The organism is Corynebacterium sp. ES2775-CONJ, from assembly GCF_024814515.1.
Lineage (GTDB): Bacteria > Actinomycetota > Actinomycetes > Mycobacteriales > Mycobacteriaceae > Corynebacterium.
In genome coordinates, this window is record NZ_JANUXT010000008.1 from 1 (window position 1) to 57,671 (window position 57,671).

47 protein-coding genes, 2 tRNA genes and 1 pseudogene (1 of these 50 running past the window's edge) are annotated in these 57,671 nt (G+C 53.0%); 29 read left to right on the forward strand and 21 right to left on the reverse strand.

The window, feature by feature from the left end:
* The 4 genes and pseudogenes from NXT01_RS09000 to NXT01_RS09015 all read right to left on the reverse strand — a co-directional run.
* Nucleotides 1–526 (reverse strand): annotated as a pseudogene (locus NXT01_RS09000) (hypothetical protein); the annotation flags it as partial.
* A complete protein-coding gene (locus NXT01_RS09005; RefSeq protein ID WP_259080264.1) occupies nucleotides 517–1,239 on the reverse strand; it encodes a hypothetical protein in 723 nt (240 codons plus the stop codon). The gene NXT01_RS09005 and the pseudogene NXT01_RS09000, both read right to left, overlap by 10 nt.
* 60 nt (nucleotides 1,240–1,299) lie before the next feature.
* Entirely contained in the window at nucleotides 1,300–2,010 is a 711-nt protein-coding gene (locus NXT01_RS09010) for a hypothetical protein (RefSeq protein WP_259080265.1), read from the reverse strand.
* Nucleotides 2,011–3,023: 1,013 nt separating this feature from the next.
* Nucleotides 3,024–3,899: a DUF4300 family protein gene (locus tag NXT01_RS09015; protein WP_259080266.1), complete on the reverse strand. Its 876-nt coding sequence runs from the start codon at nucleotides 3,897–3,899 to the stop codon at nucleotides 3,024–3,026.
* Between the two features lie 104 nt (nucleotides 3,900–4,003).
* Between NXT01_RS09015 and NXT01_RS09020 the strand changes: the two genes are divergently transcribed.
* A tRNA-Glu gene (locus tag NXT01_RS09020) sits at nucleotides 4,004–4,076 on the forward strand.
* 36 nt (nucleotides 4,077–4,112) lie between these two features.
* Here NXT01_RS09020 and NXT01_RS09025 read toward each other — a convergent pair.
* Entirely contained in the window at nucleotides 4,113–4,910 is a 798-nt protein-coding gene (locus tag NXT01_RS09025; RefSeq protein WP_259080267.1) for a class I SAM-dependent methyltransferase, read from the reverse strand.
* A 60-nt stretch (nucleotides 4,911–4,970) separates the two neighbouring features.
* On the opposite strand from NXT01_RS09025, the gene NXT01_RS09030 reads away from it, so the two are divergent.
* On the forward strand, nucleotides 4,971–5,534 hold the full coding sequence (locus NXT01_RS09030) for an HD domain-containing protein (protein WP_259080270.1): 564 nt from the start codon (nucleotides 4,971–4,973) through the stop codon (nucleotides 5,532–5,534).
* Here NXT01_RS09030 and NXT01_RS09035 read toward each other — a convergent pair.
* Nucleotides 5,531–6,253: an IclR family transcriptional regulator gene (locus tag NXT01_RS09035; protein ID WP_259080271.1), complete on the reverse strand. Its 723-nt coding sequence runs from the start codon at nucleotides 6,251–6,253 to the stop codon at nucleotides 5,531–5,533. The two genes, NXT01_RS09030 and NXT01_RS09035, sit on opposite strands and share 4 nt — an antisense overlap.
* 1,393 nt (nucleotides 6,254–7,646) lie before the next feature.
* On the opposite strand from NXT01_RS09035, the gene NXT01_RS09040 reads away from it, so the two are divergent.
* On the forward strand, nucleotides 7,647–8,762 hold the full coding sequence (locus NXT01_RS09040; protein WP_259080272.1) for a glycoside hydrolase family 25 protein: 1,116 nt from the start codon (nucleotides 7,647–7,649) through the stop codon (nucleotides 8,760–8,762).
* 70 nt (nucleotides 8,763–8,832) lie between these two features.
* On the opposite strand, the gene NXT01_RS09045 is transcribed toward NXT01_RS09040, so the two are convergent.
* A complete protein-coding gene (locus NXT01_RS09045) occupies nucleotides 8,833–9,783 on the reverse strand; it encodes an NUDIX hydrolase (protein ID WP_259080273.1) in 951 nt (316 codons plus the stop codon).
* A gap of 181 nt (nucleotides 9,784–9,964) precedes the next feature.
* Between NXT01_RS09045 and NXT01_RS09050 the strand changes: the two genes are divergently transcribed.
* Together NXT01_RS09050 and NXT01_RS09055 are read left to right on the forward strand one after the other, a co-directional pair.
* The gene (locus tag NXT01_RS09050) at nucleotides 9,965–10,990 is read left to right on the forward strand and encodes an NAD(P)H-dependent glycerol-3-phosphate dehydrogenase (protein WP_259080275.1); all 1,026 of its coding nucleotides are present in this window, start codon (nucleotides 9,965–9,967) and stop codon (nucleotides 10,988–10,990) included.
* Entirely contained in the window at nucleotides 10,987–12,069 is a 1,083-nt protein-coding gene (locus tag NXT01_RS09055; RefSeq protein WP_259080277.1) for a D-alanine--D-alanine ligase family protein, read from the forward strand. The genes NXT01_RS09050 and NXT01_RS09055 overlap by 4 nt, the downstream gene beginning before the upstream one ends.
* Nucleotides 12,070–12,134: 65 nt before the next feature.
* Here NXT01_RS09055 and NXT01_RS09060 read toward each other — a convergent pair whose 3' ends face one another.
* Complete coding sequence (locus tag NXT01_RS09060) at nucleotides 12,135–13,067, reverse strand: DUF3515 domain-containing protein (RefSeq protein ID WP_259080278.1); 933 nt, start codon at nucleotides 13,065–13,067, stop codon at nucleotides 12,135–12,137.
* 219 nt (nucleotides 13,068–13,286) lie between these two features.
* Between NXT01_RS09060 and NXT01_RS09065 the strand changes: the two genes are divergently transcribed.
* From NXT01_RS09065 to coaD, 7 genes are read left to right on the forward strand one after another with little or no spacing between them, the layout of a single operon-like run.
* Nucleotides 13,287–14,261, forward strand: a complete 975-nt coding sequence (locus NXT01_RS09065; RefSeq protein ID WP_259080279.1) for a thiamine-phosphate kinase — start codon at nucleotides 13,287–13,289, stop codon at nucleotides 14,259–14,261.
* Entirely contained in the window at nucleotides 14,246–14,962 is a 717-nt protein-coding gene (locus tag NXT01_RS09070) for a uracil-DNA glycosylase (protein WP_259080280.1), read from the forward strand. Before NXT01_RS09065 ends, NXT01_RS09070 begins: the two co-directional genes overlap by 16 nt.
* A 12-nt stretch (nucleotides 14,963–14,974) precedes the next feature.
* Complete coding sequence (locus NXT01_RS09075) at nucleotides 14,975–16,723, forward strand: DAK2 domain-containing protein (RefSeq protein WP_259080284.1); 1,749 nt, start codon at nucleotides 14,975–14,977, stop codon at nucleotides 16,721–16,723.
* 10 nt (nucleotides 16,724–16,733) lie between these two features.
* Nucleotides 16,734–18,845: an ATP-dependent DNA helicase RecG gene (locus NXT01_RS09080; protein WP_263088563.1), complete on the forward strand. Its 2,112-nt coding sequence runs from the start codon at nucleotides 16,734–16,736 to the stop codon at nucleotides 18,843–18,845.
* Nucleotides 18,846–18,873: 28 nt separating this feature from the next.
* Nucleotides 18,874–19,089: an acetyl-CoA carboxylase biotin carboxyl carrier protein subunit gene (locus NXT01_RS09085; RefSeq protein ID WP_259080291.1), complete on the forward strand. Its 216-nt coding sequence runs from the start codon at nucleotides 18,874–18,876 to the stop codon at nucleotides 19,087–19,089.
* A gap of 3 nt (nucleotides 19,090–19,092) precedes the next feature.
* Nucleotides 19,093–19,677 (forward strand): 16S rRNA (guanine(966)-N(2))-methyltransferase RsmD, encoded by a 585-nt coding sequence (rsmD, locus tag NXT01_RS09090; protein ID WP_259080292.1) that lies wholly within the window; start codon nucleotides 19,093–19,095, stop codon nucleotides 19,675–19,677.
* A gap of 17 nt (nucleotides 19,678–19,694) precedes the next feature.
* Entirely contained in the window at nucleotides 19,695–20,183 is a 489-nt protein-coding gene (gene coaD / locus NXT01_RS09095; protein WP_259080326.1) for a pantetheine-phosphate adenylyltransferase, read from the forward strand.
* Here coaD and NXT01_RS09100 read toward each other — a convergent pair.
* The 5 genes from NXT01_RS09100 to NXT01_RS09120 form a co-directional block, all read right to left on the reverse strand.
* Nucleotides 20,180–20,947, reverse strand: a complete 768-nt coding sequence (locus NXT01_RS09100) for an amino acid ABC transporter ATP-binding protein (protein ID WP_310472140.1) — start codon at nucleotides 20,945–20,947, stop codon at nucleotides 20,180–20,182. The genes coaD and NXT01_RS09100 overlap by 4 nt on opposite strands.
* Before the next feature lie 16 nt (nucleotides 20,948–20,963).
* Nucleotides 20,964–21,890: an amino acid ABC transporter permease gene (locus NXT01_RS09105; RefSeq protein WP_259080293.1), complete on the reverse strand. Its 927-nt coding sequence runs from the start codon at nucleotides 21,888–21,890 to the stop codon at nucleotides 20,964–20,966.
* Between the two features lie 83 nt (nucleotides 21,891–21,973).
* Nucleotides 21,974–22,930: an ABC transporter substrate-binding protein gene (locus NXT01_RS09110; RefSeq protein ID WP_259080294.1), complete on the reverse strand. Its 957-nt coding sequence runs from the start codon at nucleotides 22,928–22,930 to the stop codon at nucleotides 21,974–21,976.
* A 409-nt stretch (nucleotides 22,931–23,339) separates the two neighbouring features.
* Nucleotides 23,340–24,263, reverse strand: a complete 924-nt coding sequence (locus tag NXT01_RS09115) for a DUF368 domain-containing protein (RefSeq protein WP_259080296.1) — start codon at nucleotides 24,261–24,263, stop codon at nucleotides 23,340–23,342.
* A gap of 92 nt (nucleotides 24,264–24,355) precedes the next feature.
* A tRNA-Leu gene (locus NXT01_RS09120) sits at nucleotides 24,356–24,429 on the reverse strand.
* A 107-nt stretch (nucleotides 24,430–24,536) separates the two neighbouring features.
* Here NXT01_RS09120 and polA point away from each other — a divergent pair.
* Entirely contained in the window at nucleotides 24,537–27,218 is a 2,682-nt protein-coding gene (polA, locus tag NXT01_RS09125) for a DNA polymerase I (RefSeq protein ID WP_396124775.1), read from the forward strand.
* Nucleotides 27,219–27,235: 17 nt separating this feature from the next.
* Here the strand turns inward: polA and NXT01_RS09130 are convergent, their stop codons facing one another.
* Nucleotides 27,236–28,000 carry a class I SAM-dependent methyltransferase gene (locus tag NXT01_RS09130; protein ID WP_259080298.1) on the reverse strand — a complete coding sequence of 255 codons (765 nt, stop codon included), beginning with the start codon at nucleotides 27,998–28,000 and terminating at the stop codon, nucleotides 27,236–27,238.
* Nucleotides 28,001–28,196: 196 nt separating this feature from the next.
* On the opposite strand from NXT01_RS09130, the gene rpsA reads away from it, so the two are divergent.
* On the forward strand, nucleotides 28,197–29,669 hold the full coding sequence (gene rpsA / locus NXT01_RS09135) for a 30S ribosomal protein S1 (RefSeq protein WP_259080299.1): 1,473 nt from the start codon (nucleotides 28,197–28,199) through the stop codon (nucleotides 29,667–29,669).
* A 673-nt stretch (nucleotides 29,670–30,342) separates the two neighbouring features.
* Here rpsA and NXT01_RS09140 read toward each other — a convergent pair.
* The 3 genes from NXT01_RS09140 to NXT01_RS09150 all read right to left on the reverse strand — a co-directional run bounded on the left by NXT01_RS09140 (nucleotide 30,343) and on the right by NXT01_RS09150 (nucleotide 34,127).
* Nucleotides 30,343–31,962, reverse strand: a complete 1,620-nt coding sequence (locus tag NXT01_RS09140) for an aspartate:alanine exchanger family transporter (protein ID WP_259080300.1) — start codon at nucleotides 31,960–31,962, stop codon at nucleotides 30,343–30,345.
* Nucleotides 31,963–32,260: 298 nt separating this feature from the next.
* Nucleotides 32,261–33,403 carry an 8-amino-7-oxononanoate synthase gene (locus NXT01_RS09145; RefSeq protein ID WP_259080301.1) on the reverse strand — a complete coding sequence of 381 codons (1,143 nt, stop codon included), beginning with the start codon at nucleotides 33,401–33,403 and terminating at the stop codon, nucleotides 32,261–32,263.
* On the reverse strand, nucleotides 33,396–34,127 hold the full coding sequence (locus NXT01_RS09150) for a 6-carboxyhexanoate--CoA ligase (protein ID WP_259080302.1): 732 nt from the start codon (nucleotides 34,125–34,127) through the stop codon (nucleotides 33,396–33,398). Before NXT01_RS09150 ends, NXT01_RS09145 begins: the two co-directional genes overlap by 8 nt.
* Nucleotides 34,128–34,474: 347 nt before the next feature.
* Here NXT01_RS09150 and NXT01_RS09155 point away from each other — a divergent pair, with 347 nt between their 5' ends.
* Together NXT01_RS09155 and coaE are read left to right on the forward strand one after the other, a co-directional pair.
* A complete protein-coding gene (locus tag NXT01_RS09155; protein WP_259080303.1) occupies nucleotides 34,475–36,508 on the forward strand; it encodes a glucose PTS transporter subunit IIA in 2,034 nt (677 codons plus the stop codon).
* Between the two features lie 72 nt (nucleotides 36,509–36,580).
* Nucleotides 36,581–37,177, forward strand: coding sequence for a dephospho-CoA kinase (gene coaE, locus NXT01_RS09160; RefSeq protein WP_259080305.1), 597 nt, complete (start codon nucleotides 36,581–36,583; stop codon nucleotides 37,175–37,177).
* Here the strand turns inward: coaE and NXT01_RS09165 are convergent.
* Nucleotides 37,118–38,539 carry a DUF4185 domain-containing protein gene (locus tag NXT01_RS09165; RefSeq protein ID WP_259080306.1) on the reverse strand — a complete coding sequence of 474 codons (1,422 nt, stop codon included), beginning with the start codon at nucleotides 38,537–38,539 and terminating at the stop codon, nucleotides 37,118–37,120. The genes coaE and NXT01_RS09165 overlap by 60 nt on opposite strands.
* 25 nt (nucleotides 38,540–38,564) lie before the next feature.
* Between NXT01_RS09165 and uvrB the strand changes: the two genes are divergently transcribed.
* A complete protein-coding gene (gene uvrB / locus NXT01_RS09170) occupies nucleotides 38,565–40,652 on the forward strand; it encodes an excinuclease ABC subunit UvrB (protein WP_259080307.1) in 2,088 nt (695 codons plus the stop codon).
* Here uvrB and NXT01_RS09175 read toward each other — a convergent pair.
* From NXT01_RS09175 to NXT01_RS09185, 3 genes are all read right to left on the reverse strand, one after another.
* Nucleotides 40,649–42,832, reverse strand: coding sequence for a UvrD-helicase domain-containing protein (locus tag NXT01_RS09175; RefSeq protein WP_259080334.1), 2,184 nt, complete (start codon nucleotides 42,830–42,832; stop codon nucleotides 40,649–40,651). The two genes, uvrB and NXT01_RS09175, sit on opposite strands and share 4 nt — an antisense overlap.
* 169 nt (nucleotides 42,833–43,001) lie before the next feature.
* The gene (locus tag NXT01_RS09180) at nucleotides 43,002–43,871 is read right to left on the reverse strand and encodes a DoxX family membrane protein (RefSeq protein WP_259080309.1); all 870 of its coding nucleotides are present in this window, start codon (nucleotides 43,869–43,871) and stop codon (nucleotides 43,002–43,004) included.
* A gap of 87 nt (nucleotides 43,872–43,958) precedes the next feature.
* Nucleotides 43,959–44,549: an MBL fold metallo-hydrolase gene (locus tag NXT01_RS09185; protein ID WP_259080310.1), complete on the reverse strand. Its 591-nt coding sequence runs from the start codon at nucleotides 44,547–44,549 to the stop codon at nucleotides 43,959–43,961.
* 88 nt (nucleotides 44,550–44,637) lie between these two features.
* Between NXT01_RS09185 and uvrA the strand changes: the two genes are divergently transcribed.
* The 12 genes from uvrA to argH form a co-directional block, all read left to right on the forward strand.
* A complete protein-coding gene (gene uvrA, locus NXT01_RS09190) occupies nucleotides 44,638–47,493 on the forward strand; it encodes an excinuclease ABC subunit UvrA (RefSeq protein WP_259080311.1) in 2,856 nt (951 codons plus the stop codon).
* 285 nt (nucleotides 47,494–47,778) lie between these two features.
* Nucleotides 47,779–48,339, forward strand: coding sequence for a translation initiation factor IF-3 (gene infC / locus NXT01_RS09195; RefSeq protein WP_259080337.1), 561 nt, complete (start codon nucleotides 47,779–47,781; stop codon nucleotides 48,337–48,339).
* A 30-nt stretch (nucleotides 48,340–48,369) separates the two neighbouring features.
* The gene (gene rpmI / locus NXT01_RS09200; protein WP_259080312.1) at nucleotides 48,370–48,564 is read left to right on the forward strand and encodes a 50S ribosomal protein L35; all 195 of its coding nucleotides are present in this window, start codon (nucleotides 48,370–48,372) and stop codon (nucleotides 48,562–48,564) included.
* A gap of 68 nt (nucleotides 48,565–48,632) precedes the next feature.
* Entirely contained in the window at nucleotides 48,633–49,016 is a 384-nt protein-coding gene (gene rplT, locus NXT01_RS09205; protein ID WP_259080313.1) for a 50S ribosomal protein L20, read from the forward strand.
* 82 nt (nucleotides 49,017–49,098) lie between these two features.
* Nucleotides 49,099–49,539, forward strand: a complete 441-nt coding sequence (locus NXT01_RS09210; protein WP_259080314.1) for a TM2 domain-containing protein — start codon at nucleotides 49,099–49,101, stop codon at nucleotides 49,537–49,539.
* A gap of 598 nt (nucleotides 49,540–50,137) precedes the next feature.
* The gene (locus NXT01_RS09215; RefSeq protein WP_259080316.1) at nucleotides 50,138–50,953 is read left to right on the forward strand and encodes an RNA methyltransferase; all 816 of its coding nucleotides are present in this window, start codon (nucleotides 50,138–50,140) and stop codon (nucleotides 50,951–50,953) included.
* 99 nt (nucleotides 50,954–51,052) lie between these two features.
* Nucleotides 51,053–52,084, forward strand: a complete 1,032-nt coding sequence (gene pheS, locus NXT01_RS09220; RefSeq protein WP_259080317.1) for a phenylalanine--tRNA ligase subunit alpha — start codon at nucleotides 51,053–51,055, stop codon at nucleotides 52,082–52,084.
* A 49-nt stretch (nucleotides 52,085–52,133) separates the two neighbouring features.
* On the forward strand, nucleotides 52,134–54,632 hold the full coding sequence (gene pheT / locus NXT01_RS09225; RefSeq protein ID WP_259080318.1) for a phenylalanine--tRNA ligase subunit beta: 2,499 nt from the start codon (nucleotides 52,134–52,136) through the stop codon (nucleotides 54,630–54,632).
* Between the two features lie 116 nt (nucleotides 54,633–54,748).
* The gene (gene argF, locus NXT01_RS09230; RefSeq protein WP_259080319.1) at nucleotides 54,749–55,723 is read left to right on the forward strand and encodes an ornithine carbamoyltransferase; all 975 of its coding nucleotides are present in this window, start codon (nucleotides 54,749–54,751) and stop codon (nucleotides 55,721–55,723) included.
* Between the two features lie 22 nt (nucleotides 55,724–55,745).
* Nucleotides 55,746–56,264, forward strand: a complete 519-nt coding sequence (locus tag NXT01_RS09235) for an arginine repressor (protein WP_259080320.1) — start codon at nucleotides 55,746–55,748, stop codon at nucleotides 56,262–56,264.
* 9 nt (nucleotides 56,265–56,273) lie between these two features.
* A complete protein-coding gene (locus NXT01_RS09240) occupies nucleotides 56,274–57,470 on the forward strand; it encodes an argininosuccinate synthase (protein ID WP_259080321.1) in 1,197 nt (398 codons plus the stop codon).
* Nucleotides 57,471–57,551: 81 nt separating this feature from the next.
* Nucleotides 57,552–57,671, forward strand: partial view of an argininosuccinate lyase gene (gene argH / locus NXT01_RS09245; protein WP_259080322.1) — the start only. It continues 1,332 nt past the right edge of the window; 120 of the gene's 1,452 nt are visible here — the first part of the coding sequence; it begins with the start codon at nucleotides 57,552–57,554; the stop codon falls past the right edge of the window.

Genomic DNA, 57,671 nt, shown 5'->3' on the forward strand with positions numbered 1-57,671 from the left:
CGTATGACAGGAGGCCCGTCATGACTTGGTATTCGACGCCTGGGTATTCAGGGATGGGATCGAAGGAACAGACCGATTCTTTGAATTGAGCGTCTCTTTCGGTTTCTGAGCTGTCGTGGGCGCGTAGTCCGATGCCAGCGAGTTCTTCGGTGGTGAAGCGGTCGCAGAAATCATGGACAACAAGCTCACGATCTGATGAGTCGTATGCTTCTTGGTAGCCTTCGAATTTGGGGTCGTCGGGGTCCACATCGACCGGCTGCACGGTGGGGGCAGTAGTCTCGGGGGTTTGGGGTGCTTGGGGTGCTTGGGGTGCAGTGTTAGCTGCAGTGCGAGACACCGTTGCCGTTTCAGTTTCCTTTGGTTCGTTTGGCCCAGAAGAATCTGGTGTGCACGCGCTAGCACTAAGGAGTGCTGTGGTGCTGAGGAAGGTGAGGAGTTTGTTCATCAATGCTCGGCGTTTCTGTGATCGTGAGTGCGATTGGGTATAGCTTGCTGTGGCGGTGGGGTTGAAGGTGATCATGGCCATGGGACTCCGCTGAGGTTGATCAGCTCGATGAGTTTGCCGTGTGAGTGTTGGCAGGTGCTAGCGGCATCGTTGAAGCGCGCGTCAGGTATAAATTCGTCATTGAATGCTTCGGTGGAAAAATTTATAGTGCCGTTAGTCGTACTCGTTGCGGCAGTGCAACCGAGGAAGAAGCCTGCTTTAGCATTGGTTAAGCTGGAGTAGAAGTAGATGCGGGGGTGACGCCCCTCGAAATCGAAGTCTAAAAGAGTTCCCAAGCTACGCTGCGCTTCGTATGGTACGCGGCCCGTTAACACTTGGTATTCGACGCTTCGGTCTTCAGGGATGGGATCGAAGGAACAGTACGATTTCTTGAGATCGATGTTTCTGTATGTTTTTAAGCTGTTGTGGGCGCGTAGTCCGATGCCAGCGAGTTCTTCGGTGGTGAAGCGGTCGCAGAAATCATGGACAACAAGCTCACGATCTGATGAGTCGTATGCTTCTTGGTAGCCTTCGAATTTGGGGTCGTCGGGGTCCACATCGACCGGCTGCACGGTGGGGGCAGTAGTCTCGGGGGTTTGGGGTGCTTGGGGTGCTTGGGGTGCAGTGTTAGCTGCAGTGCGAGACACCGTTGCCGTTTCAGTTTCCTTTGGTTCGTTTGGCCCAGAAGAATCTGGTGTGCACGCGCTAGCACTAAGGAGTGCTGTGGTGCTGAGGAGGATGGGTAGTTTGTTCATCAGGGTCGGCGTTTCTGTGATCGTGAGTGCGATTGGGTATGACTGGGCGTGGTGGAGAGGCTATGGCCATGGGACTCCGCTGAGGTTGATCAGCTCGATGAGTTTGTCGTGTGAGTGTTGGCAGGTGCTAGCGGCATCGTTGAAGCGCGCGTCAGGTATAAATTCGTCATTGAATGCTTCGGTGGTGAGGTTTATGGTGCCGTTAGTGGTGCTCGTTGCAGCGATACACTGGAAGAAGACGCTAGACTCACCGTTGGGAAAGTCGGAGTAGAAGTAGATGCGGGGGTGACGCCCCTCGAAATCGAAGTGCAGAACTCTGCCGGCTAGGCGGCGTATTTCGTATGGTACGCGGCCCGTTAACACTTGGTATTCGACGCTTCGGTCTTCAGGGATGGGATCGAAGTAACAGACCGAACTTTTAAGATCTACGTTTCTTTCGGTTTCTGAGCTGTCGTGGGCGCGCAGCCCGATGCCAGCGAGTTCTTCGGAGTTAAAGTGATCGCAGAAATCATGGACAATAAGCTCACGATCTGATGAGTCATATAACTCTCGGTAGCCTTCGAATTTGGGGTCGTCGGGGTCCACATCGACTGGCTGCAAGTCGGGTTTTGTAGTGGGAGCAGTGGTGATAGTGGGGAATAAAGTAGCCGTGGATAGCCCGGTCGAGACAGGCGAGGTTGAAGAGCCGACGTCGATCTGCTGGGTTTGGCCTGTGCACGCAGCTAGGTGGACACAACAGATGCTTAGTATTCCGATAGGGAACAATCTCATATTTTGCGTCCTTTGGTCGATGAATCTTTCGAGAGTTACCGTATGTAGACCGTTAGACTGCGAATAGGCGCTAAAGGTTCCTTGAACTTTGAGGTGGTGCCAGCCGTGCAAGGGAGAGAAGTTTTTTTTAAAAGCTCTTGATGCACGGCTTCTCGCACCATTTCTTCCTATACTCATCCCAGTAGTGCCGACAGGTAAAGCTGAAGTAGTGGAAAATGTTTAAGAGTTTGAACCATGGGTGTAGTTGGGATAGGTACAGCGTAAAGGCTAAATACGAAACAGATTTCAATTAGACCCAGATAGACCGCCGGAACAAACGTTCAGTGAGCCACTTCAGAACAGCGCAGCAAGGTTAATTTATTTTATGTCGAATCTGTTAGCCACCAAGCCTAAAATTTAGGAATACTAGGTGAGGAAAGCTCGAGAGCCAGGATGCCGCCTCGAGCTAGTGGGAGCACCGCTTTATACGAATAGTCGAGAAAATGATCGGGCAGCTCCGCGAAGTTTAATACAGCTCACTAACTGAGGACCTTTTCAGCAACCTTGGCTTCGCGAATACTTGAGAATAACGGTGTACCAGGAGTTTTCCACAGAACTCTGATAGTCATCGCGTCGTCGGCTGATTTTCGCCTTAAGATAGGTCGGTAGGGAAGCGGAGCCAGTTGGTTACCGATCACTTCACCTGTGTTGTTTTAGTTATTATCTTGATGCAGTTGGATGCGTACCTTATCAGCGAGGTTTAGCTCGACTATGTCGTGAGAGCTTTAAGGTACAACTCCTCGATTCTAATTTTAGGCATAAACGAAAATTTGCCTTCCGAGGTGTTCCGGAGCCCCGTAGGCACGATTGAAATATGAGGCAGCATCCTCGTCTAAAGGCTCTAAGCAGGCTCTAAGCCGCATTGTCTTTTCGCAGTTCACGTTATTGGCTCTCATATCGAGTCCATACCCCAACCGCGGGTGAAGGAGGGGCCTATGGTGAGCGGCAAGACAAAGCTATCTAGGATCCGAAAGCTAAAGGGATAGCTTTACCTCGGCGTTATCGAGTATTACTGGGGCTCCATAATCTTGCCCATCACTGGTGTTATAAACCCGGAATAGGTGTGCATAGAGGTCTTTCAAGCTCCTGACTTTCAATAGCTGATAGGGACTTTCGAAGGCTACTTTCTCAACAAAGAGGTAGCCATTATCAACGGCTACAGCTACTCCCACATGGCCGATGAAAAGCGCCGCAGGTTCGGTGAGAACATCGTGTAGAAAAACGCTGACTATATGAACGTGGGGGTTGGTGAAACTGATCTGGTGCTGGTCAAAGTAGCTACCAATATCCGCGACGTGCTGGTGAGAGTCTTTTGCCGACGTAGTGGGAATTCGCCCAAAGAGAGTGTTATAGACTGCCATTTCATCAGACGTGAATAAGGGTGGCTGGAAAGCATCAATCGATTCCTGATCAAAAAAGAGAAGGCTGGAATCAACCTCAGATGAGCTACGGGCATTAATGAGATCTTTGCTTAAAAGGAAAGTATTAATGCGGCAGTTGGTGAGGGTTGTATTCGTACTAGAGATTGCCGGAAGGTGGTAGGCGTCAGTCAACGGAACAAATCCGTGGTCAACTAAGGAATTGTGCGGAACGTCCACATTGACGCGTTGAACTTCTGACATAAAATCCTGGACGCGCTCTTTTTCAATCCCTGCTGCTAACAGTGCGGTAGATAATTGATCCTGACTAGCTTGATCCACAAGATTAGATACCTCGATGGGGGCACTTATCTTTGCTTGGGAAGCACGAACAGGAGGTTGTGAGTGCTCAGGGGCACAGCTCATGAGCATTGCACCGCTCACTCCAAGGATGAGTGTGCACGTATAGGTACTAAGCGAAGCCTTTTTCATATATCGGATTGTAGTACTCACTTTGATTATGTCTATGACATGGGAATTTGCTGGCTGGGGTGCTTTAGTATAGTGTAATCCCTCGTACCAGCAAGGTCATTCTTGCCCCGTTCGTCTAGGGGCCTAGGACGCCGGCCTCTCACGCCGGTAACACGGGTTCAAATCCCGTACGGGGTACTTTTAAAGCGAGGTAGTCTAGCTACCTCGCTTTTGCTATTCTTCCCTCTTTTGAGCCACGATCCCGATGGCTGCGAGATTGTCTTCATAATCTTTGAAGGTGCTGCGCATGTGCAGGATGCGGGCTCTAAGATCTCTATCCTTAACTATATTCCCCACAATTTTTAAGGTACCGAGTAGCCCTTCGTCGGCAAGTAAGCGAGAGGGAGATAAAAGGGCCATGGGTGCGTGCCCGCACCATATCACTTTAAAGCCCTGCGCTTCGAGGATTTTGGTCCACTCTGGCTGCGTCAGAGGTCGTGCATTGACTCTAATAGCTTGAGCAAGATCACGCTGCAGACTTTGGGCGCGATCAGGGCCGATATCGTCTGGGGTGAGCGATAACTCGTGGATGAGGTAGTGCCCGCCAGGGCGCAGGAGGCGGTGGGCCTCATGGATGATTTCTTGTTTCGCATTGTTCCCTTGCATGGTCAACATGGCTTCACCGATGACAATATCGGCACTCAGATCGGCCAAGCCGGAGGTATCTGCGGAGGCATTGAGAACTTTTTGGGTGTCACTGCCTATGTGCTGGCGAAGTTGGGCGGCTGCGAAGGAATCTTGCTCGACCCCGGTATAAGAGGCTACGGCATAGGCTAAAATAAGCCGAGCAGTGTGCCCCAATCCAGGTGCAAACTCCACGACGTCGCGTCCGTCGAAATCTACTTGTTTCAAGATTCGAGTTGTGAGTTCACGACCCCCTGGGCGCAGAACTTTCTTACCAGCGCGAGCAAGAATCCAGTGACCTGCGGCGGTGGCAGTTGGGCGACGTGAGGGGGAGTTATCAGAGCTCATAGTATGTGAGCTTAGCATGTCCTAACTAACACCACGATGAAAGCCTGAAATTGGAGTCGAATGAAACTTCATCATACAGAGCGTGAGAAGCTTAACCGCGCCATTAGTTTGGCCTGCTACGCCCACGATGGGCAAGTGCGAAAAGGGTCTTCGTTACCGTATATATCGCACCCCGTAGCTGTTATGGCTAGTCTTGCGGGATCACACACCGATATTCTTTGTGCGGCCGTACTCCACGATGCGATCGAGGATGCGCCTGACCGCATAAGTCTTGAGGAAATTAGAGAGCAGCTGGGAGCAACCGTTGCTACCTGGGTTCATGCTCTCACCAAGTCTCGAGCGATTGATGATTGGTATGAGTGCGGTGAAAGCTATCTTTCTCAAATTTCACTAGCTGGTGAAGAAGTCATTGTGATTGCGGTTGCAGATAAATTGCACAATGTGCAATGTACTTTAGATGATTATGCGCTGGTCGGCGACGAGATATGGAAGCGTTTTCGAACTGGCAAAGAGGGGCAAATCTGGTGGCACCGGAAAGTACTGGAACTAGCCTCGTCTCGGTGTGCTGGTCATCCTCTGGTTGAGGAGTATCAAGTACTGGTCGGGCTTTTAGAAACTCTCTAGAGGGCTAGCCCTATCTGTGTGGCGACGATCTTAAGGTCTTGAGCCCATATGGCGGGTGAAGGTTGAAATCTATCTGTAGGTCCGGAGATTGACAGGGCTGCGACAAATATTCCTTCGCGGTTGAATATAGGAGCAGTAATGGAAGCGAGTCCAACTTCGCGCTCGGATATCGATTGCGCCCAACCACGCTCTCGCGCAGCATTGATATCCTCCAAGGTGAAGGTTGAGGGCTGTTCCATAATGCTGTCGCGAAGGGCGGGTGCAGAGTGGGCTAAGAAAATTTTAGCGGCGGAACCAGCGTTCAGCGGGAGCCTAGCCCCCACAGGAACTGAATTATGGAGGCCAACATGGGGTTCCTCGGAGGCAATGCACACTCTCGACGCCCCTGCTAGCTGATAGAGCTGGATCGATTCGCCGGTTTTCTCCATGAGCTTGTGCATGAGAGGGGCGGCAATATCGGTGAGATTTGTGGCATTATTAGTGCCGAAAGTGGAAAGGATGTCACCTATGGTCCAGCGGCCGTCGACGGTGCGGCTAAGAAGGTGGTGCACTTCTAGAGCCGTGGCGAGGCGATGAGTGGTCGCGCGGGGGAGTCCAGTCGCTTCGCAGAGCTGATGGAGGGTACAGGGATGCTCGGCCACGGTGAGCATGATGAGTACCGCTCGGTCGAGGACTTTGATGCCGCTTGTCGTGGCCGCAGCGACGGTGAAATTTCCCATAGGGTGATACTATCATCCCAAAAAATGGGATTATAAACTCCCTGACGATAAAAATGTGGGAGATATTGAGCTCGCACGGGCGCCTATCTTAGGAAGTCACTGGAGCGACAGGGGGTGACTAACGCACCTGGGCTATTGCTGCTGTTAAGCCAGCCTCGACTACTTATCATATGGCTGGCCCGCGGGCAATGGGTGTATGGAGACGATATATTCCTAAATATAAAAGTAGCCCGTGGGCTCAGATTGACCTAGGTGCGGGCTGAGTAAACTGCTTCACCAGCTGAATATCACTGGAGAGCCCCAGGGTATCCACGAAGGGATTATCGCAGCGAGAGCAGTGTCGGGAAGGCGCTCTCTCCCTACCTAATCACAGCTAGGTTCGCGGCCATTGCTCCGCCATATTTGCTTCTTTGCATTGGTGGGGATGTTGGGAATCTAAAGAGGTATCAAGACTCTAATTGAAAATATATAGGCCGCATATTGGTGCACAGAATTACTTCAAAACAGCAGGCACACTCTCGTGGGACCGTAATCGAAAGGTCGGTTTGGTGAGGGGGTGAGCCGTGGTCCTTGTTCATAATTGATAAAATCAAGTCTCCCATCTTGATTCTTGGTTCGAAGACACAAAGATTCGCAGCATCAGGATAAAAGTTTTGCCAAATATCCCCCATTGCTTGGGTGGGGATGTTGCCGATTTCACAGGTTAATATATGAGACATATTTGATCCCCTCACGAAGTGGAAGAAGACCCTCCGGGAATAGCGTGGTTTATATTTATTGGGATGTGTGCAGGGAGAAATCCATCTCCTGAAATGTATTCCTAGCCCTCACCATGGGTGATCAACGACCATTCAACACGGTGAATCTGTCCGAACGTGTCTCGGCGGATACTGTATATATAGGGGCACGCTCGGTGTCGGGAGTTCGAGCGGTGTGATTCTTGGCCGGGCTATTATATGCAGGCCAAAAATAAGCCGAGCACTTTATGCGCGGAGACTGTGGTTCGAGCATCGAAGGGAGGCAGTCTCCAAAGGTAGTCACTCGATAGCGAGCCATACTGAAACCGTCAAAGAATGGGGACAATAAGGGGGTATTCTTGGTGGTTAGCGTGTGCAATATGAGGTGACCGAAGACCCGCTCATGGATTTGAGTGAAAAGGGGCTGGCGTGGTGGGAGTCTACTGGTACTCTGCTGCAATCTGCGGAGTGGAAGACACCGGGTTTCAAACTGGCTGCGCTTAGGCGCGCACGAGGCCTCCGAATCGATGGATATCTAGCCTGTGGGCTTGATTGACGAGCTAGGTCGGGAGGGGACTCTAAGAAAATTTGAGAAATGTAGAATGTGACAGGTGTGTTTGGTGTGACTAATGACTACTTGTGTTATTGTGTGTCGCATGACTTCTTTGCAGCGGATTTTTCGCGCAGTAACCGCACTGGCCACCACAGCTGTGCTGGCTCTAAGCGCACAACCTGCCCTAGCCCAACCCTTCGATAGCGTCAGCTCCCTATCCGGGGTCGATGTTGCAAGCCACCAACACCCAGGGGGCGCGCCCATCGCGTGGGATCACGTAAAATCTGATGGTCACTCCTTTGCTTTCGTCAAAGCGAGTGAAGGTGCAGGTTGGACGAATGATTTCTTTGTTGATGATGCCAATGCCGCTCACGCAGCCGGCCTATCTGTGGGCTCGTACCACTACGCTCGCCCCAGCGGTGATCCTATAGCCCAGGCTCGCCACTACGCTGATCAGATCACCCGAATCGCAGCGCATCCGTTGCCCCCGGTCCTCGACCTCGAGGTCGCAGAGGGTAAAAACCCACAAGAGCTTGCCGCCTGGACTCGCGACTTCCTCAACGAGTTCAAGGCACAATCCGGGCGTCAGCCCATGATTTACACCTACCGCTATTTCTGGATGCATGAAATGGCTAATACCTCCGAATTCTCGGAGTATCCGCTGTGGCTGGCCGCCTACCAAAGTAAAGCCCCGGATCCTGTAGGCGGCTGGGACGTCCTCGACTTTTGGCAACGAACGGGCAAGGGTCGTGTCAGCGGAATCGGAACAGATGTTGATTTGAACCTCTATAATGGTCATCAAGGGCAGTTTGAAGCATTCATTAGCGGTAACTACCAAGCATCCGGTGGCGTATTTGGTGATCTCGGTGAGATCCCAGCTCTCGAATCTCTTCCTGATCTTGGAGCTGATGCATCGCAGTTGGCTAACTCGATCATCAATCTTTTGACTGGTGAGTCCGCTCCGGCTGAGGTCCGACACCAGGTAGCTGAGCTAGGCCTGAGCGCTGAAGCCATCGAAGGCGTTATAGGCTTAGTGCTCCAGCTCATCGCAGAGGGCGAGCTCCCAGTGGAACAAATTCGAGGTATCGCGGAAGGTGACTATAGCGTTGGTGATCTGGTGATCTTGCTGGACAACGCTCAGCACCTTGTCAGTGTCGACCCTGAGCGGGGCAACCTCTTAGGATCATCGGATCTCGAAGCTATCCTCGCTAACCTGTAGGTTCCTGTACCTAATTTCGTTGAAAAGTAGTCCAGAAGGCTCTCCCCGGGATGGGGAGAGCCTCTTTCTGTTAGGTGATAGCTAGCGGAGATACGAAATAATCTGCACTAGTTACCAGACCCTTGTGGAAGGAGAACACCCACATTCCAGCCTTTTTTACACGCGCTCGTGGGGGGTGGAAGTGTGGGGAATACTCTAGTTTCTTCATGGTGCCGATGAGCGCCTTTTTATCGAGACAGGATGCAATAGTCTTGTCGCGTTCGGGTAGCTCATGTGGGGATCCGGCGGTCAGTGGCAGGCTTAAAGCCTTGCTTGCAGGCTCGAGCGTCGCTTGACACCGTTTATTTTCAACACTGATCAGACGGTCAGGGTGATAAGCCGCAATCAGGGGGGCTAGCATGGTAGCTTGTTTGAAGCCTGCGGGGCTGAGGGGTCGCGAGATGCTTCCGCCGTACCACGAAGAGGATGAGACGGTGTCGGCGTGCCTGATCAGAATGAGGCGCGAATCCGTTGGTTGTGATAGGTAGGTCAAGGCGGCATCGAGCACCTGATGATCTGCGGAATAACTAAGCAGTTTGCGAGCCGCAGAGTCGGAGACCCAGCGCAGTTCATCGACCTCGTTATTGGCGACGAATGTGCCACCGATTACCTCGGCTAGCCAATAGTAGACAACCTTCGTGCGTTTTTTTAGAGGATAACTAATTCGCCCCAAAAGTTCTCCGAGCTTGATCTCGTAGCCTGTTTCTTCCGCGATTTCACGCACTGCGGTCATCGCGAGGGACTCGCCGGGATCCACTTTTCCTTTAGCGAGAGACCAGTCGTTAAGGTGAGGGCGGTGAATACACGCAAATTCCACACGGCCCTTGCGATCGTGGCGCCATAAAACGGCGCCAGCAGCGAGAACAGGGGAATCGAATTCAGCAGCAGGAGTAGCTGGAATCTTTTGGAACCGTCGCTCCAGGCGGTGCGGATTCGGGTTATGGGCAGGGTTATGTCGCTGTTGCGACGGAAGTTTTGACATAGTTCGTAGACAATCGGTAGATCGGGATTTTTTCACGAAGGCTCGCCTTTAAGCCAAACGCCCAATTCAGCTTAGCTACTTCTACAACAAAGACAGGCATTGACTCAGGCTTTTATCTACTAGACTGACAATGTTGGGGCGCATGGCGCACCGAAGTGGTAGCAGCTGTGGAAAGGACGACATGCTCAAGATAGCCGTAATGGGTGCCGGAAGTTGGGGTACAACCATGGCCAAAATCGCAGCCGACGCTGGAAATGAGGTGGTGCTGTGGGCACGTCGAGAAGAGGTGGCAGAGTATATCAATACTCATCACCACAACCCTGACTATCTCAGCGATATCTACCTGCGCACTATTGTGGCTACTTCAGATGCTCGTGCAGCGATATCCGAGGCTGATATCGTAGTCTTCGCGGTTCCTAGTCAAACGCTGAGAGGCCATGTATTGACGTGGGCCGAGTTTATACCTTCGCATGCGCTGGTGGTTTCTCTGGCCAAGGGCGTGGAAAAGCAGACATTTATGCGCATGTCTGAAGTCATAGCTCAGGTTAGCGGTATTGATTCGCGCCGCATAGCGGTTCTCACCGGCCCTAATCTAGCTCGAGAAATAGCCCTTGAACAGCCCGCTGCTACCGTTATTGCGTGCCCAGATGAGCACCACGCCCAAGTGATCCAAGAGGCTCTAGCTGCGCCTTATTTTCGCCCCTATACCAATACTGACGTCGTTGGATGCGAAATTTCAGGGGCATGTAAGAATGTCATTGCTCTAGCTTGCGGTATGGCGGCGGGGCGGGACCTAGGAGAAAATACACTCGCTACCTTGATTACTCGGGGCCTGGCGGAAATCTCCAGGCTGGGCATCGCCCTCGGAGCTAATCCGCTCACCTTCGCTGGGCTTGCCGGCATGGGGGACCTAGTGGCCACCTGTTCCTCGCCCTTGTCGCGCAATCGCACCTTCGGTGATCGCTTAGGGCGCGGCGCCAGTTTGGAGCAAGCTCGTGCAGCCACGCACGGTCAAGTAGCTGAAGGGGTCACGTCCTCAGCCTCGGTCTATGAATTAGCTCAATCAATGGGGGTTGAGATGCCGATTAGTCAAGCGGTATACGCCGTGTGCCACAAGGGGATGACAGTGGAAGAGATGGTGGGGCAACTCATGGGTCGCTCAAAGAAAAGTGAGCACGAGAATTCGGGGTATAGTAATCAGCTGTGATTGCAACCGATTCCCGAATTAAGATCGCCGTGATTTACGGTGGGCGTAGCTCCGAGCATTCCATCTCCTGTGTTTCCGCTGGAGCGATTATGCAGCATCTCGATCCCAGTCGCTTCGAGATTATTCCCCTGGGGATTACTCAAGACGGCACATGGACCGTGGGGGAGAGTGATCCTCGTAACTTGCTCATTCAAGGTAGAACGCTTCCTAAAGTGAAGCTCAAGGAGGAGATCAGGCTTGCTCATACTCCCGCTAACAAAGGCGAGATTCGCTACCTAGATGGCCGCCTGTATGCGCGTGTAGATGTCATTTTTCCAGTTCTGCACGGTCCCTACGGAGAGGACGGCACAATTCAGGGTTTCTTTGACTTATCGGGAATTCCCTATGTCGGCTGCGGGGTCTTGGCTTCGGCGTGCAGCATGGATAAGGAATACACCAAGCGCATCCTCGGCGCGGCAGGGCTGCCGGTAGGCCGTGAGAAGGTTCTCGGCCCGGGAGAGATCTTGAGCGCCACAGACAGGGACAGTCTTGGCCTGCCTGCTTTCGTTAAACCCGCACGCGGAGGTTCATCGATCGGTATCTCTCGGATTGAGTCATGGGAAGAACTCGATCAAGCCCTCATCGAGGCTCGCCAATACGATGCGAAGGTCGTCATTGAATCGGAGATCATCGGCAGTGAAATCGAATGCGGAGTCCTCGAAAACGCGGAGGGCACCCTGCGCGCCTCTGTGCCTGCTCAGCTTGTGGACACCGATGCCAGCGAGGGCGGATTTTATGATTTTGACACCAAATATCTCGACAGTGTTGTCAGCGCAGTCATTCCCGCCGCGATCCCACACAACCACACCGCGGAGATCCAACGCCTGGCAATCGAGGCATTTAAAGCGCTTGACTGCACTGGACTTGCTCGAGTCGACTTCTTCCTAACCGATCATGGTCCAGTTATTAATGAAATCAACACCATGCCAGGTTTCACCCCTATTTCCATGTATCCCCAAGTGCTTGCGGCATCGGGTGTCGACTATCCAGAACTCCTCGAAATTCTCATTGACCACGCTCTGAACTGTAATAGACGCTGAACCCCTCACGCCCTCTAAAACCCCACGAATCCACCTCCAAAAACTAGACCAAGAGGTGGCTTCTCCTAGAGGTGATGCGATATAGCTTGCGATATCGCAACTAGCGCCGCATTCCCGCGCGCTTGAGGGATATGGGCGGCAACTACCTGGCTCTTATTGATCGCATACCAGGTGCTCGCAGTGGTACCGTTGCCCACAATGACGTCTTCAAACCACACGATATCGTTAACCTGCTGCAAGACAGCGCCCGCCGTATAATTCTGGGGATATTCCACCCCACATCGCACCACGATTGCCTCTTCACCGGGTGCGGACCACGCCACCATTTCTGTCCCCAGATCGGTGGTACTGCGCCTATAACCGCTATCTAAATCATTCGGCAAAGCGGCGAGCACCTCCTGGCATGCCGCTTTTTGTTGCGGCCCTACAGCACTAGAGAGTCCACTCAGGGGGATAGGATTGGGTGGAAATTCTTGGTGGGGAATTATCGCAACAGCGGCTGCAATATCCTCCAGGGGATGAGGGTGATCACCGAGGGATAGATCGTCGGCAGTGATAGCGATTATTTTTGCACGATTGACGCTGTACCACGTTTTAAGGGTTGACGCTGGCGTGGCATCTGATACTTCAAGCCATCGAGTACCGCCGACCTCAACTATATTGCTCAGTGACGTGTATTGACGTGGTAAATTCACCCCACACCGGGCTGTGATCCGCTCGAGGGAAGACGAGCTCCAGGCTGCTGCCCCAGGTGGGATCGGGGCCACTATATCAGCGCGAGGATGTCCTAATACCGAGGTTGGTAGCGCTGCAAGAAATTCTTCACACTCGATCGAGCTAGATTCTGGAGTGTCCAAGGTGGACATGGCCACCGGCTGATGAGCACTGTGGTTATAGACCATCTTGGCTCCCACTAGAACAGCTACCATAAACGACATAGCCAAGATCAAGGCGATGACAATGGGTAGGGGTCGCACTGGCATGGGGGATGATTGCATAGTGAAAAATCATAGTCGGCTCGTACCGGAAAACCTCAAGGTACTTCTCGACATAGCGGGATATAGGCCACACTTCTGCATCAGATGGTGGCGCTTGTCATTGTTATCATCAATAATATTAAAAGATTATTTTAGGTAGATGAACAACAGTACCTTCGGGGTTAACCTCTATAGAGCACCCGATAACAGACCACTAGCCTTTTCAACCAAGAGAGAACAATGGAAGACGGAAAAGACCCTAAAAACCCCACCCTCTCGGAAGTCGGCGAGAAAGCCGTCATCGACACCATTCTGCGCACTGCTCCCAGCACCCGTAATGGGGACGACGCCGCAGTACTTGATTACGGCGCCCCCAACTCGAGGATGGTGGTCACCACCGATATGTTGGTTGAGGAACGGCACTTCACCAAAGAATGGTCCAATCCAGCTGAAATCGGACGCAAGGCTATAACCCAGAATTTTGCCGACGTCGAGGCCATGGGTGCTCGCCCCGTAGCAGCTCTTCTGTCGCTGTCAGCACCCGGGTTTACCCGACTGCAATTCGTTTCCGAATTAGCCCGCGGCATCAACGAACGTATCAGTGATTACGGCGCTGAACTCATCGGCGGAGATATGACCGACGGTGAGTATATCGTGATCTCAGTAACCGCTATCGGTCAACTCGGAGGACCACTCGAACCGCTCCATCTCCGCAACGCCCGCCCTGGACAAATCGTGGTCGCTTCTGGAGGAATCGGTGAATCCGCCACCGGTCATGCCCTGCTTGCTCGTCTCGGACGCGAAGCAGCTCTGCCAGAATTCGAATCCCTGCTCCGTGCCCATTGCTCCACCATCATGCCCCCAGGACGCGGCTACGTTGCTCGCTCGGCGGGGGTGAGCGCCATGACAGATAACTCCGACGGACTCGTGCGCGATATCCACGCCATCGCGGCGAAATCGAAGGTTGCAATCAATCTGGACTCCCAGGCTATTGGCCCCACTGAAGATATTATGCGCGCCTGCGAGATTCTCGAGGAAGACCCGTGGAAATTTGTCCTCAGCGGCGGCGAAGACCACACCCTCATTGGCACCACCTTCGGTCCCGCTCCTACTGGCTTCCGCGCCATTGGTACCGTGCTGAGCCATCACCCCCAGGGCCTCGTCACGGTTGATTCAGCACCTCCGCGCTACCAGGAAGGATGGGGAAGCTTTTAACACAAGGGGGAAACGTGACCTATTTTGAAGAAATAAACATCCACCCCAGCTGGCGTGAGCCGCTACGCGAAATAGCTCCGCTCATCAATGCCATGGGGGAGTTCCTGCAGCGCGAAGAGGAAGCAGGAATTCCCATCGCGCCGCCAGCGCATCTACGCTGGCGGGCACTACAAACTCCACTCGCTAGCACCAATGTCCTCATTATTGGACAAGACCCCTATCCCACTCCAGGGCACGCACAAGGGCTGGCTTTCAGCATAGCCCCAGAGATCTGGCCACCAGCTCGAAGTCTCAGCAATATCTTTCGCGAACTCAGCGACGATCTCTCCATCCCCCAACCAACAACCGGAGACCTCAGTGCCTGGCAGCAGCAGGGCGTTATGCTGCTGAACACGGTGTTGACAGTGCGGGCCGAGGCCAACGGAGCCGGATCCCATCGCAATAAAGGCTGGGAACACATCACTGCGCATATCGTGGATACTCTCATCAACCGCCAGCAGCCACTTGTGGCCATCCTCTGGGGCCGCGAAGCCCAGAAACTTAGCCCCCACTTTGCTGGGCATCCGGATAGTATGGTTATCTCTTCACCACATCCCTCACCGCTATCGGCGCGCCGGGGATTTTTTGGCTCTCGGCCGTTTTCTCGGGCAAATGAATATTTGCGCGACCACAAACTGCCCCCCGTTGAGTGGCAGTTGTAGAATGAAAACTCTATGTCACAATTATTGAGCCTTGATGCCATGGCCCTCACGGGCTGGGTGCGGCGCGCCGCGAGTGAATTGGAAATCCGTCGCGAGGAGATCAACGCACTCAATGTCTTCCCCGTCCCCGATGCAGACACCGGCTCTAATATGGCTCACACCATGCTAGCCGCACTCACCGAGGTGGACCGCCTCGACGGCGAGGACCAACACGATATCGCACTTGTTAGCGCAGCCCTAGCTCGAGGCGCAACACTTGGAGCACGGGGCAACTCGGGCTTGGTCCTCAGTCAAGTTCTCCGTGGAATCGCCCAATACGCTCGAGACGAAGGCGTGTCGGGCCCCCACATAAAAAAGGCACTTGAAGCTGGATATACCTTTGCGATGGGAGCAATCGCTCAACCGGTAGAGGGCACAGTGATTACGGTGTTGCGCGCTGCGTCGGTAGCTGCAAATCAAACCGATGACCACGATCTTATGGCTATTGTCACAGCAGCCACACAAGCTGCGCGCCGCGCTCTTGAACGGACGCCATCGCAACTGCAAGCGCTTCGCGACGCAGGTGTCGTTGATGCAGGGGGGCAGGGATTAATCGTGATCCTCGAGTCGCTATGTTGGATAGTTGCCAGCTCTCGTAAGCCGCGACACAAAGAGACTGAGATTTCCGAATATCAGGTGGGAGTGGACACCCTCGCTCAACTTGCTGGCGCACAGCGCGTGGAGGAAGCGCCCGCGAGAAAACCGGTGCCTCGAGGGAATTTTGGACAGCCCGAGGGGCTGGCGGAAATTCTTAACCCGCAGCGCATGCCTTCGCACGACCTACCAGCTTCCAGCCCGCACGAAGACATGACTAGTAGTTATTTGGAAGTTATGTTTATGCTTCGGGGCTGTCACCCTCAGGTTATCCGTGACAACCTGGAACCGCTTGGTGATAGCGTGGTCATTGCCAGTCTCGATAACGCAGGGGATGCTCACCGTGTGCACATACATTCGCATCATGCAGGTAAGGTCATCGAGCTCGCTTTTGCGCTGGGCGGGGTCTCGCAGCTGCGTCTGGAGGCCCTGCCGGATATCTCTACCCCTGCGCTAAGCTCGCGCGTCATTCTCGCGATTACTCCGCCAGGTGAATTAGCGAAGCTATACGAGCGTTCGGGGGTACAGGTCGTCGCGGTCGACTCAAGTGCCGATATCGTCTACACCGTAGTGTCAGCTGCACGAGCTACGCAGGCTGATGAGATTATTCTACTGCCCAACGGATTCTTGGAAAAAGCCCAGTTGAGCGCCGTTGAGCGCGCAGGCTACGCTTTCGAGCAAACCCTGCTGATTGTGCCTACCGGCGCCGTGGTGCGAGGGCTTGCGGCAGTTGCCGTCCATGATCCCGCTCAGCCACTCGCGGTCGATGGATACGCCATGGCAGAAGCGATCAACGCCATGGAGTATATGCGGGTCAGACAGGCCGATAAGGCGCGTCTGACATCTGTGGGTGCGTGCGCAAAAGGTGACTATTTAGGCGTAGCTTCCCGCGATATCCGGAGCATCTCCGATACATTCCTTGACGCGATCATATCCTGCTGCCGCATACTCATCCGCGATAACACTGAACAATTGACGGTGCTGATCGATGCCTCCATGGCCGCGCATATAGATCACGAGAGTATTCTCGCCGCCTTACCGAAACGCCCGAAGGCCACCTTGCCCCTGGAATTGACTCTTTATATTGGGAGCGACTTCGGGTCACTCGCCGAAATTGGCGCTGAATAGGACAGTTGCGATGCCCATTAGTTGGACTGACACCCGCCCCTTGAATTCGCTCTTACCCGCGAAAGAGGCTCGCGCCATCAAAAAGCATTTGGGTTATTCCACTGCCAACGAACTCCTCGGACACTTGCCACGCAGCTTTGCAACTCGCCATTCGCCGATGAGTATGGATAGTCTTACCGAGGGCGATATCGTGACCTGTATCGGGGTGATCCAGTCGGTTTCCGTTAATGATACAGGGCGCACCTTTGTCCTTACTGCCACTATTTACGATGGGCAACGACAGATCACGGCCGTGTTTTTTAGGGTGCGATGGTTACAAAAAGTCCTGCACGAAGGCGTGGTAGCACTTTTTACAGGGAAACTGAAATATTTTCGCGGCGAAGCCCAGTTGCAGCACCCCGACTATGTCATCTTGGATAAAGCCGCATTAACCAGCGATCCAGACTCCGATACGGTTTATGATGACGAGGGTGACTGTAGTCGCTATATAGCGCATCTTGAGACCATTCCGATCTATCCAGCAACGAAAAATCTTCCCACGTGGCGCATTGCTGCCGCAATTGCTGAAGTCCTCAGGCGCACTCCCCACATATCAGATCCCCTAGCTGCCTATATCCCTCCCGGATTCCCCAGCCTCGACGCAGCTATTAGGGGATTGCACCAGGATCCACAAACGAAACCTAGCTATTATCGTGATCGTTTTGCCTTCGATGAGGCTCTAGCCCTGGCTACCGTCATGGCCACCCGACGCCAAGAATCTCGCGCTCGGCTAGCTCCTCGCCTCGAGCACATTCCCAATGCCTCCGCTGCGCAACTCATCGTTAGCCTTCCGTATGCTCTTACTGACGGACAACGATCAGTCATAGCCGACATAGCCGCTGATCTCACCCTCGAGCACCCGATGCAACGTCTGCTCCAAGGTGAAGTGGGCTCAGGTAAAACCGTGGTGAGCCTGGTTGCCATGCTGCAGGCAATCGACAACGGCAAGCAGTGTGCGCTTTTGGCGCCAACGGAAGTTTTAGCTCACCAACACGCACGCAGCCTTAAGGATCTTCTAGATCTTGCGGGGCTGGATGATATTGCGGTCACCGTATTGAGCTCGGGTATGCCAATCGCACAGCGTCGGCAAGCGTTGCTTGACTGCGTCTCGGGGCAAGCAGATATCGTTGTGGGAACCCACGCCCTCATTCAAGAATCCGTCGAATTCTTTGACCTTGGGTTTTGCGTCGTTGACGAGCAGCACCGGTTCGGTGTGGAACAGCGTGACGCCCTGCGTAGCAAGGGAAAAAACGGCCTAACGCCCCATCTGCTTGTTATGACAGCGACACCCATCCCACGGACCGTGGCGATGACGCACTTCGGCGATCTCAGTAGTTCGGTACTAAGAGAACTACCCCAGGGGAGAAAACCAATCAAGAGCTTTTGCGTACCAACGTGGCTAGAGGCCTGGACCAAGAGGATGTGGGAGGTGGTTCGCGAACAAATAGCATCGGGGCATCAGGTTTATGTGGTGTGCCCCCGAGTGCACAAGGAGGGTGGGGTGCTAGAAACCCACGCCCAACTCAGCTCTCATCAACTGAGCGATTTCACAGTGGAATGTCTCTACGGCTCTCTCGCACCACGCGATAAAGATGACATTATGAAGCGCTTCGCGCAAGGCGATATAGATGCTCTGGTGTCCACAACGGTCATTGAGGTAGGTATCGATGTTGCTAATGCTACCGTTATGATCGTGTTGGAGGCAGACCACTTCGGCGCCTCTCAGTTGCATCAACTGCGAGGGCGGGTTGGGCGTGGTGGCAATGCCTCACACTGTTTTTTCGTCACCGAAGCTGAGCAGGAGAGTGCTAGTTTTATGCGCATTAAACAACTCAGTGAAACGACCGATGGTTTTGAGGTAGCCGACCTAGACCTGAGCATGCGTCGTGAAGGCGATGTTCTGGGCAGCGCCCAGTCGGGGACGAGACGCGCAGTTCGCTACCTCGATCTGTTACACCATGCACATCTCATCGAGCATGCTAACGCTCGCGCGCGTGATCTTGTGGAGGAGAACCCCCGCCTCGCCCAGCTTCTGACATCCCGCTACACAGAGCACGATCGGGACTATCTCGAAAAGAGTTAAAATGCAGCGCAATGATAAACTAAAGCCCATGAAAATCTGCGCCCCATTCCTAGGAATCGTCCGCTACACAGTAGCAGTAGGCGACCGCGTTGAAACCGGCGCGGAATTAGCCATCGTCGAGGCCGTGAAACTCGAGACATCGATCGTGGCACCAGGTCCTGGGATTGTTAGCGAATTGTGCTTCAATGATTTCGAGGACGTCCTAGGCGGAGACCCGCTGCTCGTGATTGCTGAGGAGGGCTAGTAGATGGGCAAAACGCGAATTATTGCTGGACAAGCTCGCGGCCGCAAGATCAAAGTTCCCGAGCAGGGGACCCGGCCTACCTCAGACAGGGCCCGTGAAGGCTTATTCTCTTCTCTTCAAGTACGCTTCGGCTTTCAAGATTCGCGCGTTCTCGACCTCTTTGCAGGTTCAGGAGCGCTCGGCCTAGAAGCGGCCTCTCGGGGGGCTAGCGAGGTGGTATTGGTCGAGTCCCAGGCCAGTGCCTGTGCGATCATCAAAGAGAACGCTGCAGTGGTAGGCCATCCTGGTGTGAGCATTGAACAAAGGGCCGTGTCTAGCTATTTAGCGATGGCGCCTCATCACTATTTTGACATGGTGCTGGCAGATCCCCCCTATGAGCTCGAGGATGTTGCCGTCATCGAGATGCTCACGGCGCTTAAACCCCTGCTTGTAGATGGTGCCGCTGTGGTGGTCGAACGCCACCGTGACTCTCCTCAAACTGCATGGCCCGCAGGTTTTACCCCAACCACCCAAAAATTAAAGAAGCGTACCTTCGGTATAGCGCGTATGGATATGGCTGTTTTTGATTCCGAATTAGCGGACGGGTAATGGCGATGAATAAGCATATGCGCAGAGCGGTTGCCCCTGGGTCCTTTGACCCGGTGACGATGGGACATATTGATATCTTCCGTCGCGCTGCGGCCCAATTTGACGAATTAACGGTCCTGGTGACTGCGAATCCGAATAAGCAAAATGGACTGTTTAGCGTGAGGGAACGTATCGATCTCATCGAGCGTAGTCTTAGCGATGTACCCAATATCGTGGTGGATTGGTGGGCAGATCTTTTGGTCGATTACACCAGCGCACACGATATTTCAGTCATCGTCAAGGGCCTACGATCCTCCCTCGACTACGAGTACGAGGTGCCGATGGCGCAGATGAACCGCAATCTCTCCGGGGTGGACACCGTGTTTTTTATGACAGATCCCAAATACGGTCACGTGTCCTCGACTCTGTGCAAAGAAGTGATTCGGTTTGGCGGAGATATCAAAGAAGTGTTACCTCCGCACGTTGAGAAAGCCATCAAGGAAAAGTACAACAAGCCCCTCGACTAGGTCAAGATACTGGAAAGGAATTCCTGGGTACGTGCGTGCTGAGGATTATCCAGGACCTCCTCCGGACGGCCAGATTCAACAACTACGCCACCATCCATGAAAACCACCTGATCGGATACCTCCCGAGCGAAACCCATCTCATGAGTGACAACAAGCATAGTCATTCCCTGTTCAGCCAAATCACGCATTACGCGGAGAACCTCCCCAACCAGTTCAGGGTCGAGAGCAGAGGTAGGCTCATCAAATAGCATCAACTTGGGATCCATCGCCACCGCGCGGGCAATAGCGACCCGCTGCTGTTGGCCACCAGATAGCTGAGCCGGAAAAGCATCCGCTTTGTGCGCTAGTCCCACCTGGGCAAGGAGTTCCCTGGCGCGCTCATTTGCTTTGTCAGAATCCATTTTCTTTACATAAATCGGAGCTTCAGTGATATTCTCCAGCGCGGTGCGATGCGGAAATAGGTTGAAGTTTTGGAAAACCATACCGATATCGGAGCGCTGACGAGCCGCCTCTTTCTCGGAAATTTCGTAGAGTACGCCATTCTTCTCGCGGTAGCCGATTAAAGTTCCGTCGACGTAGAGGCGACCCGCGGTGACTTTCTCCAAGTGGTTGACGCAGCGCAAGAAGGTGGACTTACCGGAACCGCTCGGTCCGATCAAACACGTTACTGAGCCCTTCGGAACTATAAGGTCGATACCTTTGAGGACTTTGAGGCCGGAGAAAGACTTACAGACCTGTTGAGCCTCAATCATGGTTGTATTCATCTTTGAGTACCTTCTCTTATTTCCGCTTAGGGGTCTCGGGAACAATATTGATATTTTTCGGAAGCGTTCCCTCTGCATCGGCTAGGGCGCTGAGTTGGCGAGCTGTCAACTCCTTGGTTGCCCCACGATCGTAGTAAATCTCTAGGTAGTGTTGGCCCACCATCAGCAACGAGGTGATAACGAGGTACCACGTTGCCGCAACAAGAAGCAAAGGAATCGGGTCAAAAAGAGCGTTCGCAATATCCATGGCCCGCCCGTATAACTCCATTGAATAAGGAATCGCGACGACGAGCGACGTGGTCTTGAGCAGGGAAATGAACTCATTGCCTGTGGGAGGCAAGATGATACGGCGTGCCTGCGGCAAGATTGTGCGGCGAATAGTGGTCCACCAACTCATACCGAGGGCCTTTGATGCTTCGATTTGTCCAGGGGGCACAGCCTGAATCCCGGAGCGCACGATTTCTGCCATATAGGCCGCCTCGTTCAGACCGAGTCCTAGGACGGCGAGGAAGAACGTATTTCTCAGTGCGCTTTCGAGGTCGATCTCAGCTATCCCCAGGTTGAGTACTTTGAAAATATTGCCAGCTAGACCCCAGAACACCAGTTGTACATAGACTGGGGTGCCTCTAAAGATCCATAAATAAGACCATGCGATGGCGCTCAACACGGGATTGGGCGACATCCTTAGGATGGCGAGGATCTGACCGAGGACAACGCCAATAAGCATGGCTAGCACTGTGAGCGCAATAGTGTGCAGAGCCGCTTCGGCAATACGAGTATCGAAAAGGTACTGAAAATAAGTGTCCCACCCGAAGGCTTCATTTTGGCTACATGAATAAATAAAAAGAGCGACAATGCTCAGCAAGATGGTGGCCGTAACCCACCGTCCTGGGTGGTGGAGTGATTTAGCCTCAATGGGTTTGGGGCCTCGTGGGGTGCTCATAACAAGAATCTTTCGAATGTTTAGACTCCCTCGGTTGCTCATGCGGTGCCAAGGGAGTGGGTGGGATATCAGAGGATGGTTGGCTAGTTGATGGGCTGACCATTGATAGCAGCGGCTTCAACGAGGCCATTCTTCATGCCCCACTGAGCTAAAATCTCTTCGTAGTCGCCGTTGTCGATGAGGTGCTGGAGGGCGGCTGCGAGAGCGGGGGCTAATTCTGAGCCCTTTTTAACGGGCCAACCATAGTTGGCAACGGCGAAGATATCTCCAACTAGTTCGAGTCTATCCTCAGAGCGTTCAACAGCCCACGCGACCGTGGGGGAGTCGCCCGAGAATGCATCGGCACGCCCAAGGATGGCAGCATTAGCGGCGGCATCGGAGCTGTCGAAAGATAAGGTTTTGATTGCTGGTTTGCCAGCTGCTTCACATGCTGCCGAGCGTTCGGCTACATCTACCGTCTCGGAGACTGAGGCCCGTTGAACGGCCACAGTCAGGCCACACGCCTCATCGGGATCGACGCCTGAGCCGGGAGCTGCGGCCCACTGGATACCGGCATTGAAATAATCGACGAAGTCGAAGTTAGCCCTCCGCTCCTCGTTATCGGTAAAGCCGGAAGCCCCGAATTCTACGGAGCCACCGTCGATTTGGGGCAGGATCAATGAGAAGTCGAGGTCCTTAACTTCCAGTTCCAAGCCCAGCACGGAAGCGGCCGCACGAGCAAGATCGATATCAAAGCCGATGATCTTACCATCGGAATCTTTAAATTCAGCGGGGGCGAAGGGTGGGTTGGTGCCAATGCTGATCTTGCCATCCTCAGCGATGTCTGATGGAACGAGAGCGGCTATAGCGTCAACGGTGTCAGGAGTAATTTCCTTCCAACCAGAGGGAAGACCGTTACTGGCAGCGGAGGACGGGGATTCACCATCAATGGCGGCGGTATTACCTTCCGTGTTTGTAACGCAACCGCTGAGGAGTAAACCGACGGTGACTATGCTCGCTGCCGAGCGGTAGATCGATTGGTGTTTCATCGTTGAAGTCATGGAAATAAATTTATCACACTGAATAAATTTTTCATACCCTTTACGGTGGACGTCTTACCCCCGTAATCGACAGGAGACAATAAAATGTCTCCAAGCAGTGGTTATACCGGAGGTTTGGGGGTGCCTGACCAACCTTTGCGGAGTCAGCCCTGCGAGGCAGTTATCGAATATATGCATACAATTCACAAAATATGCGGAAAGTATGCATTTGATTACGGGAATGATGCTCGCCACCAATACTTCACAAAGGGGGCTGAGAACAGCCTGGTTCAGGTCTCTCCACCCGCACCCAGTTACTTGTGACCTCAAACCGCGCGAAGGTGCAAGCGATAATCGTACCCGCGCTACTAGTCCAACCAGACACACTCGGCACACACGCGGGTAACTACTTCGCTATTCGGAAACCTTGTTAGTTCTTCGATCCCTGGGTATTAAAGCGTTCGAGGATCATCACGGCACCAGCAATGGCGCCACCGAGCGCCATCATGGACAGCAACCAGCCAGTATTGCCACTCGGTGCGAGAAGCTCTCCCGAATCGCCAGTCCACGGCCATAGTGCACGTAACGAACCCAACATCAGCCCCGCCATCGCCATCATGGTGAGAGAGTGATGGTTATTGAGCAGATAATTTAACACTTTGATAAACAACGACAGCCCCGTGAGCGCCCCCGCGACAAAGACCAAGAGGACCGTGAGGTTGCGTTCGCTCACTGCGCCAATAACTGGCTCATATAGACCGATCGCTAGGAGAATGAAGGATCCGGATACTCCAGGTAATACAAGCGCGCAGATAGCAATAGCAGCAGCCCCAAATATGATCAGTAGTGATGGATCAGATTTCTCGGCCGAGGTGAATCCGGTGAGGAAAAACATACCTATAGCGGTTGCAACGAGGAGCGAAAGCGCAGGGATCAACTTGGCTTTTAAGTCCTGCTTGTTGGTCTGCTTGATCGGGACGACCAGTGAGACAGCAACCATACCGAGAAAAAGGGCGTGGGCAGTCTGGGGAGAATTCTCCACAAAGGAATGAACCACTCCAGAAAGCGCAAAGACAGTACCTAGCATTCCCACAGCCACCGCAGCGAGGAAGAGCCACTCGACTTTCCTCACCGCAGCCGCAAGGTTCGAACGATCGCGAACGAGCGATTTCGCCACGTTCAGCAGCGCGTCGGCGTTGTTAATCGCGCGCTCGTAAATACCACTGATGAGCGCAATTGTGCCACCGGAGACGCCCGGAACCATCTCGGCAAGTCCAATGAGAGCACCAATGACAACATGAACAAGATGTGAAACAGGGTTTGAGGAGCGGATCCCCTGAGTTGAGTGGTCCATTGAGCGCCTTACTGTTTATATGAGTATCAGATTTTTTATAATGTGATAGCAAAACCGCCACGTGTAAAAATACTCCGTGGCGGTGACTATCGTGCCCCTGGTGAGACTCGAACTCACACTGGACGGGTTTTGAATCCGTTGCCTCTGCCAATTGGGCTACAGGGGCGCACGGGGAAATATTAACCTATTTTCTAGATTTCTGGAAATCCCAACGTCATCCTACCCATCCCCGACTATTCCCGCGATCGACTAGACTGGTCTTTCGTGACTGAGATGGAGAACAACAAAATCGACGCCCCACGCCGCCTTATGCTCATTGACGGTCATTCTATGGCTTTCCGTGCTTTCTACGCGCTTCCGAGCGATAAATTCTCCACGTCTGGAGGTCAGCACACCAATGCTGTCTACGGTTTCCTTTCTATGCTTGCAGGATTAGTACGCGAAGAAGAACCCTCTCATATCGCGGTGGCCTTTGACCTCGAGGCTCCTACTTTTCGCAGTGAACTGTTCCCAGATTACAAGGCACAGCGTGCGCCCACCCCTGAGGAGTTCAAAGGGCAAATTTCGCTAATCAAGGACGTGCTTGAAGTCCTTGGCCTGAAAACCATCGAAAAAGACCATTATGAGGCCGATGATGTGATTGCCACATTGGCTACCGCCGCTCAACCCCTTGGTTTTACTACTCTTATAGTTACTGGAGATCGCGATTCTTTCCAGTTGGTGAACGATTCCACCACGGTGCTGTATCCCATGAAGGGGGTTTCGGTTATGCACCGCTTTACCCCTGAAGCTGTGCAGGAAAAGTATGGTCTGAGTCCTGAGCAATACCCGGACTTCGCAGCTCTTCGGGGCGACCCATCGGATAATCTCCCCTCGATTCCAAAAGTGGGAGAGAAAACCGCAACCAAGTGGATTACCCACTACGGTAATCTAGACAACTTGCTTGCGCATGCTGAAGAAATTGGGGGAGTAGTAGGCAACAATCTCCGCGAGCGCATTGATCAAGTGCGTATGAATCGCACGCTCACCGAGATGGTCAAAGATCTTCCCTTAGAATTGTCCCCGGAGCAGCTCCAGCGGGGAACGGTCGATATTACGGCGGTTCTGGATAAATTTTCAGATCTCGAATTTGGTAAAAATCTTCGCGAACGCATTTTTGAAGCCCTAGGTTTAGGGGAGCAACCTCAGACTCAGGAATCGGCCCGCGACGAAAGAGAACTCATCGAAGACAGTCAACCTGTCCATCATTGGTTAGAAGATCCTAGCCGTGACCTAGCTGCGGGAACGGCGGTCTATATTCAAGGGAGAGGAACACCGGCGAGCGGCGACGCCTATGCCTATGCACTCCTCGATAGCAAGAACCATGTTATCGTGGGTGACTTTGCAGATCTGAGCCCCGAGGAGGAGAAGGCGCTGGCTAAATTCTTCTCCAGCGACGCCCCCAAGATTATGCATGAGGCCAAAGCGTGCTACCACATGTTAAAGGGACGCGGGTTCACTTTATCGGGGATCCGCCATGATACTGCTGTGGCTGCCTATATATTGCGCCCCGGCCAGCGAACCTACTCTCTCGAGGATGTTTATCAGCGGCATCTTCAGGGACAACTCGGTGCCGATAACGGGGGTCAATTGAGCTTGATCGACGAGGATAACCATCGCATCCTTAAGGACTCTGTTCGGGCAATTATCTCGCTAGCTGAATCCTTGACCAAGGAATTGCAAGAAATGGACTCCTTCGAGCTTTATAGCGACTTAGAGATTCCTCTTATCCAGTCACTCGCTGTGATGGAGGATGCCGGAATTGCGGTGGATCGAGCTGTGTTAGAGGAACAGCTGGCAGACTTCAAAGACCAAGTGGCCAGGGAGGAAGAGGCAGCACGTGAGCTCGCGGGTGACCCGACGCTCCTCCTGACCTCACCGAAACAGCTGCAGGTTGTCCTTTTTGAAACTCTGGGACTTCCCAAAACTAAAAAAACCAAGACAGGCTACTCCACAGCAGCTAAAGAGATTGAAGCGCTTGCTGTCAAATATCCGCATCCCTTCCTTGATCATCTTTTAGCACACCGCGAATATCAGAAAATGAAGACCACTCTAGAGGGTCTGATTAAAGCTATCGGCGAGGATGGGCGTATTCACACCACCTTTAACCAAACTGTGACGTCCACGGGCAGACTATCCTCCACGGAACCTAACCTGCAGAATATCCCAGTGCGAACTGCAGCCGGGCGCAAAATCCGCTCCGCCTTCACTCCTGGGCCAGGGTACGACACGCTCTTGACTGCCGATTATTCCCAGATTGAAATGCGAGTGATGGCGCATCTTTCGCAAGATGTTGGCCTTATTGAGGCGTATCAACGTGGTGAGGATCTTCATAATTACGTGGGATCAAAAGTATTTGATGTCCCCGTTTCTGAAGTGACGGCGGAGTTGCGCCGCCGCGTCAAGGCCATGTCCTACGGGCTGGTCTACGGGCTCTCGGCCTTCGGCCTATCACAACAGCTGGGAATCACCCCAGGTGAGGCCAAGGGAATCATGGAAAACTACTTCGAGCGCTTTGGTGGAGTTAAACGTTATCTTGATGATATCGTCGAACAAGCTCGACGCAGTGGATACACAGCTACCCTCTTCGGGCGCCGGCGTTATTTACCAGAGTTGAGTTCCACAAATCGGGTTGCTCGGGAAAACGCCGAACGTGCGGCTTTGAATGCGCCCATCCAAGGAAGCGCTGCCGATATCATTAAAGTTGCTATGTTGCGCGTCGACCGGCATTTGGAGAAAACGCAATCTCGGGTGCTCCTCCAAGTCCACGACGAGTTGGTGGTAGAGGTAGCTCCCGGGGAACTCGACATGGTTACCAAGATTGTGGAAGCCGAGATGGACCGAGCCATATCGCTCTCGGTTCCCCTGGAAGTATCAGCCGGACATGGAGCTAACTGGGAAGAGGCTGCCCACTAAAGTTTCTAGTGGTGGCCTTATAGAGGGCGGTGAGCCTGAATGATCATAGTACCTGGGAAAATTTTGCCGCGGAGAGGAGACCATTGGCCCCACGTTGTTTCCAAAGAATCCGGCCATTCGGGTTCGACGAAGGCGTCGATGTGAAAACCACTGGTGGCTAAGGCGTTGATGTGGTCGGCCAAGGTGTGCTGAAATTCCACATAGTCAGGGCAAGTATCGTCAGCGGAATATTCCACGTAGTCCTTCTCAAAGTACGATGTGACTGCCATGAGTCCTGCTTCGCCTGGATCGTCGAGAAAAACCCATCGCATGGGATGGTTCGTGGAATAAACAAAACGTCCACCGGGGGTGAGCAAATTATAGATTGAACCAAATAACTCGGTGAGATCTTCCACGAAAGGAATGGCGCCAAAAACCGAGAAGACACAATCGAATGTTTCTTGGGCAAAGGGGAGAGCTGTGGCATCAGCCTGTACTAGAGGCAACGAGGTCGCTGCATACTTGAGCATGGACGATGAAATGTCGAAGCCCACCACGAATGCGTGGGGGAAGCGCACCTTCAACCACTGGGAACAGGGAGCCGAGCCGCAGCCTAGTTCGAGGACAGTATGCTGGGAGAGATCACCCAGCAACTGGGCCTCTTGCTCGTGAAGCATCTCAGGGCACCAGTAAAAGGATGACAGATATTCAGCATGACTTCTGTGGTACTGCGTGGCATCGAGGTCCCAATATTTTTGATTGGCCAATGAGGCTATTGGGGTTGGAGTTTTATCGGCAAACACAGCGACCCATTCTATTTGCTTTAGCTGGGAAAATGGCGTATCCTTGGCCACGCGTGTCTATGTTCGTATCGCCATCTTGCTTATGTAGGGAAGTAAGACGGGATGCGGCGAGATTGAATCGCTCTCTTTAGATGCAATTCAAGAGACATGAACTGTCCATCATCGATTCCTACATATTTCGGAGCACTTTTAACTTATGACCTCCAAGAACGTACCTCAGGTCGCTGTCAACGACATCGGCTCTCCTGAGGATTTCCTCGCAGCCATCGACGCCACCATCAAATATTTTAACGATGGAGACATCGTCGAAGGTACCGTGGTTAAGGTTGACCACGATGAGGTTTTGCTCGATATCGGATACAAGACCGAAGGTGTCATTCCGGTACGCGAGCTGTCCATCAAGCACGATGTCGACCCCGGCGAAGTAGTCGAGGTTGGCGACGAGATCGACGCCCTAGTTCTCACTAAAGAGGATAAAGAAGGTCGTCTGATCCTGTCCAAGAAGCGCGCTCAGTACGAGCGAGCATGGGGCGCCATCGAAGAACTCAAGGAAAAAGACGAGGCCGTTACCGGTACCGTTATCGAGGTTGTCAAGGGCGGCCTCATCCTTGATATTGGACTGCGCGGCTTCCTGCCAGCTTCTCTCGTTGAAATGCGCCGCGTGCGTGAACTCGACCCTTATATCGGTCAGCAGATCGAAGCAAAGATCATCGAGCTCGATAAGCAGCGTAATAACGTTGTTCTTTCCCGCCGTGCATGGCTTGAGCAGACCCAGTCTGAGGTTCGCTCGGAGTTCCTGCACCAGCTGCAAAAGGGCCAGGTACGCAAGGGTCACGTGTCTTCCATCGTCAACTTCGGCGCTTTCGTCGATCTCGGCGGTGTTGACGGCCTCGTTCACGTATCCGAGCTCTCCTGGAAGCATATCGATCACCCATCCGAGGTCGTCACCGTTGGTGACGAAGTAACCGTAGAGGTGCTCGACGTTGATCTTGACCGCGAGCGCGTATCGCTCTCGCTCAAGGCAACCCAGGAAGATCCATGGCGCGTCTTCGCACGCACCCACGCTGTCGGCCAGATTGTTCCCGGCAAGGTTACCAAGCTCGTTCCATTCGGTGCTTTCGTCCGCGTCGAAGAGGGTATCGAGGGTCTCGTACATATCTCCGAGCTGGCTCAGCGTCACGTCGAGGTACCAGACCAGGTTGTCAACGTCAACGAAGAGGCAATGGTTAAGGTCATCGACATCGATCTCGAGCGTCGTCGCATCTCCCTCTCCCTCAAGCAGGCTGATGAGGACTACACCGAGGAATTCGATCCCTCGAAGTACGGTATGGCCGACTCCTATGACGAGCAGGGCAATTATATCTTCCCTGAAGGCTTCGATCCTGAGACTAATGAATGGCTCGAGGGCTTCGATGCTCAGCGTCAGGAGTGGGAGGCTCGTTACGCCGAGTCTGAGCGTCGCTTCCAGCTTCACACCCAGCAAATCGAGCGGAACCGTGCCGCAGCCGCTGAGGCTGCCGCAGCGGGTGAGTCCGAAGGTGGAAACTACTCTTCCCAGTCTGACCAGGCAGCTCCGGCCGAAGCAGCGGAAGTAGCAGCGGAAACCGGTGGCTCACTTGCTTCTGATGAGCAACTTGCCGCTTTGCGCGAGAAGCTCGCTGGCAGCTAAAGCTCGCTGTGCGTAATCCCCATTCACCTGAATGATCAGGTGAATGGGGTTTTCTTTATTTTCCGCTATGAACTTAAGTCGGCTGCTCAGGTATTCGCCCTCCTAGACAATTCAACGGATAGTCACTTGCGCGTTAATTAGGCTGCTGTCGAGCTGCTAAAGCGACGTTCATATCTGGTTTAGGTAAAGCACCCCATCAGTCACTTAATGGGCCAATTTATTCTGTTGGTGGTTGCTTTCGCCGTTTCGTCGACCATGCCGATGGGGAAGGTAACTTAATTTTCCTTTTTCCCATTGCTAAGAATTGTAGAGTCACCTGTGAGAGGATTACTCGAGTTTGTTGATACGTTGATGAGGTCAAAGTTGAGTATCTTACAAAATTTCAACCCCTCGGCGCGCTGCAGGTTCCGGCCCGAGGAGCTGATCTCATCGCGGGCACCGTGAATACCGTGGCGCTTTGAGACCTAGGGTTTTAGTAGTGGACTCTAGTCGTTCATACGTTACCCTTTCACCAAAGCCAAGATACCGGTAAAGAGCTACAGTATAGATCTATAGTTATGGCAGCAAGGGGCCATCTAGAGGATGGTCGGGCTCTCTGCGATTGGGGGTTCAAACTCAAAAAAAGCTCGCCTCCTGTTAAGGTGAAGCGAGCTTTTCCGTCTTGGATCAGGCGTTAAGTGAGGACAAGAGCAAACGCGAGTAGCTGGGCACAGAGGATCTTCGTGACCATAGCCATCGGGTATACCGTCGTGTAGCCAATAGAGGGCAACTCGTTGCGGGTATGGTCCGAAACATAGGATAAAATTGCAGGGTGGGTCTGCATACCTGCGAGGATGCCAGCTACTTGACCGAATGGAATTTTGAGTAATTTATAGCCCACAATCAGGGTGCACAAACTCATGGCAATCGTGCCTATAGCGCCAACAAAAATAATCTTTAGAGATTCTGGATCTTTCAGGGCTTCTCCGAAACCAGCACCGGCGGTGGTACCAATTCCAGCAAGGAAGAGTGTGATACCGAATTGACGCAAGGCCAAATTAGCGCCATAAGGTACTTGCCACACTACAGGACCGGTGCGCTCGATATAGCCGAGAAGTAATGCCACGATGAGGGGGCCGCCCGCGGAGCCGAGCTTAAGTTCAGCGCCACCAACAAGAGGAAGTGCCACCATGCCTAGCAGTACACCGAATCCGAGGCCCGTAACCAGGGGAAGAAGGTTAATATCGGACAGGGATTTGTAGGAATCGCCGAAGATCCTTGTGGCTTGATCGATTCGACCTCGAGGAGCCACAACGCGAACTCGATCGCCTAACTGCAGGACGGTATCTGGGGTGGCCACCGTGTCCATATCCCCTCGGCGCACCTGTGTCACCAACATATCGTGGAGACGAGAACGTAGCTTGCGGAGAGGGATACCAACAATATCTGGGGACGACACAAAGATTCTGCGGTAGTCAATAGTCTCGCCGTGAGTGGGAGAGCCAGGGACGTGCTCACCGACGAAGGCGCCCACCTTGTCGAGCTCCATGGCTGTGCCAACTATCGAGACCGTGTCGCCGAGTTCGGCTTCATCGCCTGGTTCTGGCAGGTAGAACTTACCGTTATGCTCGATTCGGGATACTATAATCTCCAATTCGAAGGCATGGGGCCATTGATTGATGGGGGGTAGGTTCTCTTCGGTGACCTTGAATCGACGAGTCTCTAGAGGGGTGACAGCTACGCCTGCGTCTTTTGCTTCCTGCTCGTGATTGATTTTAAAAACTTTGGACATGAGTGCGATCGAGAGAATGACACCGAGCACACCAATGGGATAGGCAAGCGAGTACGCAACGACAGGAAGCTCTGCTACGTCACTATTTTCGTTACCTAGAAGCTGTGGCATGGTATCCACAATGGCAGCCATAGCAGGAGTATTCGTGCCAGCACCGGTAAATAGTCCCGCTCCGGAAGCGGCATCGATTCCAGCAAGCTTGATAGCTATATATGAAATCCCGGTCAGCACAATGATCATGCTAAAGCCCAGCATATTGTTTTTGAGCCCGATAGTTTTCATCGATGCGAAAAATGTTGGGCCGGCTTCGAGCCCGATGGTATAGACGAATAGGCTCAAACCCACAATGAACAAAATGGGGGGTAGGGTGATGCGCGGTTCAATGGTAGCGAAGGCCAGACCAACGAAAAGCACAGCAGCTACGCCGAGTCGAAAATTTCCGATCCGAATCTTCCCTACGAGTAATCCGACGGCCATGATGGTGATCAAAGCGAGGAGCTGATTTTCAACAAGTAATTGCACGTTACCTATGGTGGCACGCAAAAAAACATAATTCAACCTGCGGTTTAGTGATCTTGATGGGGGTAGGCGCACAACTCTTTCGCCTAAACTCTCATCTTCTCGTCAACGCTATTGGGAATTTGTGTCCAAATAGGGCTAAGTCTGTTTATCGCTCGTGCACTAAGCTCTGCGAATCGAGGGGAAGGGTGTTTTTTCTCCAATCCAATGGGGGTAACCTCCCATGCTTTTACAGTGACATTATACGAGGATGTGTGATCAAAACTTCATCCTTATTGAAAGTAGACGAGCGTGACATAGTTTAGCTATTGCAGACGATTGAGGCGACCAGTCGATCAATATCGGCTTCGGTGTGCAAAGCAGAAAGGCACAACCGGAGTAATGCTTTCCCGCGGGCAACAGTGGGATATCGAATGGCGGGGGCATATATCCCGGCATCTTCGAGATTGCGAGCGATGGTTATAGCTAGGCGTTCATCGCCAATGGGAACCGGGATAATGGGATGGGGGACCGAGGGCGATTGCATTCTCATCGATGCATAAAAATATCCGATGACCTCGTGCAGACGAGCGATGAGTTGATGATCGGTATCGAGAATTCGGAGAGCCTCGCTACAGCTTCCAACTGTGGCTGGAGTTGGAGCGGTGGAATAAACAAAGCTACGAGAGTGGTTGTAAAGGAATTCCCGCACCGGAGTGCTGCAGAGAGCAAAGCCCCCCTCCACACCCAAAGCTTTAGATGCAGTTCCGATTAATATATCGGGCTTTATACCGGCCCACTCGCTGACGCCCCGTCCAGTCCGTCCCACGGTGCCTACCCCATGTGCATCGTCGATGAGCAACCACGCATCGTAGTCGGCGGCTAGCTGCGCCAGTCTGGGCAGATCCACCACCGAACCCGACATAGAGAAGACACCATCGGAGATGATAAGAGCGTGTGGAGTCGTGCGGTGGCTCAACGCGCGGGCGAGGTATTCGAAATCCTGGTGGGGGTAGATTGTGAGCTGAGAGCTTTTAGCGAGCTTAATACCATCAATGAGCGAGGCGTGGTTGAAGGCGTCGGAAAACACTGTCACCTCGGGACCAGCTAGTGCTGAAATGACGCCCAAGTTGCACAGATAGCCGGTAGCGAAAAAAATACAGTCGGAGTAACCGAAGAACTCCGCTAGTTGGTTCTCTAGCATTCGATGAATCGTTTCGCCGGATGTTAGCCGAGACCCACCAGAACCTGCACCGTATAAATTGGAGGCTTTTTGTCCAGCCGCAATGACGCGGGGATCGCACGCGAGCCCCAAGTAATCGCTGCTTGCAAAACTAAGTGTGGGATGCCCATTGAGGACTGTGCGCGGTTGTGGGGCGGTGTCGAACCGACGGGGACTTCGCTGTAACTCAGCTGCCTCCCATTGGTGGTTCCAGGATGTGGTGACGCTGTTCAGACTAGTCATCGTGACCACCGTGGAAGTGTCCCGTGACAAGGACGGGTTGGTCTTCGAGATAAGCGATCGTACGCCCGAGGTCGAAATTATATTGGGTACTATCCACGATGATCACTCGACCACCACTACCGTTTTTCTTCATATTAGGAATTCGGTAATAGGTTCCTGCTAATGCTATATAACCTGTTGTGTAGTCGGGATCGTCACTCATGCAAAGTTCAGCCACAACCCCAGGTGCACTAAGGGTTTTCGTTGCCAAAATGCGAGCCTCGACGTGGTGATTCTTTGATCCTCGGTGGATAGTGTGCTCATAGTCAAAGGTGCTAACTCGAATACCGCGATGCCGATCGGGCTCTATGCGGCGGAGTCGGCGAGCATCTAACAAGGCGGCCCCACGCATGTCTTTAATTGAGAAAATCAAGTCTTGCGCCAGTTCTGCCGCGGAGGTGCTAAGCCCATTTTTGGTTAATAGTTCTGCGATACTGGTGCCGGCGGGAAGCTCTACGCAGGGAAGTAGAGGGACACGCAGTGGGTCTTGGTCTAGTCTCTCGACGCGCAAGGAGATGCTATCCGGCTCTGCCTTAGGATGAGTGAGGGCGCGCTCTATTAAATCTGCTGCAATCTGGGTAATATCGCTAGGTTTGTCTCTAGCGGAAGCGTTCGTGAGACGTTCGGCGCCGGAGATGTGGGTTCCTTGGTTGGAGGCATGCATGCGGATTGAGTAGTAGGCCATGGGCTAACAGAGTAACAGGATAGCTGGGCATGAGGGGGAAAGGGATGTGGGAAACGGGGTGAATCTCGCGGTCAAAATTGTGGGTTTGCTGTGGTTTTGCTGTGGGTTTATTTTTGAGTCATGTGAGAAAATCCGCTTGCTTTCTTGAATGTGAGCTGGGCTATGCAATATACTGGGAGGGATTGTTCTGTGAACCAAATTTTTGGTCGGAACAAACCAAGAAAGGTTCAGCCAGATCATTGAGTGGCAGCATCGTTGCTGACTCAGGCGGTTGGATCGAAGAGAGTGAGTCCTAGGTGCTTACTCTTTTACGTTTTTAATGTAAATCTCTAGCGAAAGGCCTGAAAATGGCTGAAAAAACTACCCTGGGGACCGCCTCAGAGTTTATCCTCGATAAGATCGGGGGTGCGGAAAACGTCGCCTCGATGACGCACTGTGCCACCCGACTCCGCTTCCAGCTCAATGATCAGTCCAAAGCTGATCAGAAGGCTCTCGATTCTCACCCTAAGGTCCTCGGTGTTGTACCGCAGGGCTCCAATGGCCTCCAGGTCGTCAAGGGTGGCGATGTTGCCAATTATTACCAGGAGCTTACGAAACTTCCAGGTATGGGAGCCAAAGACAGTGCCGCCGAGTCTTCGAAGAAGCAATACGACGGTGTCAGAGGCAAATATAGCTGGGTGGACTACTGCTTCGAGTTCCTCTCTGATACATTCCGCCCGATTCTCTGGGCTCTTCTTGGCGCCTCGCTGATTATCACCATGCTCGTGCTGGCTGACACCTTCGGCTGGCAAGATTTCCGCCAAGATGTCGCAGAGCAGCCTCCGGTCTATCAGCTACTCCACGCCATGTGGACTTCCGTCTTCTACTTCCTCCCCGTCATGATCGGTGCTACCGCAGCGCGTAAGCTGGGAGCAAACGAGTGGGTGGGCGCCGCCATTCCCGCCGCTTTGCTCACTCCCGCTTTCATGGCGATGGGTAGCAAGGGTGACGTCGTAGATCTTGCTGGTCTACCACTAGTTATTAACGAGTACTCCGGTCAGGTTTTCCCTCCGATTATGGCTGCAATTGGCCTGTTCTGGGTGGAGAAGGGTCTTAAGAAAATCATCCCGAGTGCGGTGCAAATGGTCTTTGTACCATTTATCTCCCTGCTCATCATGATCCCAGCTACCGCCTTCTTGCTCGGCCCCTTCGGTATTTTCATCGGTAACGGAATTACCAGCGTTTTGACAGCGGTAAACGGTTTCAGCCCATTCATCTTGGCTATTTTGGTTCCTTGCCTCTACCCATTCCTCGTTCCATTGGGTCTGCACTGGCCGCTCAACGCCATTATGATCCAAAATATTGCAACCCTCGGTTACGACTTCATCCAGGGCCCCATGGGTGCATGGAACTTCGCCTGCTTCGGAGTTGTTACCGGCGTTATGGTCATCTCCATCCGTGAAAAGAACAACGGCATGCGCCAGGTTTCCCTTGGCGCAATGATGGCCGGTCTTCTTGGCGGTATCTCTGAGCCTTCGCTCTACGGCGTGCTGTTGCGCTTCCGTAAGACCTATTTCCGCCTCATTCCGGGTTGTATCGCCGGTGGTGTCGTTATGGGTATCTTCAATGTCAAGGCTCAGGCTTTCGTCTTCACCTCGCTGCTCACAATCGGCGCTATGGACCCCGCTGGTGGATACGCAATCGGTATTGCCGTCGCTTTCTTCACCTCCATGTTCTTAGTCATTTTCCTCGATTACCGCACCAAAGAAGAGCGTGACGAAGTGCTTGCTAGCCTGGCTAGTCAGCGTGAGACCGAGATTGAAGCAGCTCCGACTGTCGCGACTCCTGCTCCTGCTGCTACTCCAGCCGCTGCACCTGCTGCAGCCGCTACTTCCGGTGGCGCAGTCGCTGTTGCCACTCCGGTTAAGACCGCACTCGAAGAGGGCGCTTTGACTGAGCTGGTTTCGCCCCTCGCCGGCGCAGCTATCACCCTCAGTGAAGTTCCAGATCCCATCTTTGCTGCTGAAAAGCTTGGCAAAGGCGTAGCGATTGTTCCCACGGGTACAACCGTTTACGCTCCAGCTGACGCAACTGTCATTTCCGTTCCTAAGTCAGGCCATGCCGTAGGCCTGCGTCTGGACAACGGTATTGAGCTGCTTGTTCACGTTGGTATCGACACCGTTCAACTCGGTGGCGAGGGATTCGAGATTCATGTGGAGCGTAAACAGCATGTAACTGCTGGAACCCCGCTGATTTCCTTCGATCCTGAATTCATCAGCTCAAAGGGCTATAACTTGGTGACGCCAGTACTGGTTACCAACCACGCGAAATTCTCAGACGTGAGCGGTTTGGCCCCACAAAACGTGGATACCAATACCGTAGTAATTCGCACTCAGAAGTAGTATCTTCTTTTCCTCAAATCCCCAGCACTCTCCACGGGCGCTGGGGATTTAACATGCACTAGTATAAATTTCATGAAGATCATTGGGCTCACTGGTGGCATCGGTTCCGGTAAATCGACTGTTGCAAAAGAATTCGCATCTCTTGGAGTTACGGTGATAGACGCCGATCACATTGCCCGCGACATCGTCGAGCCAGGAATGCCAGCCCTCAACGAACTAGCTGACGCATTCGGCGGGGATATCATCAAAGATGACGGTCATCTCAATAGAGGATTACTCGCGGAGCGCGCTTTTAGCAGCCCGGAGAAGACCGCCCAACTGAGCTCGATTACCCACCCTCGCATCCGAGAGCGCACCGAGGCCCTCTTTGAGTCCTACCGTAAGGCAGGGCATCCTATAGTCATTTGGGATGTACCGCTCCTCGTCGATAAGGGGTACCACCGTCACTGCGATGCCGTTATCGTGGTTGATACCTGTGCTACCGAGCGGCTCAGGCGGTTAGTACACTTGCGCGGGCTGAGCGAGAAGGATGCTAACGCTCGCATTGCTGCTCAGATCAGCGACACCGAGAGACTACAGGTCGCCGACTTTGTCATCGATAATAACGGCTCACTCGACGCCATTCCCGCGCACGTCTCTCGGATTCTCCAAAGACTTCGGGATCAGTGAAAGCTCTGTAAGCCCTGTAACCCTAGTAGTCTCAAGGGCAGGGGATAGATCCACAACCTTTTCTACGGTGAGATTATCCTCGGTGTCGTGGTTGCTTTTAACGCTGGCGTTTAGAGATATTTCATCAAGTTTCGTGCGCATGACCAGTACGTTATATGCTCCCCACGTAGACGCCACCCATTCGAGTGTCCCTGAATTCTGATGGGGCAGGATAAAACCACCATAGATATCGGGGATTGTTGCGCGACTAATAAGCATGCGCTTCGAACTCCACGGGCCGGTTATCTTTTCTGCGGTACGAAGCACCATTCCGTTCTCGTCCAGGTAGAGTACTACCCATCGGCCTAAACCTTCGTGGAAGGTCACCGAAAGTTCAGAAACCCTTCCATCCAGTAGTGGAAGCTCCACCGCCGGATCGTCAGTCCACGTCGAGCCGTCGAAGTATTCGAAAGCGTTTTCGGCGGGGAACTCCGACTTAGCCGCACGAGATAGATAAGCTGACCCATCGCGACCGGATTTAGTGCTTATCCGGTAGATATAGTTGTCATCGTGAGTGAAGGCGCTCATCTGAAGGTGCGAATTCCCGTGTCTGTAGGCGCTAAACCCTGGGATACTCGGTAGGTTCTCTGCATCTGCATTGACACGAATGGATTCGGGAACGAGTGACCAATTTACTCCATCGACACTCATCACTGTAGCCGCATAATTGGTATCCCAATACCCTGGAGCACCCCAGCGACGCACCGACATATAGTCAATATAGTGCGCACCATTGACATATATCCCCGCGGTGGGGATGGTGGTGTGCTCTATTCCCGGAACCTTCAGCGAGCCGATAATTTCCCGGGCGAATCCCGACGACGACCATCCACCCGCAGTCAAAGCCTCATCGAGGGTTAACCCATCCGAGTAGTCCTTATCTACAGTGCGTAGCAGGACATTCGAGCGCCAGCCATTATCAGCTCCATCGCAGCTCATGGTGTCGCCAAATGCCATATAGGTGTAATTTTCAGGTCCGGACCACGCGATACCTAAGTCGGTGCCCGAAATACCAAAACGAGAATGAGTACGCTGCGGGGAACCTGGACCAGTCAGTAGATGAAGGGATTGAGTTGCACCCTGGAGGATGGGCATTTGGCCAGGATGCCGCCCCTGATCAAGCGAACTACTTCCATGACTGGAACTAAATAAGGACGAGCCCGACAAGAAGGGTAAGGAAGAACTCCCCTGGGGTTGAAAGTGTTCACCTTCTTGCGGCACGCGAGTGTAGTCACATGGCGCTGCGGTGACCGCGGGGGCGGTGAATAATTGGCCGAGTACGGTGGCAGCACACACACTGAACGCCAGTCTTCTCATTTGCATAACTACCACTATATTATTGGTGGTTATGAATTCCCTCCCTGCCGATCAACAGCCGGACCATCGCCCCGTTACAGAAATAGCTCGCTCCCAGGGCACCTTCGAGGTGGTATCGGAATTCCAGCCCAGCGGGGACCAACCCACCGCGATCAAAGAATTGGACGAACGTCTGCGCCGCGGTGAGGATGATATTGTTTTACTCGGTGCTACGGGTACCGGTAAATCTGCCACCGCCGCGTGGCTCATCGAAAAGCAGCAGCGACCCACATTGGTCATGGCTCCCAACAAAACTCTTGCTGCCCAACTCGCGAATGAATTGCGCTCCTTACTTCCGAATAATGCGGTTGAGTATTTTGTTTCCTACTACGATTACTACCAACCCGAGGCCTATATCGCCCAGACCGATACCTATATCGAAAAGGATTCCTCCATCAACGATGATGTGGAACGACTGCGTCACCGGGCTACCTCGTCCTTGCTAACGCGACGCGACGTGGTGGTGGTCTCCTCAGTGTCATGTATTTATGGTTTGGGAACGCCGCAGGGCTATATCGATCGCTCCGTGTGGTTGGAGGTAGGAGAAGAAATAGAGCGAGATCGTTTCCTCCGATTGCTGGTTGACATACAATACGGCCGCAACGATATCGGTTTCACACGCGGCACATTCCGAGTTAAGGGCGATACCGTCGATATCATTCCAGCCTATGAAGAGACCGCAGTGCGTGTGGAGTTTTTTGGCGATGAAATTGATGCACTCTACTATATCCATCCCCTGACCGGCGAGATTATCCGCCAGGTGCAAGACGTTCGCATCTTTCCGGGCACCCACTACGTAGCGGGACCGGATCGTATGGCGCGAGCTATCGAAGATATCAAAGAAGAATTAGCTGACCGGCTCGCTGATTTGGAAAATCGTGGAAAACTGCTGGAAGCACAGCGCCTGCGAATGCGCACGGAGTACGATCTCGAGATGATTGAACAAGTCGGTTTTTGCTCTGGTATTGAGAACTACTCCAGACACCTTGATGGGCGCGCTGCGGGTACCGCGCCAGCGACCTTACTCGACTACTTCCCCGATGATTTCCTCACCATTATTGACGAGTCGCATGTGACGGTGCCCCAGATTGGAGGCATGTTTGAAGGCGATATGTCGCGAAAACGCAATCTAGTGGAATTTGGTTTCCGTCTGCCTTCGGCTCTTGATAACCGCCCTCTCACGTGGGAGGAGTTCTCGCAGCGGGTGGGGCAGACGGTTTATCTGTCGGCCACCCCTGGCAATTACGAGTTGGCCGCCTCTGGTGGAGAATATGTCGAGCAGGTTATCCGCCCAACTGGTCTGGTCGATCCAGAGATCACTGTCAAACCTACGCGGGGTCAGATCGATGATCTCATTCACGAGATCAGGGAGCGGACTGCGAAGGATGAGCGCGTGCTCGTTACTACTTTGACTAAGAAGATGGCCGAAGATCTCACTGACTATTTATTAGAAAACGGAGTGAAGGTTCGCTATCTACACTCCGATATCGATACTCTCCAGCGGGTTGAATTGCTGCGACAGCTGCGCCTCGGGGAGTTCGATGTGCTGGTGGGCATCAACCTGCTTCGCGAGGGCTTGGATCTTCCTGAGGTATCCTTGGTGGCCATTCTCGACGCAGATAAGGAAGGTTTCCTCAGATCCACAACGTCCCTCATTCAAACTATCGGACGCGCCGCAAGGAATGTCTCTGGCGAGGTAATCATGTATGCAGACAAGATGACGGACTCCATGACATTCGCCATCGAAGAAACCGATAGGCGCAGAGAGAAGCAATTGGCCTACAACAAAGAACATGGGATCGATCCGCAGCCGTTGCGCAAGAAGATAGCCGATATTCTTGACCAAGTTCAAGACGCTCATTCCGATAGTGGCGACGAGGGACGAGCCGATGCCGCGCTCGTCGCGCGCAAAGATACCTCCACTATGGCCTCCAGCGAGGTGGAATCTCTGATCAAAGAGTTGACCACTCAAATGGGGCAGGCGGCTCGCGAACTCAAATTCGAGTTGGCAGGCCGCCTCCGGGACGAGATTGCGGACCTCAAGAAAGAATTGCGTGGTTTAAAGGAAGCCGGGATCTAGGTGAGATCGGTGCTGTCTCCAATGATGGTCAACGATTGTGTAGCCCGGGTGAGAGCCACGTAGAGATCTTGGTACCCTTGCGGGGAGGACTCGACAATCTCATTCGGTTCCACTACCACGATGTGATCGAATTCAAGTCCTTTGATTGAACTGACCCCTCGAATGGCCGAATTCTCGCGATGATCAGCTGCGATAATCGCCACGGAGCGGTGAGGGTCTTTCTCTTTCAGTTCCCGAGCAATGCACATTGGATCGGTATCTGAAGGGTAGAACCGTACTGGATACCCCGAGGATCTGAGAGACGTCGCGGGTCGTCGGTCATGACCAATGCGGGCGAGTATTTTGTGCGCGTACTCCATGATCTCTAACGGAGTGCGGTAGTTAACGGTGAGCTCGTGCTTCGTGAAGCGCTGCGAGACAAAGGGAGCGAGGGTTTCCGCCCACGAGTCGACCCCGGCGGGTGACCCGGTTTGAGCCGTATCGCCCACAACAGTCATCCATCGAGCGGGTATTCGTCGCATGACCATCCGCCACTCCATCGGACTCAGCTCCTGGGCTTCGTCGATAATGACGTGGCCATAGGTCCATTCTCTATCATTGCGGGCGCGGTCGGCTGTGGTGCGAATATCTTTTTCTACCTGCCAGTCCGCCAACTCCTCGGCGTCGATAATATCGAAAGCGGAGAGAATCTCAGCGTCTGATTCATCGTCGAGATCTGAGTTTGCCGAGGAGCTGAGGCCTTCAAGCGTTGACTCAGCAGCTTCCCGTTCCAAGTCCCATTTTTGCTCGCGAGTCGCGGCAGGATGGGGGCCTATGAGTTGAGCTAATTCGTCGAGAAGCGCTGCGTCGCTGGCGGAGAAGCCCTCGACATCATCGCGCAAGAGAGCATCGAAAGTGTCCTCATCGTAGTCGAAGAGAATCTCGCTTAAAATTTTGGCATCGCAGAGCATTTCGGCGAGCACATCTTGAGGCCGCAGAATCGGCCAGAATTCTGCGACGAGTTCATGGAGTTCAGGGCTAGCCAAAATATCGTCATGTATCTGCGCTTGGTCTCCCTGGGATAGCAAATTCTGCCGCCCCAAAGGATCAGCGCCGACGATTGACACCAGAGCTTTGGTTAACTGCGCGGAGAGAGCATCGGCGAAAAGAGGTTGGGCGAGATTATGCGGCCGCCGTCCCCGTCGTGCCCTGGTGCGGGCGGATTTGACCATAGCAGGGGTTAATGTGATATCGATGCCCTCGATGCGGATAATTCTATTCTCCTGGAGCTCCGATTGGTGGCGTGCAACAGCTCGCTTGAGAATGGTGATCATCTCTAGTGAGCCTTTTACTTCTTTCCCCGCGAGGCTTTCTGGCTTCGAGGGGACCATTTGCGGGTACAGCTCACCAATAGTGCTTAGAACGACGCCAGTCTCTCCGAGCTCGGGTAAAACTCGCGAAATATACTCAAGGAACGTTGGATTGGGCCCGATGATTAATACGCCTTGGCGGTCCAATTGCTCTCGCCACGTATAGAGCAGATAGGCGATCCGATGGAGGGCTACAGCTGTTTTTCCGGTGCCGGGACCACCCTCAACAACCATCACTCCGCGGGTTTTGTCACGAATGATCGTATCTTGTTCGCTCTGTATGGTCTCTACGATGGAGTGCATATGCGACCCACGGGCTTGTTGTAAAGCTAGGTGGAGAGCAGATTCATGGGCCACAGAGTGGGGCGCGTATTCGATTCCGCTCAGATCTCCACCGAGAATTTCGTCATCAACTCTGACCACCGTGCGACCCTTAGTGCGAATATGCCGACGAATTTCGACTCCCCCCGGTTGCGCAGTTGTGGCTAAATAAAAAGGTCTAGCCATGGGGGCTCGCCAGTCGAGAAGCAGGGTACGGTAATCGTCGTTTCGATCATCGAGGCCCATCCGCCCGATATAGCGGCGCTCAAGGTTATCCCTGCCCGGTACTGGGTTCTCGACGAGGCCGCTCGAAGCTATATCTATTCTTCCGAATACTAAACCGAGAGAGGCTAGGTTGAGGCGGTCTATGCGCTGATTAAGTGCGTGGAATTCAGTATCGCGTTCGAGCAGATCTCCTGCATCGGGATCGCTATGGTCAACGCGCATCTGAACAGCGCTTAGTTTCCGGCGTGCTTGCTCCACCTCGGCATCGAGCTTGGTAAAGAGCATATCCACATAGCTCTGCTCATCGCTTAAATCGGTGGACTTTTTCAACGGCAATCTCCTTGCTTGCTTAGAAACCAAAACTCCACTCTACTAGCACCATCTATTTTGGTGCCGACGCGAAAGGGCCACCCCACGATCTGGGGCGGCCCTCACAATGCTGTTTAAGTGATGATTAGTTCAGCTTCTTGCCCACCTTCTTTTGAGCCCGAGCAATGGCCTTCTCGGCGTTTTTCTGCAGCTTAGTAGCCTTCTTTGAGGCCTTCTTGGCACGTCGACCAGTTGCCTCTTGAGCGTGATCATAAGCCTCCTGGGCGCGCTCTTGAGCCTGGGCCGCAGCCTTCACTACCTTTTTGCGCGCTACCTTCGAGTTAGCTTGCGCTTCATTGAGGAATGAACGGGCGGCCTGGCTCCAATCGTCGCGGTTATCCTCGACGTATTCCGTAGCCTTATGAGCGGTATCGCCAATCCACGAGGAAGCCTGGCTGAGGAACTTCTCAGACTCGTGGCGGGCTTCGTCAAACCAATCACTTGCGGAATCTGCGAACTTTTGAGTTTCACTTTGGGTAGGCAGCGCCTGCTGAACGCGCTTATTCGCTACCCGTGCAGCTTTCTTGGCGCGCCAGCTAAGACCTGGTTTTCCGGCGGTATCAGCGCTCGTGATGAAGAGCCCCCCAAGCAGAGCCATGGAGGTGAGGAAGCCCTGGCGGCGCTGTGTCTTCTCAGCTGGATCTTGGGTTTCCCAGAAAGCGTGGCGAGCTAAAACCGTCGGCACGCTCACGAGTGCGAGAATACCAGCCGACAACCGTGGGAACTTACCCAAAAATAGTGTAGTACCAGCGGCAATCTTCGTTCCACCAACAATCTTGGTTAGCTGAGCTGGGTCTTGAGGCAGCTGTTTATAATACTGGCGAGGGAGGACCATACGAAGGTTACGCATAATCATCGCGGTCCCTTGGGCATGTTCGTCAACGTGTTGGACCATGTCGACGCCGTCGGAAATATAGAATGAAGCCACCATAGGGCGGGCGAGTTTGCGGAGCATGTAAAACCTTTCACTGAAATCTGTCTATTTTTGGAGCTTTAGCAAGCACCTTTAAATGATGGTAGTCGAATTTGGCGCGCGAGGTAGCTACCAACCTCTTTTTTCCCATTCCCCTAGTGCTGGTCGTTCCGCACCTATAGTCGTAGGTTTCCCATGTCCTGGCCACACGATGGCATCATCGGAAAACCTATCAAAGAGTCGGGCGCTCACGTCGGAAAAGAGTTGCTTGAATTCGGCTGGTGAATCAGTTTTACCCAAGCCGCCAGGGAAAAGAGAATCTCCAACGAATAGGTGTGTGGTGCCGTCGTTGTGGAGGGCTAAGCACGCTCCGCCCCGAGTATGTCCGCGCAAAATAATCACCTGAAGATATTGGCCATAAAATTCGAGGGTATCTCCGTGCGACAGTTTCGTATCGACTGGGGCGGGGAGATCAGGGGCATCGAGCGCTGAAGCATAGTGGTGTGCCCCAGTAGCACTAAGCACTTGAACCAAGGCGCCCACATGATCTGCGTGACTGTGGGTGGTGAGCACAGCGTCGATCGATCGCTCGTTCCTACTGGCCCATTGCAGAATAGTTTCGGCTTGTGCAGGAGCATCGATCAGGAGAGTGCGGTCGCCCCAACTGAGAGCATAACTTTTATTATCCATGGTGCCCAAGGTCAAAATATCTAAGTCCATGGATCCCACAGTAGCGAAAGGGTTTATTCGTTGCTATGTTCGATAGGGCGCATAATGCCTAAGAATGAATCGAAGGGAAAATCATCCAGTGGCTGATCAGCTAGTTGTTAAAGGCGCTCGCGAGCACAATCTCAAAGGCGTAGATATTAGTATCCCTCGCGATTCAATGGTGGTCTTTACCGGCTTATCTGGTTCAGGAAAATCCTCTCTGGCCTTTGATACGATCTTCGCCGAGGGGCAGCGTCGCTATGTTGAAAGCTTGAGTGCTTATGCGCGCCAATTCCTTGGTCAGATGGACAAGCCAGATGTCGATTTCATTGAGGGCCTATCGCCTGCAGTATCGATCGATCAAAAATCAACCAACCGTAATCCTCGCTCGACTGTGGGAACGATTACGGAAGTGTACGATTACCTGAGACTTTTGTATTCGCGTGCGGGTATCGCACACTGCCCGGTGTGCGATGCAACGATTGAGCGGCAGACTCCGCAACAAATTGTCGATCAAGTTCTGGATATGGAGGAGGGCCTGAAATTTCAGGTGCTCGCACCAGTCGTTCGTGCTCGCAAGGGCGAGTTTGTTGATCTCTTCTTAGAACTCGCGCAGCAGGGTTTTGCTCGCGTACGTGTCGACGGGGAGGTCCATCCGCTCTCCAATCCGCCAGAGCTAAAGAAGCAAGTAAAACACACCATAGAGGTAGTGGTCGATCGCTTGCAGGTGAAGCCCGCTCAAAAGCAACGGCTCACCGATTCAATAGAGCAGGCCCTCAAACTAGCTGATGGGATTGTGGAACTCGATTTCCTCACCCTCCCTGACGATCATCCGCAGCGCAGTCGCCGTTTTAGCGAAAAATTGGCGTGCCCTAATAACCACGATATCGGGGTGGACGAATTAGAACCCCGCGCCTTTTCCTTCAACTCTCCCTTCGGCGCTTGTCCGACATGCGACGGTTTGGGAACTCGCCTGGAAGTTGATATCGACCTCGTTATACCGGATAAATCTGCGCCCCTCATTCGGGCTATCCACCCCTTCAGCACCTCAGGTTCCGCTGACGGCTATTACCAAAAGCTGATCAAGGGGTTATGCAATACTGTGGGCATTGACCCTGCCACGCCATACGAGGAATTGACGAAGAAACAGCAGGATATTGTCCTCAATGGAGCCCCCGATAAAGTCACAGTGCGGTATAAAAATCGCTTCGGTCGTACCCGCACATGGACCTCTTCTTTCGAGGGGGTTCTCCCGAATCTACAGCGACGCTTAGAGGGGACCGATTCCGATGCCCAAAAAGATCGCCTGCTGGCCTATATGCGAGAGATACCATGTCCTGCCTGCGAGGGAACCAGATTGAAGCCCGAAATCCTGGCGGTTAGGTTGGGATCTGCCGAGTTCGGGGAGTTATCAATTGCCGGTGTCACGGCGCTGAGTATTCAGGAGGCCAGTGAATTTCTGAACTCCTTAGAGCTAAATAAACGCCAGGCGATGATCGCCGGGGCCGTACTAAAGGAAATTCAAGCTCGTCTTAAATTCCTTGTTGATGTGGGGTTAACGTACTTAACCCTCAACCGTGCTGCAGGCACGTTGTCAGGTGGAGAAGCTCAGCGCATCCGACTTGCTACTCAAATCGGATCAGGTTTAGCAGGTGTGCTCTATGTGCTCGACGAGCCTTCAATCGGTCTGCACCAGCGGGACAATCAGCGGCTCATTGGTACTCTCGAAAGACTGCGCGATATTGGTAATACCCTCATCGTTGTGGAGCACGATGAAGACACCATTAAGGCAGCGGACTGGCTGGTAGATATTGGGCCGCTAGCGGGAGAGTATGGGGGAGAGATTGTTTATCAAGGCCCACCCCAAGGTATTAAAGATTGTTCCGAATCCTTGACTGGAGCTTATCTGTCGGGTGCGAAAACATTGGGGGTGCCTGCCCAGCGGCGTGAGGTCGATAAAGAGCGCGCGCTTACAATTGTGGGTGCGCGCGAGAATAATCTCCGCGATATCACCATCACGCTTCCGCTAGGAGTGCTGGCCTGTGTCACGGGTGTTTCCGGATCGGGTAAATCAACCGTGATTAACCAAATCCTAGCCAAAACACTCGCCAACGAGCTCAACCGAGCACGACAGGTACCAGGTCGAGTAACCCGTGTCGAAGGCATGGAGCATCTCGATAAACTAGTCCAAGTGGACCAAAGCCCCATTGGTCGCACCCCGCGATCAAATCCAGCAACGTATACAGGTGTTTTCGATAAAGTTCGTACGCTCTTCGCCGAGACAACAGAGGCAAAGGTGCGAGGATATAAGCCAGGACGCTTCTCCTTCAACGTTAAAGGTGGGCGATGCGAGGCTTGCCGAGGCGATGGCACTCTCAAGATCGAAATGAATTTCCTGCCAGACGTCTATGTACCATGCGAAGTCTGCCACGGTGCTCGATATAATCGCGAAACTCTTGAAGTGCGATACAAGGGTAAAAATATCGCAGAGGTTCTCGATATGCCCATATCCGAGGCAGCTGAGTTCTTCCGACCTATTACCTCGATCCATCGCTACCTTCACACTCTTACTGAGGTAGGTCTTGGCTATGTTCGACTAGGGCAGTCTGCTACCACTCTTTCTGGAGGCGAAGCTCAACGCGTGAAGCTCGCCGCGGAATTGCAAAAACGCTCGAACGGACGCACCATTTATATTCTGGATGAACCGACCACCGGCTTGCACTTTGAGGATATACGTAAGCTTATGCTGGTGATTCAAGGTTTGGTTGACAAAGGCAATTCGGTAGTCATCATCGAACATAACCTCGATGTGATCAAAGCCGCTGACTGGATTGTGGACATGGGGCCTGAAGGAGGTTCTGGGGGAGGGCTGGTGGTGGCCGAGGGGACTCCCGAGGATGTTGCTCGAGTAAGTGGCTCGTACACTGGCCAGTTCCTAGCGAATATCTTGACCTAACTGGGTTCGAACTTGCTTGCTTGATTCGTGCTGTGCTACCTTTGGGAAGCTACCACCTGGACTGAATGTTTTTTACTGAAGAATATGCAGTTGGGGTCGCAAGAGGAGATCTTCCCACCTGAGGCTGCTTGCTTAAAAAGTAAGTTGGCACAAGGTATAAGAGTACGTCAGTAATATCACTGAAAGAGTTACTGCTGTATGAGTGCAAGGGTCTCCCGTTTGTGTGGATAACGCAAACGGGTTTTCGTTGTGTGTTGGGATAGAAGCCAATGCGATAACCGGTAGATCACATATTGTTTATTTTGCTACTTTGAGGAGACCCCCATCAGCGCTGAAGCTCGCATTAATGATCGAATTCGAGTCCCTGAGGTTCGTTTAGTCGGACCAAACGGGGAGCAGGTTGGAATCGTACGAATCGATGATGCCCGCAAGCTCGCATACGACGCTGACCTGGATTTAGTCGAGGTCGCGCCAAACGCGAAGCCGCCCGTGTGCAAAATCATGGATTACGGCAAGTTCAAATACGAACAAGCTCAAAAGGCCCGCGAATCGCGGAAAAATCAGCAGCAGACAGTTGTCAAAGAGCAAAAATTCCGGCCGAAAATCGACGACCACGATTATGAGACCAAGAAAAGCAACGTGATCCGCTTCCTCCAGAAGGGTTCCAAAGTTAAGGTCACCATCATGTTCCGCGGTCGCGAACAATCGCGACCTGAACTGGGTTATCGACTTCTGGAGCGCCTAGCCGAGGATATCGCAGAATACGGCGCAGTCGAGGCAAGACCCAAACAAGACGGTCGCAATATGACCATGGTTCTTGGCCCATTGCGCAAGGGTAAAAAGTAAACACTACAAGTTATAAGGACGTTGAATCCCATGAAGCAGAAGACCCACAAGGGTACCGCTAAGCGAATCAAAACGACCGGTTCCGGTAAGTTGCGCCGCGAGCAGGCTAACCGCCGCCACCTGTTGGAGGGCAAGCCTTCCAAGCGTACGCGCCGTCTGAAGGGTACGAAGGATGTTGCCCCTGCCGACGTCAAGCGCGTGAAGCGTCTGTTGGGCAAGGCTTAAAACCCCCGCTTTCTTCATCCTCGTCAACCTATACAGTAAGAACTTAATTAAGTAAGGAAGTTTTAAAAGTGGCACGTGTCAAGCGCTCACTCAACGCCAAGAAGAAGCGTCGCGAGATTTTAAAGTCCGCTAAGGGCTACCGTGGCCAGCGTTCTCGCCTGTACCGCAAGGCAAAGGAACAATGGCTGCACTCAATGACTTACGCCTACCGCGATCGTCGCGCCCGTAAGTCCGAGTTCCGTAAACTGTGGATTACTCGCATCAATGCCGCCGCACGGATGAATGACATCACCTATAACCGTCTCATCCAAGGTCTTAAGATCGCAGGCATCGAGGTAGACCGTAAGATTCTCGCTGAGCTCGCGGTTAACGACTTTGCCGCCTTCTCTGCAATCTGCGAGGCTGCCAAGGCCGCGCTGCCAGCGGACGTTAACGCCCCAAAGGCTGCCTAAAATTCTAAAGCAAAGAACCCTGCGCAAGCAGGGTTCTTTGCTTATATACAACTAACTGAGCGAAAGACCTAGAAAAAAACTTATGACTAATCCACATTCGGACCCTCAATGGCACGGCCCTTTTGATCCTGAAGCCCCCCGATCCTTCCAGCAGGAGGACTTTCCGTATCCCGCACCGGCATCTTCGAGTGGGCAGCAATTTCCCGACTATCGGCAAGCACCAGTAGGGCCGACCTATGCCAGCCCTTCTCCTATGAGCCTGCCTGCAAAATCATGGGCGATAGCTGCGATACTTGCCTTCTTCCTCGGCGGCTTCGGCGCCCATAATTTTTACTTGGGCTATAATACGCGGGCTGCCTGGCAATTAGGTCTTTATATAGCTGGAATAGTCACCTCGTTCATACTAATCGGCATTCCAATCGTTTTTGGCGTGGCCGTATGGGCCTTTGTGGAGTTCATACTCATCCTCGTGGGTGCGTCCACCTTCTCCCATGATGCCGACGGAATTTCTTTGGCTAAATAGCCCCTCCTACGCAGAACTTAGAGTTCCAAACCCCCTGAAAAATTCAGGGGGTTTGGAACTAATAAAACCTTGGAGACGGTTTTATGAATCTGCTATGACCCATTGCCTCATATGCACTGTGAGTTAATGTAAAAGGCTGCAGCGCATGCTGGTTCGATGATGGTGGTTGAGTTCGTTCATCACATCAATTTAATGAGAGGCTGTCAGATATACATGGCTAAGAATCCTCCGCTCAACTATCACACTATATTTGACGCGTACGTGACCTCAATAATGTGCTTAGGTTGCTGAGCCAGATGCACCGTTTAATCCGTACTTGAATAAGGAATCTCCGGGTGGTTGAGCGTAGTAGGATTTATTCGGAAAAGAGGCGGAGCCTCCCAGATCAAGATTTCCCTGCGCATTTGAGGATAGTAGGGCGCCGCTTTCCACGGCGACCTGCAACCACGAATTCGAATCCCTGAGAGGTCCGAAAAGATGCGTTTACCTCATTGCATGGCGTAACGCCTTCGTTTTGTTTCGATCCTGCGTGGGAACCACGCCAGCGGAGCGATTGTACTGTCTGGTCAACAGTTACTCGCGTGATAATATTCGAACAATGAGTCTGAACTTCGAGGATCCCTATACTGAGCGCACGCCGCGGGTTGTCAACGCTGCAAAATTGCATCGAAGCGCCGCCCGCAAAAAAACTGGCTTGTTTCTGGTTGAAGGGGAAAATTCCGTTGAGGCGGCCGTAGCAACAGGAGCCGCTCGGGACCTATTTATTACCGAGGAAGCGGCAGCACGCTATGCAGATATCGTTCAAACTGCGCAGCATCTCGGACTTTATCTACATCCGATCACGGCGCGTGCGGCAAAATCGCTGTCGGATACGGTCACGAGCCCAGGAATTTACGCCGTGTGTGAACCCGTCTTATGGTCTACAGCCCAGGCTCTTCGCGGGAAACCCCGTCTAGTTAGCGTACCGGTTGAAACAAGTGACCCGGGCAATGCAGGAACCTTGATCCGAATTGCTGATGCAGTTGGCGCAGATGCCGTTATTTTTCTCGGTCATAGTGTGGACCCGCAGTCTTCAAAAGCAGTGCGGTCTTCAGCGGGCTCACTCTTTCACCTTCCCGTCGCTCGCGAAGTAAATATAGCGAGCGGTATAGCTCGACTAAAAGCGAGTGGTCTTAATATTGTGGCGACTGCAGCCGATGGTGAGATCGACCTCGATAATGCCGGTGAGATCCTTTCGCAGCCAACAGCCTGGCTGTTTGGAAATGAAGCACATGGTTTGAGTGAGGAAATTCTAGCTCTAGCAGATTCGAGGGTGCGTATTCCTATTAGGGGGCGGGCTGAGTCTCTAAATCTCGCTACCGCGGCGGCCATCTGCTTATATGAATCTTCGAAGGCTCTTTATAGTCAGAATTAGTCGACGAGGTCTTCTTGGGCTCTGCTGATACCGTCGGCTACGCTAATTGAGTAACAAGCGCGCTATCTGGCGCGAAAAATCCAAAGGAGACTAAAAGACGTGTCTGAGCTCAGTCAAGCAAGCTTACAAGCGGCCGCCGAACAAGCGGAAAAGGCCTTCAAAGCGGCCCGAAACCTCGATGAATTGGCTACTGCGCGGCGAGATCATCTCGGTGATGATGCGCCTATACCGCAGGCTCGGCGGGCTCTGGGAACATTGCCTAAGGAGAACCGTAAAGAGGCAGGTCGTTTGGTTAATATGGCTCGTGGACGTATCGAAAAGTACTTCGCTGAGCGAAAGTTGGTGCTCGAAGAGGAGCGAAATGCCGCAGTCCTGCGCGCAGAGCGGGTCGATGTCACAGTTCCCACGACTCGAACCAAGCCTGGTGCCCTGCACCCCATCACAGCGCTCAGCGAGCGCATCGCAGATATCTTTGTGGCGATGGGCTACGAAGTCGCAGAGGGCCCCGAGATTGAGGCAGAGTATTTCAACTTTGACTCGCTCAACTTTATCCCCGACCATCCAGCCCGTACGTTACAAGACACCTTCCATGTCTCAGTAGCTGATTCCTCACAAGTCTTGCGTACCCACACATCCCCTGTTCAAATGCGTACCATGCTCTCGCGTGACCTCCCAATTCACGTGGTATGTCCGGGCCGGGTATTTAGGACCGACGAGCTCGATGCTACCCACACACCGGTATTTCATCAGGTTGAAGGCCTAGCAGTAGATAAAGGGCTGACCATGGCTCACCTGCGTGGTACTTTAGATCACCTAGCACGGACCCTTTTCGGGCCCGAGACCCGAACTCGAATGCGCGTGAACTATTTCCCGTTTACGGAGCCATCTGCAGAGGTTGATGTATGGTTCCCTCACAAAAAGGGTGGCGCCGGATGGATTGAATGGGGTGGCTGCGGCATGGTTAACCCTAATGTGCTGCGCGCTGCTGGTATCGATCCGGATATCTATAGCGGCTTTGCCTTTGGAATGGGACTCGAGCGTACGCTGCAGTTCAGCAACGGGCTCAATGATATGCGCGATATGGTCGAAGGCGATGTCCGATTCACGCGACCATTCGGCATTCAAGCCTAAATTTAGCTGTGGACTCCTAATATTTTACTTTTGAGAGAAGAATGACATTATGCTGATTTCGCAAAACTGGTTGAGCGCGCTGTTGAAACGGTCCAATCCGCAATGGCCAGGGGTAAGCGCCGAAGAACTCGATGCCGCTTTCGTCCGGGTTGGATTCGAGACCGAAGGGTATCGAGAGTTACCGAAGATCTCAGGCCCCCTCGTTATTGGCCGTGTGGCGGATATTGAGGAACTGGAAGGATTCAAAAAGCCCATTCGACACTGCCATGTCGACGTAGGACAATCGAACGGGACAGGCGACTTGCAATCGATCGTCTGCGGAGCTCGCAACTTTTCCGTTGGCTCTACAGTAGTTGTATCGCTGCCCGGTGCAGTGTTACCCGGAAACTTCGCAATCGCGACTCGAGAAACCTATGGTCGCATATCCGCCGGGATGATTTGTTCAGCTGCCGAATTGGGTTTGACCGAAAAATCTGAAGGCATCATTGTGCTCAGCGATTATGAGGGTGAACTCGGTGCAGACGCTCGCTCCGTTTTAGGGCTCGATGACACAGTCTTCGACGTTAATATCACCCCAGATCGCGGCTATGCTCTCTCGGTACGCGGCCTCGTTCGTGAACTGGCGGCAGCTTTTGGATTGCACTACGACGACCCCGCCTTGGAAGAAATCTCTGGAGTCCCTACCGCCTCAGAATCATTAATACAGATCCATATTGCAGAGGACACGCGGGCGCAGCGATTCGGTATACGCCACGTCAGTGGTTGTGATCCCGAGGCAATCACCCCACTGTGGATGCAGCGTGAGCTCCTGCTCTCCGGCCAGCGTCTTATCAATTTGCCAACCGATATCACCAACTATGTGATGCTGTATCTAGGACAACCCATGCACGCTTTCGACGCGCATAAAATCGAGGGGGATCTTCGCATCAGGCGTGCTGCAGCGGGGGAGAAGCTGGAGCTCATTGACCACCAGGTTAAAGCACTCGACCTCGAAGATGTCGTCATTGCCGACGATTCTCACGTGCTCTCTCTTGCTGGAGTAATGGGAGGATCGCATTCGGAAATCAGCGAATCGACCACTGATATATACCTCGAGGCCGCCCACTGGGACCCCATTTCGATCGCTAGAACCTCCCGTCGCCATAAAATATCGAGCGAATCCTCGAGGCGTTTCGAGCGTGGAGTAGATCCAGCATTAGTTGAGGTTGCCTTAGATCTGGCCGCTGATCTCCTGGCTCGCTATGGCGGTGGCTCCATCGAGCCTAATTCGACAATCGTGGGGGAAATTCCGGACATGCCAGAGATCCTCATGCGTGCCTCCCGCCCTAGTGAGCTGGTGGGCGTCGACTACGGTCTCGACACCGTAGTCGCCCGGTTAAAAGAGGTCGGATGCCAGGTCACAGTGGATCCCGCAGCTGAGAACCTCACGGTGAAGCCAGCGACGTGGCGTCCGGATCTAGAGGAGCCGTGTGACTTGGTGGAAGAAATTCTACGCCTCGAGGGCTTAGAGGCAATCCCATCAATCGTTCCACAGGCTCCCGTGGGTCATGGTCTCAGTCCAGCACAGAAACGACGCCGTGCGGTTGGTCATGCGCTAGCATATAACGGCTACGTGGAGATTTTACCCACCCCCTTTATCAAAAACGATACATTCGACACGTGGGGTCTGAGTGCTGATGATCCCCGTCGCGCGGTAGTGAGCGTGCAAAATCCACTCGATGCCGACTACGCCATCATCGGAACAACTCTCCTTCCCTCTATGCTGGAGGCTTTGAGTCGTAATATAGCTCGCGGTACGAACGATATAGCGCTATTTGGGCAGCAGCAGGTGGCTTTCGCTCACGGTGGAGGACGTTCACCAATGCTTGATGTGCGCACGCGTCCGAGTGCTCGTGATATCGAGGCTGTGATGAACTCCCTGCCGTATCAGCCCGTTCATGTTGCTGCAGTTGGCTCGGGCTTGATTGCTGTAGATGGGCCGCTTTCCCAAGCACGGACCTATAGCTATGCTGATGCGATCGAAGCTGCTCGGATCGTAGCTCGGGCTGCTGGAGTGACTCTGACAGTGCGCAATGCCGACGAGCTTCCTTGGCATCCCGGTCGATGCGCTGCGTTGCTGGTAGACGATACCGTGGTGGGGTATGCCGGAGAACTCCACCCGCAAATAGTGGAGAAATTAGGATTGCCACATCGAACGTGCGCCATGGAAATGGATATGACAGCCCTACCTATTCGGGAAACTCTACCTGCACCAGTCCTTTCCGCTTATCCCACGCTCAAACAGGACCTGGCGCTGGTAGTCGACGAAGATGTGCCGAGTGAGCACGTGCGAGCAGCCATCGTTGAGGCCGCCGGCCCGCTTCTAGAAAGTGCAGAACTATTCGATATCTACCGTGCTGAGACCCTAGGGGATCATAAGAAGTCACTCACCTTTGCCCTGACTTTCCGGGCTCAAGATCGTACTCTGACCGATGACGAATGCTCTGAAGGACGTTTAGCTGCTGTTAAGCGTGCTGGTGACCTCTTCGGTGCGACGATGCGCTCATAAAGTTCGGCCGAATAACGTGGGGCGAGCGATATCGCTCGCCCCACAAAAGCCGCCATAAAATTAATATGACTGCATTTATGTTATCGTGAGGTAACTGGAAAGAGAGGCAGTCCGTTATGTCCATATTCGAGCAATCGCCGATAATCAATGGAGTGCGCCATTTTCTTGCCGATGACCACGTCACACACCAAGAACAGGCCGATATTCTCAAGCTAGCGCTCGAGATGAAAAAACACCCGTGGGATCTCAAGCCGCTCAGTGGACCGCAAAGCGTGGCAGTTCTCCTCGATAAGACATCCACACGAACCCGGTTTTCTTTCGACGTCGGAATTAGCCAGCTTGGCGGCCGCGCGATCGTGGTAGATACCTCGGTCACTCAAATAGGTAAGGGAGAAAGCTACGCTGATACAGCCGCGACGCTCTCACGCATGGTGTCCGCAATCGTGTGGCGGACTTCAGCGCACAAAAACCTGTGGGATATGGCGAGCCGCTCTACGGTTCCTGTCATAAATGGTCTCTGCGATGATTTCCACCCGTGTCAGATTATTGCTGATTTGCTGACTATCATGGAAAAGCTTTGTCCCGATCCAAGGTCATTGGGGCAGCTGCGAGCTTGTTATATCGGGGATGGCGCCAATAATATGGCTCACTCGTATATGCTTGGCTTCGCCACAGCAGGATTGAACCTAACGGTTATATCTCCTGAAAACCATCAACCTTCGAAAATTTATGTTGACAGAGCTCGCACACGGGCCGAGATGACTGGTGCTGATATTAGCATTACCAGTGACCTCGAATCTGCCGTGGGCGCCGATATTGTCATCACTGATACATGGGTATCTATGGGCATGGAAGAGCAGGCGGAGCAGCGACGTGTGGACTTCATGCCTTATCAGGTAACCCCACAAATTATGCAGAAGGCTAATAAAAATGCTATCTTTATGCATTGTTTGCCTGCCTACCGAGGGTACGAGGTAGCCGCTGACGTAATCGACGGACCGCAGTCCGTCGTCTTCGATCAGGCCGAGAACCGTCTCCACGCGCAAAAAGCTTTATTGACGTGGTTACTGGCAGCAAATTCCGACACTTAATACTTCTGGAATTGGAAAACCAATGGCACATTCGCAGATCACCCGTACGGTCCGCCAAGCGCTGATCGTAGAATTGCTCGAGCAAAACCTCGTGTCCAGCCAGAATCAACTGTCCTCCTTGCTCAAACAGCGCAATGTTCATATCACTCAAGGAACGCTGTCACGGGATCTAGACGAGCTGGGGGCGAAGAAGGTTCGACCCGATAATGGCCGCGCATTTTATGCAATCGGAGCTCTCGAGGAAGAATCCACTGTCGCTGCCGGCGCTGGAACCCGAGAGAAGCTTCGCAAGATGCTGGATAACTTGCTGGTATCAGCAGATCATTCGGGTCAGATCGCGGTATTGAGAACACCACCAGGAGCGGCCGCTTTTCTCGCAAGTTTCATCGATAGAGTCAGTATGGACGAGGTCGTGGGTACCATCGCCGGTGATGACACCGTGTTTGTGCTAGCTCGCGATCCTATGAGTGGCAAGGAGCTCGCCGAGATTTTAATACGTCAAGAGAAGACACGTCTTCCTGGAACATCACCTAAAAACTAAGGAGAAAACATGAACAATCGCGTTGTACTTGCATATTCTGGCGGACTCGATACCTCGGTCGCTATCCCATATCTGGCCAAAATGACCGGTGGCGAGGTCGTGGCAGTTTCGATCGATCTGGGCCAAGGTGGTGAAGATATGGAATCAGTACGGCAGCGCGCTCTCGACTGCGGTGCGGTTGAGTCGGTCATAATCGACGCTCGAGACGAATTTGCTGAACACTATTGCCTTCCCACCATCAAAGCTAACGGTGCTTATATGAAGCAGTACCCATTGGTGTCGGCTATTTCGCGCCCCCTCATTGTTCAGCACTTGGTGAAAGCCGCGCACCAGCATGGTGGTACGCACGTTGCGCACGGTTGTACTGGAAAAGGCAACGACCAGGTGCGTTTCGAGGTTGGGTTTAGGGCTTTAGCTCCAGAACTCGATATTATTGCGCCAGCCCGCGATTATGCATGGACGAGGGATAAAGCAATCCAGTTCGCGGAGGAGATCGGTCTACCAATCGAGCAGTCCAAGAAATCTCCATTTTCCATTGACCAAAACGTGTGGGGCCGCGCGGTGGAGACCGGCTTCCTTGAGGATCTCTGGAATCCACCGACCAAGGACCTTTACGCCTATACCGAGGACCCAGCTCTCGGAAATGCTCCTGATGAGGTGACCATTTCCTTTGAGCATGGAACGCCGGTGGCCGTGGACGGACGTCAACTCAGCGTATTGCAGATCATCGAGGAACTTAATCGCCGGGCAGGAGCTCAAGGAATTGGTCGGCTCGATATGGTCGAGGACCGTCTGGTGGGTATCAAATCTCGTGAAGTCTATGAGGCTCCAGGGGCCGTTGCGTTGATCACTGCGCATGAGGCTCTCGAAGACGTGACCATTGAGCGTGAATTAGCCCGTTATAAGAGGCTGATCGACGCCCGCTGGTCAGAGGAAGTCTATGATGGTCTGTGGTTCGGCCCTCTCAAGCGCTCGCTCGAGGCCTTCATAGACTCCACTCAGGAGCATGTCACTGGCGATATTCGCATGGTGCTGCATGCCGGTAAATGTACGGTCAATGGTCGTAAATCGGATCATTCGCTTTATGATTTCAACCTTGCCACGTACGATACCGGCGACACTTTCGACCAAACCTTTGCCAAGGGTTTTGTGGAGTTGCACGGGCTGTCGTCGAAAATCTCCAATAAGCGAGATCGCGAAGCCTAAATAAGAAGACGTGGGCCTGAAGGTACATGAACCTTTGGGCCCCTTTGTCTAGTGAGCACACTTTACTCTAAGGAACTAATCATGGAAGACACATCGGCTCCACATAGAACTAACCAAGGCGCACTGTGGGGTGGACGCTTCGCTGGCGGTCCATCCGAAGCAATGTTTAATCTCTCAGTATCTACCCATTTCGATTGGGTT

Bases quoted from the DNA above. Each gene is read 5' to 3' on its own strand.
- uvrB (WP_259080307.1), top strand. From the start codon at position 38,565: ATGAATTCCCTCCCTGCCGATCAACAGCCGGACCATCGCCCCGTTACA.
- NXT01_RS09075 (WP_259080284.1), top strand. From the start codon at position 14,975: ATGTCACAATTATTGAGCCTTGATGCCATGGCCCTCACGGGCTGGGTG.
- polA (WP_396124775.1), top strand. From the start codon at position 24,537: ATGGAGAACAACAAAATCGACGCCCCACGCCGCCTTATGCTCATTGAC.
- NXT01_RS09035 (WP_259080271.1), bottom strand. From the start codon at position 6,253: ATGGGAAATTTCACCGTCGCTGCGGCCACGACAAGCGGCATCAAAGTC.
- NXT01_RS09215 (WP_259080316.1), top strand. From the start codon at position 50,138: ATGAGTCTGAACTTCGAGGATCCCTATACTGAGCGCACGCCGCGGGTT.
- NXT01_RS09065 (WP_259080279.1), top strand. From the start codon at position 13,287: ATGGAAGACGGAAAAGACCCTAAAAACCCCACCCTCTCGGAAGTCGGC.
- NXT01_RS09155 (WP_259080303.1), top strand. From the start codon at position 34,475: ATGGCTGAAAAAACTACCCTGGGGACCGCCTCAGAGTTTATCCTCGAT.
- NXT01_RS09210 (WP_259080314.1), top strand. From the start codon at position 49,099: ATGACTAATCCACATTCGGACCCTCAATGGCACGGCCCTTTTGATCCT.
- NXT01_RS09005 (WP_259080264.1), bottom strand. From the start codon at position 1,239: ATGAACAAACTACCCATCCTCCTCAGCACCACAGCACTCCTTAGTGCT.
- NXT01_RS09185 (WP_259080310.1), bottom strand. From the start codon at position 44,549: ATGGACTTAGATATTTTGACCTTGGGCACCATGGATAATAAAAGTTAT.
- NXT01_RS09025 (WP_259080267.1), bottom strand. From the start codon at position 4,910: ATGAGCTCTGATAACTCCCCCTCACGTCGCCCAACTGCCACCGCCGCA.
- NXT01_RS09045 (WP_259080273.1), bottom strand. From the start codon at position 9,783: ATGTCAAAACTTCCGTCGCAACAGCGACATAACCCTGCCCATAACCCG.
- NXT01_RS09015 (WP_259080266.1), bottom strand. From the start codon at position 3,899: ATGAAAAAGGCTTCGCTTAGTACCTATACGTGCACACTCATCCTTGGA.
- NXT01_RS09235 (WP_259080320.1), top strand. From the start codon at position 55,746: ATGGCACATTCGCAGATCACCCGTACGGTCCGCCAAGCGCTGATCGTA.
- NXT01_RS09070 (WP_259080280.1), top strand. From the start codon at position 14,246: ATGGGGAAGCTTTTAACACAAGGGGGAAACGTGACCTATTTTGAAGAA.
- coaE (WP_259080305.1), top strand. From the start codon at position 36,581: ATGAAGATCATTGGGCTCACTGGTGGCATCGGTTCCGGTAAATCGACT.
- pheT (WP_259080318.1), top strand. From the start codon at position 52,134: ATGCTGATTTCGCAAAACTGGTTGAGCGCGCTGTTGAAACGGTCCAAT.
- NXT01_RS09165 (WP_259080306.1), bottom strand. From the start codon at position 38,539: ATGCAAATGAGAAGACTGGCGTTCAGTGTGTGTGCTGCCACCGTACTC.
- NXT01_RS09115 (WP_259080296.1), bottom strand. From the start codon at position 24,263: ATGGACCACTCAACTCAGGGGATCCGCTCCTCAAACCCTGTTTCACAT.
- NXT01_RS09150 (WP_259080302.1), bottom strand. From the start codon at position 34,127: ATGGCCTACTACTCAATCCGCATGCATGCCTCCAACCAAGGAACCCAC.
- rpsA (WP_259080299.1), top strand. From the start codon at position 28,197: ATGACCTCCAAGAACGTACCTCAGGTCGCTGTCAACGACATCGGCTCT.
- NXT01_RS09060 (WP_259080278.1), bottom strand. From the start codon at position 13,067: ATGCAATCATCCCCCATGCCAGTGCGACCCCTACCCATTGTCATCGCC.
- NXT01_RS09030 (WP_259080270.1), top strand. From the start codon at position 4,971: ATGAAACTTCATCATACAGAGCGTGAGAAGCTTAACCGCGCCATTAGT.
- NXT01_RS09080 (WP_263088563.1), top strand. From the start codon at position 16,734: ATGCCCATTAGTTGGACTGACACCCGCCCCTTGAATTCGCTCTTACCC.
- NXT01_RS09145 (WP_259080301.1), bottom strand. From the start codon at position 33,403: ATGACTAGTCTGAACAGCGTCACCACATCCTGGAACCACCAATGGGAG.
- NXT01_RS09105 (WP_259080293.1), bottom strand. From the start codon at position 21,890: ATGAGCACCCCACGAGGCCCCAAACCCATTGAGGCTAAATCACTCCAC.
- NXT01_RS09085 (WP_259080291.1), top strand. From the start codon at position 18,874: ATGAAAATCTGCGCCCCATTCCTAGGAATCGTCCGCTACACAGTAGCA.
- NXT01_RS09110 (WP_259080294.1), bottom strand. From the start codon at position 22,930: ATGACTTCAACGATGAAACACCAATCGATCTACCGCTCGGCAGCGAGC.
- NXT01_RS09050 (WP_259080275.1), top strand. From the start codon at position 9,965: ATGCTCAAGATAGCCGTAATGGGTGCCGGAAGTTGGGGTACAACCATG.
- NXT01_RS09180 (WP_259080309.1), bottom strand. From the start codon at position 43,871: ATGCTCCGCAAACTCGCCCGCCCTATGGTGGCTTCATTCTATATTTCC.
- argF (WP_259080319.1), top strand. From the start codon at position 54,749: ATGTCCATATTCGAGCAATCGCCGATAATCAATGGAGTGCGCCATTTT.
- NXT01_RS09040 (WP_259080272.1), top strand. From the start codon at position 7,647: ATGACTTCTTTGCAGCGGATTTTTCGCGCAGTAACCGCACTGGCCACC.
- NXT01_RS09175 (WP_259080334.1), bottom strand. From the start codon at position 42,832: ATGCTCTTTACCAAGCTCGATGCCGAGGTGGAGCAAGCACGCCGGAAA.
- coaD (WP_259080326.1), top strand. From the start codon at position 19,695: ATGCGCAGAGCGGTTGCCCCTGGGTCCTTTGACCCGGTGACGATGGGA.
- NXT01_RS09010 (WP_259080265.1), bottom strand. From the start codon at position 2,010: ATGAGATTGTTCCCTATCGGAATACTAAGCATCTGTTGTGTCCACCTA.
- rpmI (WP_259080312.1), top strand. From the start codon at position 48,370: ATGAAGCAGAAGACCCACAAGGGTACCGCTAAGCGAATCAAAACGACC.
- NXT01_RS09100 (WP_310472140.1), bottom strand. From the start codon at position 20,947: ATGAATACAACCATGATTGAGGCTCAACAGGTCTGTAAGTCTTTCTCC.
- NXT01_RS09240 (WP_259080321.1), top strand. From the start codon at position 56,274: ATGAACAATCGCGTTGTACTTGCATATTCTGGCGGACTCGATACCTCG.
- rsmD (WP_259080292.1), top strand. From the start codon at position 19,093: ATGGGCAAAACGCGAATTATTGCTGGACAAGCTCGCGGCCGCAAGATC.